The 57,671-nt window shown below is 44.0% G+C and carries 51 protein-coding genes, 1 tRNA gene and 1 rRNA gene (1 of these 53 running past the window's edge); 16 read left to right on the top strand and 37 right to left on the bottom strand.

Annotation, left to right across the window (positions count from 1 at the left end):
• Positions 1-1,605, bottom strand: the 5' end (the start) of a protein-coding gene (locus QTA56_RS08935) for a hypothetical protein (protein WP_411956090.1). 5,862 nt of this gene lie to the left of the window's left edge; the window shows 1,605 of its 7,467 coding nt (coding positions 1-1,605); the start codon lies at positions 1,603-1,605; the stop codon falls past the left edge of the window.
• Between the two features lie 510 nt (positions 1,606-2,115).
• Here QTA56_RS08935 and QTA56_RS08930 point away from each other — a divergent pair.
• A tRNA-Arg gene (locus tag QTA56_RS08930) sits at positions 2,116-2,192 on the top strand.
• A 59-nt stretch (positions 2,193-2,251) separates the two neighbouring features.
• On the opposite strand, the gene QTA56_RS08925 is transcribed toward QTA56_RS08930, so the two are convergent.
• A complete protein-coding gene (locus QTA56_RS08925; RefSeq protein WP_267980649.1) occupies positions 2,252-3,550 on the bottom strand; it encodes an SRPBCC family protein in 1,299 nt (432 codons plus the stop codon).
• 195 nt (positions 3,551-3,745) lie between these two features.
• On the opposite strand from QTA56_RS08925, the gene QTA56_RS08920 reads away from it, so the two are divergent.
• From QTA56_RS08920 to QTA56_RS08910, 3 genes are all read left to right on the top strand, one after another.
• Entirely contained in the window at positions 3,746-4,243 is a 498-nt protein-coding gene (locus QTA56_RS08920) for a YcxB family protein (RefSeq protein ID WP_267980648.1), read from the top strand.
• Positions 4,244-4,272: 29 nt separating this feature from the next.
• Entirely contained in the window at positions 4,273-4,914 is a 642-nt protein-coding gene (locus QTA56_RS08915; RefSeq protein WP_267980647.1) for a fumarylacetoacetate hydrolase family protein, read from the top strand.
• A 76-nt stretch (positions 4,915-4,990) separates the two neighbouring features.
• The gene (locus QTA56_RS08910; protein ID WP_267980646.1) at positions 4,991-5,326 is read left to right on the top strand and encodes a septal ring lytic transglycosylase RlpA family protein; all 336 of its coding nucleotides are present in this window, start codon (positions 4,991-4,993) and stop codon (positions 5,324-5,326) included.
• Between the two features lie 52 nt (positions 5,327-5,378).
• Here QTA56_RS08910 and QTA56_RS08905 read toward each other — a convergent pair whose 3' ends face one another.
• Positions 5,379-6,641 (bottom strand): YihY family inner membrane protein, encoded by a 1,263-nt coding sequence (locus QTA56_RS08905; protein WP_267980645.1) that lies wholly within the window; start codon positions 6,639-6,641, stop codon positions 5,379-5,381.
• Positions 6,642-6,752: 111 nt separating this feature from the next.
• Between QTA56_RS08905 and wrbA the strand changes: the two genes are divergently transcribed.
• A complete protein-coding gene (gene wrbA, locus QTA56_RS08900; RefSeq protein WP_267980644.1) occupies positions 6,753-7,352 on the top strand; it encodes an NAD(P)H:quinone oxidoreductase in 600 nt (199 codons plus the stop codon).
• On the opposite strand, the gene QTA56_RS08895 is transcribed toward wrbA, so the two are convergent.
• Positions 7,349-7,723: a type ISP restriction/modification enzyme gene (locus QTA56_RS08895; RefSeq protein WP_267980643.1), complete on the bottom strand. Its 375-nt coding sequence runs from the start codon at positions 7,721-7,723 to the stop codon at positions 7,349-7,351. The genes wrbA and QTA56_RS08895 overlap by 4 nt on opposite strands.
• 117 nt (positions 7,724-7,840) lie before the next feature.
• Positions 7,841-8,653, bottom strand: a complete 813-nt coding sequence (lgt, locus tag QTA56_RS08890; RefSeq protein ID WP_267980642.1) for a prolipoprotein diacylglyceryl transferase — start codon at positions 8,651-8,653, stop codon at positions 7,841-7,843.
• Between the two features lie 121 nt (positions 8,654-8,774).
• On the opposite strand from lgt, the gene QTA56_RS08885 reads away from it, so the two are divergent.
• Positions 8,775-9,557 carry an NRDE family protein gene (locus QTA56_RS08885; protein WP_267980871.1) on the top strand — a complete coding sequence of 261 codons (783 nt, stop codon included), beginning with the start codon at positions 8,775-8,777 and terminating at the stop codon, positions 9,555-9,557.
• 43 nt (positions 9,558-9,600) lie between these two features.
• On the opposite strand, the gene QTA56_RS08880 is transcribed toward QTA56_RS08885, so the two are convergent.
• The 14 genes from QTA56_RS08880 to QTA56_RS08815 all read right to left on the bottom strand — a co-directional run bounded on the left by QTA56_RS08880 (position 9,601) and on the right by QTA56_RS08815 (position 26,343).
• Positions 9,601-11,589: a PhoX family protein gene (locus QTA56_RS08880; protein ID WP_267980641.1), complete on the bottom strand. Its 1,989-nt coding sequence runs from the start codon at positions 11,587-11,589 to the stop codon at positions 9,601-9,603.
• A gap of 201 nt (positions 11,590-11,790) precedes the next feature.
• Positions 11,791-12,561: a twin-arginine translocase subunit TatC gene (gene tatC, locus QTA56_RS08875; protein ID WP_267980640.1), complete on the bottom strand. Its 771-nt coding sequence runs from the start codon at positions 12,559-12,561 to the stop codon at positions 11,791-11,793.
• The gene (gene tatB / locus QTA56_RS08870) at positions 12,558-12,998 is read right to left on the bottom strand and encodes a Sec-independent protein translocase protein TatB (RefSeq protein ID WP_267980639.1); all 441 of its coding nucleotides are present in this window, start codon (positions 12,996-12,998) and stop codon (positions 12,558-12,560) included. Before tatB ends, tatC begins: the two co-directional genes overlap by 4 nt.
• 12 nt (positions 12,999-13,010) lie before the next feature.
• A complete protein-coding gene (locus QTA56_RS08865) occupies positions 13,011-13,226 on the bottom strand; it encodes a Sec-independent protein translocase subunit TatA (RefSeq protein ID WP_267980638.1) in 216 nt (71 codons plus the stop codon).
• Positions 13,227-13,393: 167 nt separating this feature from the next.
• Positions 13,394-14,017, bottom strand: coding sequence for an RdgB/HAM1 family non-canonical purine NTP pyrophosphatase (rdgB, locus tag QTA56_RS08860; protein ID WP_267980637.1), 624 nt, complete (start codon positions 14,015-14,017; stop codon positions 13,394-13,396).
• Positions 14,018-14,086: 69 nt separating this feature from the next.
• Entirely contained in the window at positions 14,087-14,527 is a 441-nt protein-coding gene (locus tag QTA56_RS08855) for a hypothetical protein (RefSeq protein WP_326498149.1), read from the bottom strand.
• A gap of 112 nt (positions 14,528-14,639) precedes the next feature.
• On the bottom strand, positions 14,640-15,227 hold the full coding sequence (locus QTA56_RS08850) for a tetratricopeptide repeat protein (protein WP_267980635.1): 588 nt from the start codon (positions 15,225-15,227) through the stop codon (positions 14,640-14,642).
• Positions 15,224-15,817, bottom strand: a complete 594-nt coding sequence (gene metW / locus QTA56_RS08845; protein ID WP_267980634.1) for a methionine biosynthesis protein MetW — start codon at positions 15,815-15,817, stop codon at positions 15,224-15,226. The genes QTA56_RS08850 and metW overlap by 4 nt, the downstream gene beginning before the upstream one ends.
• Positions 15,817-16,977, bottom strand: coding sequence for a homoserine O-succinyltransferase MetX (gene metX, locus QTA56_RS08840; RefSeq protein ID WP_267980633.1), 1,161 nt, complete (start codon positions 16,975-16,977; stop codon positions 15,817-15,819). The genes metW and metX overlap by 1 nt, the downstream gene beginning before the upstream one ends.
• An 81-nt stretch (positions 16,978-17,058) precedes the next feature.
• Positions 17,059-18,756 (bottom strand): 2-isopropylmalate synthase, encoded by a 1,698-nt coding sequence (gene leuA / locus QTA56_RS08835; protein WP_267980632.1) that lies wholly within the window; start codon positions 18,754-18,756, stop codon positions 17,059-17,061.
• Between the two features lie 404 nt (positions 18,757-19,160).
• Positions 19,161-20,264: an alpha-hydroxy acid oxidase gene (locus QTA56_RS08830; RefSeq protein WP_267980631.1), complete on the bottom strand. Its 1,104-nt coding sequence runs from the start codon at positions 20,262-20,264 to the stop codon at positions 19,161-19,163.
• A complete protein-coding gene (locus tag QTA56_RS08825; protein WP_267980630.1) occupies positions 20,264-20,947 on the bottom strand; it encodes a Fe2+-dependent dioxygenase in 684 nt (227 codons plus the stop codon). The genes QTA56_RS08830 and QTA56_RS08825 overlap by 1 nt, the downstream gene beginning before the upstream one ends.
• Positions 20,948-21,148: 201 nt before the next feature.
• Positions 21,149-23,476, bottom strand: coding sequence for a TonB-dependent receptor (locus tag QTA56_RS08820; RefSeq protein ID WP_267980629.1), 2,328 nt, complete (start codon positions 23,474-23,476; stop codon positions 21,149-21,151).
• 470 nt (positions 23,477-23,946) lie between these two features.
• Positions 23,947-26,343, bottom strand: a complete 2,397-nt coding sequence (locus QTA56_RS08815) for a TonB-dependent receptor domain-containing protein (RefSeq protein WP_267980628.1) — start codon at positions 26,341-26,343, stop codon at positions 23,947-23,949.
• Between the two features lie 276 nt (positions 26,344-26,619).
• Here QTA56_RS08815 and tig point away from each other — a divergent pair, with 276 nt between their 5' ends.
• The 4 genes from tig to QTA56_RS08795 all read left to right on the top strand — a co-directional run bounded on the left by tig (position 26,620) and on the right by QTA56_RS08795 (position 30,984).
• Positions 26,620-27,951, top strand: a complete 1,332-nt coding sequence (gene tig, locus QTA56_RS08810; RefSeq protein WP_267980627.1) for a trigger factor — start codon at positions 26,620-26,622, stop codon at positions 27,949-27,951.
• 197 nt (positions 27,952-28,148) lie between these two features.
• Positions 28,149-28,754: an ATP-dependent Clp endopeptidase proteolytic subunit ClpP gene (gene clpP / locus QTA56_RS08805; RefSeq protein WP_004678498.1), complete on the top strand. Its 606-nt coding sequence runs from the start codon at positions 28,149-28,151 to the stop codon at positions 28,752-28,754.
• Positions 28,755-28,795: 41 nt separating this feature from the next.
• The gene (gene clpX, locus QTA56_RS08800; RefSeq protein ID WP_267980626.1) at positions 28,796-30,106 is read left to right on the top strand and encodes an ATP-dependent Clp protease ATP-binding subunit ClpX; all 1,311 of its coding nucleotides are present in this window, start codon (positions 28,796-28,798) and stop codon (positions 30,104-30,106) included.
• 161 nt (positions 30,107-30,267) lie between these two features.
• Positions 30,268-30,984, top strand: a complete 717-nt coding sequence (locus tag QTA56_RS08795; RefSeq protein ID WP_267980623.1) for a DUF2846 domain-containing protein — start codon at positions 30,268-30,270, stop codon at positions 30,982-30,984.
• Positions 30,985-31,002: 18 nt separating this feature from the next.
• Here QTA56_RS08795 and QTA56_RS08790 read toward each other — a convergent pair whose 3' ends face one another.
• From QTA56_RS08790 to QTA56_RS08780, 3 genes are all read right to left on the bottom strand, one after another.
• Positions 31,003-31,545, bottom strand: a complete 543-nt coding sequence (locus QTA56_RS08790; RefSeq protein WP_267980621.1) for a DUF2059 domain-containing protein — start codon at positions 31,543-31,545, stop codon at positions 31,003-31,005.
• Between the two features lie 101 nt (positions 31,546-31,646).
• Positions 31,647-33,173 carry a fumarate hydratase gene (locus QTA56_RS08785; protein ID WP_267980619.1) on the bottom strand — a complete coding sequence of 509 codons (1,527 nt, stop codon included), beginning with the start codon at positions 33,171-33,173 and terminating at the stop codon, positions 31,647-31,649.
• A 125-nt stretch (positions 33,174-33,298) separates the two neighbouring features.
• On the bottom strand, positions 33,299-34,159 hold the full coding sequence (locus QTA56_RS08780; RefSeq protein WP_267980617.1) for a helix-turn-helix domain-containing protein: 861 nt from the start codon (positions 34,157-34,159) through the stop codon (positions 33,299-33,301).
• A gap of 180 nt (positions 34,160-34,339) precedes the next feature.
• Between QTA56_RS08780 and QTA56_RS08775 the strand changes: the two genes are divergently transcribed.
• Positions 34,340-35,245, top strand: a complete 906-nt coding sequence (locus tag QTA56_RS08775; protein WP_267980870.1) for a DMT family transporter — start codon at positions 34,340-34,342, stop codon at positions 35,243-35,245.
• A gap of 330 nt (positions 35,246-35,575) precedes the next feature.
• Here QTA56_RS08775 and pta read toward each other — a convergent pair whose 3' ends face one another.
• From pta to QTA56_RS08760, 3 genes are all read right to left on the bottom strand, one after another.
• On the bottom strand, positions 35,576-37,711 hold the full coding sequence (pta, locus tag QTA56_RS08770) for a phosphate acetyltransferase (RefSeq protein WP_267980615.1): 2,136 nt from the start codon (positions 37,709-37,711) through the stop codon (positions 35,576-35,578).
• A gap of 31 nt (positions 37,712-37,742) precedes the next feature.
• Entirely contained in the window at positions 37,743-38,918 is a 1,176-nt protein-coding gene (locus QTA56_RS08765) for an acetate/propionate family kinase (RefSeq protein WP_267980614.1), read from the bottom strand.
• Positions 38,919-39,223: 305 nt separating this feature from the next.
• Entirely contained in the window at positions 39,224-40,489 is a 1,266-nt protein-coding gene (locus QTA56_RS08760) for a glutamate-5-semialdehyde dehydrogenase (protein ID WP_267980613.1), read from the bottom strand.
• Between the two features lie 354 nt (positions 40,490-40,843).
• On the opposite strand from QTA56_RS08760, the gene QTA56_RS08755 reads away from it, so the two are divergent.
• Complete coding sequence (locus tag QTA56_RS08755; protein WP_267980611.1) at positions 40,844-42,157, top strand: alpha/beta fold hydrolase; 1,314 nt, start codon at positions 40,844-40,846, stop codon at positions 42,155-42,157.
• Positions 42,158-42,224: 67 nt separating this feature from the next.
• On the opposite strand, the gene QTA56_RS08750 is transcribed toward QTA56_RS08755, so the two are convergent.
• Both QTA56_RS08750 and nagZ read right to left on the bottom strand, forming a co-directional pair.
• Complete coding sequence (locus tag QTA56_RS08750) at positions 42,225-43,067, bottom strand: class I SAM-dependent methyltransferase (RefSeq protein WP_267980609.1); 843 nt, start codon at positions 43,065-43,067, stop codon at positions 42,225-42,227.
• A gap of 327 nt (positions 43,068-43,394) precedes the next feature.
• On the bottom strand, positions 43,395-44,414 hold the full coding sequence (gene nagZ, locus QTA56_RS08745; protein ID WP_267980606.1) for a beta-N-acetylhexosaminidase: 1,020 nt from the start codon (positions 44,412-44,414) through the stop codon (positions 43,395-43,397).
• Positions 44,415-44,883: 469 nt separating this feature from the next.
• Between nagZ and QTA56_RS08740 the strand changes: the two genes are divergently transcribed.
• Positions 44,884-47,067: a carboxy terminal-processing peptidase gene (locus QTA56_RS08740; RefSeq protein ID WP_267980603.1), complete on the top strand. Its 2,184-nt coding sequence runs from the start codon at positions 44,884-44,886 to the stop codon at positions 47,065-47,067.
• Positions 47,068-47,130: 63 nt separating this feature from the next.
• On the opposite strand, the gene QTA56_RS08735 is transcribed toward QTA56_RS08740, so the two are convergent.
• The 6 genes from QTA56_RS08735 to QTA56_RS08710 form a co-directional block, all read right to left on the bottom strand.
• Complete coding sequence (locus QTA56_RS08735; protein WP_267980602.1) at positions 47,131-47,574, bottom strand: DUF2147 domain-containing protein; 444 nt, start codon at positions 47,572-47,574, stop codon at positions 47,131-47,133.
• A gap of 235 nt (positions 47,575-47,809) precedes the next feature.
• A complete protein-coding gene (locus tag QTA56_RS08730; RefSeq protein ID WP_267980869.1) occupies positions 47,810-48,250 on the bottom strand; it encodes a DUF2147 domain-containing protein in 441 nt (146 codons plus the stop codon).
• A gap of 90 nt (positions 48,251-48,340) precedes the next feature.
• On the bottom strand, positions 48,341-49,009 hold the full coding sequence (locus QTA56_RS08725) for an LrgB family protein (protein ID WP_267980601.1): 669 nt from the start codon (positions 49,007-49,009) through the stop codon (positions 48,341-48,343).
• 12 nt (positions 49,010-49,021) lie between these two features.
• On the bottom strand, positions 49,022-49,384 hold the full coding sequence (locus tag QTA56_RS08720) for a hypothetical protein (RefSeq protein ID WP_267980600.1): 363 nt from the start codon (positions 49,382-49,384) through the stop codon (positions 49,022-49,024).
• A 42-nt stretch (positions 49,385-49,426) separates the two neighbouring features.
• On the bottom strand, positions 49,427-50,773 hold the full coding sequence (gene hflX / locus QTA56_RS08715; RefSeq protein WP_267980599.1) for a ribosome rescue GTPase HflX: 1,347 nt from the start codon (positions 50,771-50,773) through the stop codon (positions 49,427-49,429).
• A 73-nt stretch (positions 50,774-50,846) separates the two neighbouring features.
• Positions 50,847-50,987: a hypothetical protein gene (locus QTA56_RS08710; RefSeq protein WP_267980598.1), complete on the bottom strand. Its 141-nt coding sequence runs from the start codon at positions 50,985-50,987 to the stop codon at positions 50,847-50,849.
• Positions 50,988-51,169: 182 nt separating this feature from the next.
• On the opposite strand from QTA56_RS08710, the gene QTA56_RS08705 reads away from it, so the two are divergent.
• The gene (locus tag QTA56_RS08705) at positions 51,170-52,000 is read left to right on the top strand and encodes a lysophospholipid acyltransferase family protein (RefSeq protein WP_267980597.1); all 831 of its coding nucleotides are present in this window, start codon (positions 51,170-51,172) and stop codon (positions 51,998-52,000) included.
• On the opposite strand, the gene QTA56_RS08700 is transcribed toward QTA56_RS08705, so the two are convergent.
• Complete coding sequence (locus QTA56_RS08700) at positions 51,993-53,555, bottom strand: phospholipase D family protein (protein WP_411956089.1); 1,563 nt, start codon at positions 53,553-53,555, stop codon at positions 51,993-51,995. The genes QTA56_RS08705 and QTA56_RS08700 overlap by 8 nt on opposite strands.
• Positions 53,556-53,712: 157 nt before the next feature.
• On the opposite strand from QTA56_RS08700, the gene QTA56_RS08695 reads away from it, so the two are divergent.
• A complete protein-coding gene (locus QTA56_RS08695; RefSeq protein ID WP_411956088.1) occupies positions 53,713-54,735 on the top strand; it encodes a metallophosphoesterase in 1,023 nt (340 codons plus the stop codon).
• A gap of 51 nt (positions 54,736-54,786) precedes the next feature.
• On the opposite strand, the gene yfiB is transcribed toward QTA56_RS08695, so the two are convergent.
• From yfiB to yfiR, 3 genes are read right to left on the bottom strand one after another with little or no spacing between them, the layout of a single operon-like run.
• On the bottom strand, positions 54,787-55,266 hold the full coding sequence (gene yfiB / locus QTA56_RS08690; RefSeq protein WP_267980593.1) for an outer membrane lipoprotein YfiB: 480 nt from the start codon (positions 55,264-55,266) through the stop codon (positions 54,787-54,789).
• An 8-nt stretch (positions 55,267-55,274) separates the two neighbouring features.
• A complete protein-coding gene (dgcN, locus tag QTA56_RS08685; RefSeq protein ID WP_267980591.1) occupies positions 55,275-56,498 on the bottom strand; it encodes a diguanylate cyclase DgcN/YfiN in 1,224 nt (407 codons plus the stop codon).
• 5 nt (positions 56,499-56,503) lie between these two features.
• On the bottom strand, positions 56,504-56,980 hold the full coding sequence (gene yfiR, locus QTA56_RS08680; RefSeq protein WP_411956087.1) for a regulatory sequestration protein YfiR: 477 nt from the start codon (positions 56,978-56,980) through the stop codon (positions 56,504-56,506).
• 582 nt (positions 56,981-57,562) lie between these two features.
• Between yfiR and QTA56_RS08675 the strand changes: the two genes are divergently transcribed.
• Positions 57,563-57,671 (top strand): 16S ribosomal RNA (locus QTA56_RS08675); the annotation flags it as partial.

Genomic DNA, 57,671 nt, shown 5'->3' with positions numbered 1-57,671 from the left:
GGTTGCGGTTGTTGGTGCAGTGTTGACTGAGCTGACATCACCACCACCAATCCCTGCGATCGAGTTACCAAGTGCCTGGAATGGGGCGGTTACAGGCATGGTGCCGTCAACATCGTCGCCGTTGCCATTGCCAATCCCGTAATTTTGTTCACCATTGCCTGCCGCAGGACCATTGCCTAAGCCGCCAACGCCTGTATTTCCAACACCTATCGAATTATTGCTGTTATTGGTGGTGTCATTGTCCTGAATATGTGTAGTGGAGGTTGTTGCTGATGTATTGACAGAATTAACATCGCCACCGCCAATGATGGTGGCTGCATTTCCTACCGCCTGAACAGGGGTCGTCCATGGCGTTGTGATATCAACATCGTCACCGTTGCCATTGCCAATGCCATAGTTATGTTCATCATTGCCTGCTGAAACACCGTTTAATAAACCACCACCATTGCCATTACCCGCCGTACCAAAACCATTGTTGCTGTTGTTGATCGTGTCATTGTCTTCAATGAGTGTGCTGGAACTGGTTGAGGTGTTGTTCACAGAATTGACATCGCCGCCGCCCACTCCCGTAATGGCATTGCCTACCGCCTGGAATGGGACGGTGACTGGCATGGTGGCATCCACATCATCACCATTGCCACTGCCGATTCCATAGTTTTGTTCGCCATTGCCCGCCGCAGGGCCGTTGCCCCAGCCGCCACCATTGCCATTGCCTGCACCACCTGTACCGTTGTTACTGTTATTGGTGCTGTCATTGTCCTGGATATGGGTGGTAGAGCTTGTGGTGGCTGTATTAACTGAGTTTATATCTCCTGCACCAATCGCAGAAATTGAGGTGCCCACAGCCTGAACAGGTGTGGTCCATGGTGTGGTGATGCTGGCATCGTCACCGTTGCCATTGCCGACACCATAGTTATGTTCACCATTGCCTGCTGAAACGCCCGTCAGTAAACCACCACCATTGCCATTACCCGCCGCACCAGCACCGCTATTGCTGTTGTTGGTTGTGTCATTGTCTTCAATGATGACCTGAGAAGTGGTGGGTGCAGTGTTGATCGCATGAGTACCACCACCAACGGCAGAAATTGAACTGCCTACGGCATCAAATGGCATGGTTAGGGAAGGTGTGAGATTGACATCATCACCGTTACCATTGCCAACGCCATAATTGTGATCACCATTACCTGCCGCCGCGCCACTCAATAAGCCGCCACTGCTGCCATTACCAGCAGTACCTGTATTGCCATTATTGGTGGTGTCGTTATCGTGGAGCAAAACGGAGGAACTGGTTGAGGTTGTATTGATGGCTGGTGTTGTGCCTGTGGCTGGATTGTTGATTGAATGGAAAGCTGTTGTGAAAGGAAGAGGGAAAGTGAGACCGTAACCGTTACCTACACCAGCACCATAGTTCTGTTGACCATTACCTGCTGAAATTCCATTTAATAAGCCTTGCCCGCCGTTAAGGCCACTATTTGTAGTGACTGTACTGCTATCGACCACCACGTTATTCGTCGTGTGAGTTATAGGTGTAGTCGTTGTTTGGCTATTGCTATTAGAATGAAAGAGGATGCCTGTAATTGGTGATAAAATACTTTTAAATAACATATCGATATACCTATAATTATTGGAGTTTTGTTTTATTTACTTCTAAATAATTATGTGACTCCTGTCTCATAATTTAATCAATAGTATTTATTGGTTATCTATTTATTGTCAATATGGTTATTTTTATCACGATATTTTTATATTGTTTTGAAGTTTAAATAAATCAAAAGCTTATATTTGATTAACGATATATTTAATTTAGGCGGGATATATGCAAAGGTCATCAAGAGGCAGGGAAAATACTGGGTTTTAAGCCATTAACAATCTATTTAGTTAAATTAAAATAATTTTATTATGTTGAAATTAAATAAGAAAAGAATGTGAAAATGGATATTTTTATTGTTTCTAATAAACAATTTATAAGCCTGTATTTGAATTGAAAATAAATGTTTCGTTTATGTATGCAGATTTTTAGGCAGAAAGTGTTGAATCTATAATCAGTTAAACTTGTTTTGAGCGAAAGTTGTTATCAATTGGAAAAAAATGCGTATAATGCCCTCCATCAAATACGCGCTCATAGCTCAGCTGGATAGAGCACTTGGCTACGAACTAAGGGGTCGGGAGTTCGAATCTCTCTGAGCGCACCAATTTGATTTATCGAAAGATAAAGATTGAAAAAAACCGCTTAAATGCGGTTTTTTATGCCTTATGCTTTTGCCTTGATTTTCTGCACAAACACCGCATTACCGCCAACTGCTGGCAATACGTCATGATACGGCAGGCTTCGCATTGCCCTGAGTAAAAATGGCGCTTTTTCATCAATTTTCATGCTGGTGGTCATTTTAAATAAAGTACCCTGATTAAGCTCGGTAAATCCCATCTGGCCTTTAATAAAACGCAAGTCACCGCCATTGGCATAAAAATTATTTTCAGTGGCATTGGGATAATTAAAATGCAGTTTAAAGGCAAATGGAATATTAATGACACCTAAGCCCACATTGACCTGAATATCTGCATCCTGTCCCTGATTCTGAATGGGGGTGGTCACCACCTTTTTGATTTGCCGAGGGAATAAATCCTTATAGGCCAATGGAGTGAGCCATTTCTGTAGCTGTTGTGGTGTTTGTTTATAAAACTGATAGGTGGTGGAAAACCGCATGGCTTCACGTCCATGCGTGTACATGATAGTGGTTGGAGCATGCAGAAAGCTAACGGGTTGCTGTGATGTCTGGCTGAGCTGGGCGATTTTTGTGAGCTGGGCTGCATTGAGTTGAGGGCTTGGCATTTGCCCGCCATCAAGTGGAGCAGTGTTTTGTCCAATAAAACGGGTTCTTAAAGCCTCTAGAACAAAGGCGTTGCCAGTGCTGGGAACTCCAAGCTTGACCTCAGGAATCGCGTTTAAAATTTTCTTTAAAATAAATCCTTTCGGTTGGTTGAGGTCACCCCACTGGGTTAATGTCACCAGGGTCCGATGCTCATCCAGCGCAAACCATTCCAGTTTTCCGACGCCATAGGGAATGGGGGCGTCAATGACCAGACTGGCGATGCTGTTTGGCTTGATCTGGTGTTGCAGGGTGACATCCTCATTGAAATTGAGTACGGGAATTGGTGTTGGAATTGAGACCTTGTATTTCACCTGTACGATATTGCCCGACTGTTCAATGGTCTTGGCTGATTTTAAGGTTGGAAACAGCCCCACGTAATGACTAAAGTCCGTCAGCGTTTTCGCCACGTGTTGTGTATTGGCGGGAACGATGATGGCGGCGGAAGTAAAGCTGACACTGGGTTGAGGATTGCTTTTCAGGGTGGGTACCGAGGTTTTTACCGCAGGGTGGCCATAAATAAAAATAGTGTCCTGTGTATAACTGGCCAAGAGCTGTGGATTGTTCTGAAAAGGCTGCAAGGCACTTGGGATATTGTCTGTCCATGTAATGATTTGAGTAAAACCAATTTGACTGATCCCGAATAAAATACCTGTACATAGCAGGCGGGTAAAATAAGACATCACATTCCTTTGATTTTTTATAAGTGACTGAGTTAGAAATTCAGCATTTCAATCTTGATCAATGCCAGTAAATTGGAAAATAGTTATAAATTTTTTTGTGTGTAAAGAATAGCCATATTGTGTAAAACAACGTCTTAGCCTCTAAACTGGTGTAATATTTACGCCTATCCATGATGAAACAAATTGAAGTCGAGCATGTCTGAACAACGTCCAGCGCTATCCCTGCGTTATTACCTGAATTTAGAAGAGTCCCAGGATGGTTTTGCTTTAGTGACCTTTGGTAAAAAGACCTTTACCCGTTTTTTAACCCCACTGATTAGTATCGCCATTATTGTATGGGGTGTTTATCTTGGTTTTTCGGGTGTGGGGCGTTACTACGTTGCATTGGGTGCCTTTTTCCTGATCATGCAGGGGCTGATGCGCTATTGGTTGCTGCCGATGTTGTTTAAACGACAGTTTGTCCGCTATCAGTTTGGCAAGAGTGAACAGGGCATTGACCTATATCAGGACCATTTTGAGCTTTATGCCACAGGTAAAAAGCAAAGTGCGCAGTATGCCGAGGTGCAGTCTTTCGCCATTGGTAAACTAACCTATATGCTGGAACTGAAAAACCATACCGTGGTGATTGTGCCAAAACGGGCGTTTACGGATTCAGCAGCGCAAAGTAAATTTGAAAATAGCTTTAAAAAATAAATAATCTTTCGCATAAATAAGGAAATGCCATGAGTATTCATCCATCAAAAATTGTTTGTGTCGGTCGAAACTATGCAGAGCACGTTAAGGAGCTGGGCAATGCCATGCCTGAGCGTCCCATGTTATTCATGAAGCCACCCAGCAGTTTAGGCACTTTGCAACAGGGGATCACTTGGAACAAGGCCTTGGGTGAATGCCACTATGAATGTGAAATCTGCCTGCAAATCGCACATCCCCTGTCTGGAGAAACAGATCGGGAAAAAGTGCTGGAGGCGGTGGGAGCACTGACACTGGGACTGGATTTAACCCTGCGTGATTTACAGGGTGAGCTAAAAGCCAAGGGGCATCCGTGGGAACGTGCCAAAGCCTTTGATGGTGCATGTATTTTGGGTGAATGGATTGAAACCGATGAGATTGGTGACCTACAGGAACTTGAACTGATCTTGACCATCAATGGTGCTGAACGCCAGCATGGTTTCACCAAAGATATGATATTTGATATTGCCGATTTATTGATTGATATTAATCAGGCATTTAGCCTACAGACGGGCGATGTGATCATGACGGGAACACCAGCGGGTGTAGGTGCTTTACAGCCAAATGATCAACTCACCCTAAAACTGATTACCCAGTCTGGGGAATATGACTGGAATACTTTTGTCCGACCATAATTATGCATTTGCAACATGCTGAGGGTTAAGATTGCAAATATCAGCATGTTGTCATGTGTATAAGAAGTCATCAAAAATGAAATATATTTTCTTCGTCTTCTGTTTGGTTAATAGCTCTGTATTTGCCCAGGTGGGTACAGCAAGTCTCTATGCAGACCGTTTTCAAGGGCAGAAAACCACCAGTGGGGAACGTTATAATCCCTCACAGGCAACGGCTGCACATTCCAGTTTGCCATTGGGTACCAAGGTGCAAGTGACCAATCTGGAAACCAATAAATCGATTGTGGTACGGATCAATGATCGTGGCGCATTTGGTCGCCATTTGATTGATTTATCAAGATCTGCCGCACAGGAAATTGGCTTAACTCCCAAACAGGGAGCCTGTAAGGTAAAAATTAAAGTTTTAAAATAAATATCTGAAAGCAGCCAATGACTCACCTGCTAAAGTCATTGGCTATGCAGATTTATTTCGGTTCCGTTGACATCTCAAAGATGGTTGAAAGGGGAATAGACAGTTTAGCCGCCAAATAGTCGTTGCTTTCAATCAGGGCGGGGCCAAGTCGCTCCATCCATTCATCATCCTGATGCACATTGAAGACATCAGGGCGTAAAGGCAAGGGATAAGGAAGAGCGGTAAAGAAACTCCAGAAATCAACCTGTGCCAAATTCCGTACCAACACATATTCATCCTTGTCTGTGCGCTTGATGAGATTTTGATTTTCAAGTTGCAGGACATAAGCAGGTAAACGCCCCAATTCACCACGACCAATAATATCCAGCAGTTCCGTTTCACTGACACTTTCACCGATTTGCTGTTTTTTATAAAACAGCTCCAGCATGTCGAGTAACATCAAGATTGGGTGGCGCTTTTGCTCCTTGCCTGAATGAAATGCAGTGAGGGCATAGCTGACTTCCACACCCAGTAAGATGATGTTCCAGGACAGATAGATCCAGAGCAGGAAAATGGGAACGGCAGCAAATGCACCATAAACAATTTCATAGCTGGTGAAGTTGCTCATAATCCAGCCAAATAGACGTTTCAGGGTTTCGAAAACCGTTGCACTGAAACAGGCGGCAATGACTGCTGAAAAGATCGGGACAGTGCGGTTTGGAATGGTCCAGTATAAAATGAAGAAGCCAGCAATCGTAAGTAGAAATGAAATCAACCATAAGATTAATGAACCATTGAGTTGATAGCCTGCAAAGTTGTTGCTGAGAATGTTCATTGAGGCGACAGTTGAGGAAAGTACAAACGCACTGCCTAAAATGATTGGGCCCAGTGAAATAATGGTCCAGTAACGCATAAAGCCAATCAGGCCTGTACGGGTTTCCTTGACCCGCCAGATACGATTGAAAACGGTTTCAATCGAAGACAGCATCAATACGGTGGTGACAAAAAGAAACAGCACCCCAATCACGGTGAGGTTACTGGATTTCTCGGTAAATGCGTTCAGTGCCTTATCAAAGGCAATGGTGCTTTTAGGCAAAAAGTTGCTGTAGATCAGTTGTTGCAGTTGTTGTCGGGCAGGTTCCAGTGCCTTGATGGAGGAAATGATGACCAGGAAAACGGTCAGCATGGGAACAACGGCAAACAGGGTGGTATAGGTAAGGGAACCCGCCTGTTCCTGACAGCGATCAGCCTTGAAACGCCGTAACACAAATACAATAAATTGAAACCATGTTTTTTCTAAAAAAGGCAGTTTGTTTAGATATCGTTCGAAGATCATGGGTTCATCCTATTGTTTTAATCAAGATCCTATGCATTTCACAGGACTTATTACCGCTAAAAATATAAAAAATATCGTATAGTGTTCTTTTTAACAAAATTATTGAAAGTGATGCAACCTTACGTTCTCGTTCTCTATTACAGTAAATATGGTTCAACCAGACAGATGGCACACCTGATTGCAGATGGAATTGAGGCTGCGGGTGTCACTGCCCGTATTCGTACCGTTCCAAATCTGGCCACTGTGGTGACTGAGGCTGAGCCGAGTATTCCTGCTGAGGGAGACATTTACTGTACCCTAGATGATCTCACCCATTGTTCAGGTTTGGCGCTTGGTTCACCAACACGTTTTGGCAACATGGCCAGCGAAATGAAGTATTTCTGGGATCAAACCACCAGTTTGTGGCTGAATGGCGCATTGCACAATAAACCTGCCTGTGTGTTTACCTCTTCAGGTTCAATGCATGGTGGGCAGGAAAGTACCTTGCTGAGCATGTTACCGCCGTTATTTCATCATGGCATGATGATACTGGGCTTACCCAATTCAATCCCTGCATTATCCAATACCAAAACAGGCGGCACCCCCTATGGTGCAAGCCATGTCAGTGGGCCTCGCCATGACCAGGGTCTCAGTCAGGATGAAAAAGTCCTGTGTGAGGCGCAGGGCAAACGCCTGGGCGAAGTGGTTCAGGCTTTGGCTGGTAAACTTTAGCTCAGGGAAAGCCGATATTGCTGGCCCAGTTTCACCAATTTCCAGAAAGTTAGATTGTCAGTTGGGTAGGGAATCGCGGGTAAGTTTGGATTGAGCAGTTGTATTCTGTTTGTATTTCCCTTTTCTGAGATCAACACTGCATAAACATAATCCAGTAAATTAGTTGCGGTAAACACCTGTTTATAGGCATCCTGAAGTTCTGCGTTCTGGTTGGCAAAACAAACCCGATGTGGCTGTTGTTCTGAAATAAGGCTCAGGCCTAAGGTTTTTTCAATCTGGGTAACCATATCAAGATTGAGTTGCAGTGGTGATAGGGATAGAAACAGTTGATCAGTTTTAAAATACTGTGAATTTCCATGTGCTGTTTCCATTTGATAAATTCCCCCTAGTCTTAGATGAACTATAAAGGCTTCTATTCAAGATTGGCAATTCAATTGAATGGATGACAATTTTAAAAATAAAAATGGGAGCATCAGCTCCCATCATGTTTATTTGGTTATTTGCCAGTCATAGATTTTTCTACGGTAGGCATACCACATCATCCATAGCCCAATAATAATCATTGGGAAGCTTAGGATTTGCCCTTTGGTCATCCAGCCAAACAGGATAAAGCCCTGATCTGCATCGGGTTGGCGGAAAAATTCCATAAAGAAGCGTGCCACACCATAGCCCATTAGGAATAAAGCTGAAACTGCCATACGTGGACGGGGCTTTGAGCTAAACCACCACAACACGATAAACAGGATAAGGCCCTCACATAGTGCCTGATAAATCTGTGACGGGTGACGAACCAAGCCCAACGGGTCTGTTGGGAAAATCATGCCAAAAGGATAATCAGGATTGGTTACCTGACGGCCATATAGCTCACCACCAATAAAGTTGCCGATACGACCGAACATCAGACCTGTTGGTACACAGGGTGCAATAAAGTCCAGTGTTTGAAACCATGTTTTTTGGTATTTCCGACACCAGAACAGCATGGCGATCATCACACCAAGGAAGCCGCCGTGGAAGCTCATGCCCCCAGTCCAGACCTGAAACAACCACAGTGGGTTTTCCAGAAACTTGCCGAACTCGTAAAACAGGACATAGCCCACCCGACCACCCAGTACCACACCCAAAGCGCCGTAGAAGACCAGGTCGGACACCATGTCGGCTGTCCAGCCATCACGCTGTTTGGCTCGGTAAGATGCCAAGCCCCATGCACATAAAAATGCCAAGAGATACATCAATCCGTACCAGTGTACCTTGACTGGCCCTAAACTCAGTGCCACTGGATCAATATTTGGATAGGTCAGCATCGCTGTTCCTCAATTTAGAATTTGAAATTAAGTTTTGAGCAGATTGTAGCGGAATGATGTGAAAAATGTTGTACATTCAATGTGAAAGTCAGCAGACGCTAAATGAGTGAAAACAGGATCAATGTGTATTGTCGCTTTTGCATGGCATGTGCTGGATAATATGCCACTTTGCCTCATTTCAAACCGTGATGAGTTTTACCATCGTCCCAGTGCTCCTCTGCATCAGTGGGAAAACTGCCCGATTGTGGCAGGGCAGGACTTGCAGTCGGGTGGAACATGGATGGGCGTGACCGCAGCAGGTCGCTGGGCAATCGTGACCAACTTCCGCAATGGTCGGGACAAGAACCAGTACAGCACTTCACGTGGACACCTGATTCAGGACTTTCTGGAAAGTGATTTGGCTCCCATCCGCTTTGCACAAATGCTGGAACAGAAGCAGCAGGACTATGCGGGCTTTAACCTGTTTGTGGGTGATCGTGAACAGGCGGTGTATATGAGCAATCGTGGTGAAGCGCCACAGGTTCTGGCCAATGGCGTCTATGTCGTCTCAAATGGCTTAATGTCTGAAGACTGGCAGAAAACCAGACATCTGCGTAAACGCTTTACCCAGGAGTTTTTACCCATGCTACAGCAACCCCAAGTCTCGGAATTGGATCTAGAGTCTGCGGTCTGGGACATTCTGGAGGATGAACGGAAAATCATCCCAAATCTATTGCCAGATACAGGCATTAGTCAGGAAATGGAAGCGTTGCTGTCCTCGACTTTTATCCAAAGCCCGATTTATGGGACACGCTGTTCAAATTTTTTAAGGCTTACATCTGAGCAATGGCAGTGGCTGGAAAAGTCACAACAGGGTGAAGATCAGGGAAATACTGTGGAAAGGAATATTGATTTGCTGAAATAACAAATGCCGACATAAGGTCGGCATTTGCATTGAACAATCTGGTCTATTTGGTGGTTGTAGTCTTTTTCTCAACCGATGGCAACACATCCGCCGTGATATAGCCAACACACGCGCTAAAACCATTGTTATAGTTGTTTAGCACCGCTGTTTTTACATCTGCTGGAATCTTTGAACTGTCGCCTGGATGTTGGAAATTGCTCATGATATAGGTCCAGCCGTTGACAGAATCCACCGCATGTAAACCTGTTGACTCCGCACCTGCTGGGGTGGAAAGAATACGGTCCAGCGTCTTGTTATCGACATTGTATGCCCATAGGAAGTTATTGGTATGGTTACCACTATCTTCACCAATAAACAGGGTGCGCAAGGTTTCAGAGAACTTCAGGTTGTCTGGGCTGGCAATGTTGTTTGGATCAGCGGTGTTTTTCAGTGCATCTTCCGCAATGTCTGTACCAATCAGCAACATATGGCTTTGGGCAGGTACCCATTCACTGTTGATCACGCCGTTCTGCTGGTCAACCTGACTGCCTTTAAGGTCATGGGCAAGCACGCCACCTGCCTTAATGGTTTTCTTGAATTTCACATTATATGATTCAACCCAGGCTGAATTTCCGCCAATCATGGAATCCTGAATATTTGCCAGCGCGGAATAAGCCACTTTATCCTTGATATTGACTGTGGTGCCTTCCATCTTGGTAAACGCCATACTGCCGCCTTTCAGCGCCGCATAACGGTGAGTTTCAAGGAACGCGGCAGCCAGTTCAATCTCAGCCTTGCTAAAGCCGTTGTTGGCTTCCTTGAGTTTTACCCAGAGTGATTTTCCATCCAGCACAATCTTGGTATAGCCTGTTGCATCAGCAGGCTCAGCTTTCAGGCTTTCCATAATGTGTTCAGCCTTGATGCCACGGACATTGACTAGGTCTTCAATGGTCTTGCTGTTGGTCTGACCGAGCTTGATCCACTTGATGGCAGCGGTAGAGCTTTCGTTTAGCTCAGAGGTGTACTTGGCCACATACAAGGTCCCCGCAGATAGGTCTTTTTCCTTATCTGCAATGAACATGAAGAAACCGCCATTGGTAAAGTCATCACCCATGATCACGGTACGATTGTCTGGCATCACCTGAATCAGTTCATGTGAGATACGACCCAGACAGTAATGTTTAACCGCCTTTGCACGTCCCTTGCCATCAAGGATGATTTCTGGCAGATGACCGTAGTTATAGGCATTTGCAGTATTTTCATTGCCATACAGGTTTTTACTATATGCTTTGAGCATTGCGAGATCTGAACCGATTTGGTCAAATGCATCAGGCTCATATTCTTCACTGGAAAGGTGAGTATTCCACGGAGAAAGGCTAGCACCACAGGTGATCCATAGACCATGTACTTTGGACATATCGACATTATGGTATTTCTTCAATGCCAGATGACCCGTCTTTTGATCCTGATCCAGCGTAAGCACCGCAATTGGTGATGGCAACTTGCCGTACATACTTTGATTTGCCAGATTTTTAGTGGTGTATTCAAACTGAACCACATGGAATACAGGGTTGGTTACACCTGAAACACTTGCGCCCTCAAGATAAATCAGCGATGAACCATCAGGAGAGTCAGAGAAGAACTGGCGTGTCTGAGCTGGAACTGAGCTGTCCTTGATTGGCTGGTTGTTAATATCGTAGTAACTACCCGCAATAATCTTGCCACCATCAATGTTGTCAACTTCCGCACCTGTACGGAAAAACTCCTGATAACCCAGTTTGTACTCGGTGGTTGTATTATCATCCCAGGTAATGGTGAGGCCTGACTTGACCGACGTGGTAGCCATGTCCGCAGTGGTTGATGGCGCCGCCATTGGGGTGAATTTGGCATTCTTGAATTTAGCCAGTTTAGGCGGGGTAACAACATTATTGTCATCATCATTGCAACCCGTTAACACGGCTGCTGTGCTCATTGCCCCCAATGGTAAAAACGGAACACCCGCGAACCATTTTAAAATATCACGACGACTTGGCTGATTGGTATTGGCTGTCATAATAAATCCGTATCTTTAATTAATGGTAAATAAGTCCTGATAGATTCTATGAATGACAGATGACATTTTTTTGACACTTTTAAGGCAGTTTAAAGACACTTTTCTATGTGAAATCAAAATAATATAAAACTGCAATAAAAATGAGGCCAATGATAGGCCTCGATTCTTGTCGTATTTTTATCTCAGGTAAAAGCTATTCTTTTAGCTATTTTCATTTTCAAGTTTGCGTTTTTCCAGTAACTTTCCTAACAACAGTCCTAACTCGAACAGCATCCACATCGGTACCGCCAGCATGATCATCGACAAGGCATCGGGTGGGGTTACAAACATGGCAATAAAAAAGCAGCCCACCACAATAAAACGTCTTTTTTCAATCAGGCTTTGCGTACTGACTACACCAATCAAAATAAGCACCAAGGTAATAATTGGAATTTCAAAGGTGAAACCAAATACCAGAAATAGCTTTAGACAGAAACTCAAATAACTATTGATATCTGTCATGGGCGCTACAGTTTCAGGCGATACGCTAATAAAGAAATGCAGAATGGCTGGCAAGGTAATGAAGTAGGCAAAAGCCACCCCTAAATAGAACAGCACAATACTGCCCAACAACAGGGGAATGGCTAAGTGGCGTTCTTTCTCATATAGCGCAGGCCTGATAAATGACCAAACCTGATAAATGATGTAGGGCATTGCCAGCATAAAAGCGACAAACAGGTTTAGCTTAAAGGGGGCCATAAATGTCGCCGTGACATCTGTGGCGATCATGGTTGAAGTGGCTGGCAATTGCTGCCTTAGCGGTTCAGACAGCCATTGATAGGTTTGGTTTCTAAATGGCAATAAACAGAAAAATAGAAAAATCGTCACCCCAACGATCTTAAACAGGTATTGGCGCAACACAATCAAATGCTGCATCACAGGCATTTGTTCGAGGTTTTCAGCACTGACTGAAGTGGAGGGCAACTGGCTCATACGGCAATCTTTAATTCTGTTTCAAAGGTATTGGTCGATTGATTTGACTCAGGCTGTTGAGCCAATAATGCTTGATATTGAACACTGAAAGGGAGAACAGCCTGCCTGGAGTGAGGCGTGTATTTTGCTGGACTTTTGGCTTGATGCTGTACCTGTTCAGGTTCAGTTGCTGCCTGAGTATTTTTTAGCTCATCCAGCTGTTTTTGCACTCTACGTTCGAGTTCGGTAATTTTCTCAATCTCTTTTTGCATTTCTTCCCGAAACTCGGAAAGTTTTAGCTCACGATCAATCTCATTCTGAACGTTGTTGATAAACTTCTTGATTTTTCCATACCACTTCGCCACAAAACGCGCAGCTTCAGGGAGCTTTTCAGGACCGAGCACCAGCAATGCAATCACGGCAAAGCAAAATATCTCGGTCATTCCCAAATTCAGCATAGTGATGCTCGCTTAGCTTTTAACTGAGCTTTCAGTATTTTTAACCTGGGCATCAATGGTGCGAGGTTCATTTAAAGATGCTGCCGCCTCATCTTCTTTGATTGATTTTTTAAAGTCTTTTACTGCACCGCCCACATCTTTGCCGAGGTTTTTAAGCTTTGATGTACCAAACAGTAAAATGACTACAATTGCAAAAATCAGCACATGCCAAATTGATAAACCCGCCATAATGATATTCCTCTAAAACTTTGGATATATCTCAACAGTTTGGCATGACAGGGATGTGACACTTATATTGCAGTTTTGCGACAAGAATGATGCAAAATGATTTTTATACGAAAGGGAAAGAATGAGGAGAAAGAAGCCTGAATATGCGGTTCAGGCTTCTGTAGAAATTAGATTAAACTCGCTTTAAATAATTGCATTGCCTGACCACGGTGGCTGATTTTACTTTTCTCTTCCTTGCTGAGTTCCGCACTGGAAAGATTGAGTGCAGGCAGCCAAAATAGGGGATCATAGCCAAAACCATTTTCTCCACGGGCAGCTTCTAAAATCTCACCTTTCCAGATGCCCTGAAAGATTTGTGGCAGTGGGTCTTCTGCATGAGTCACCAGCGCCAGAACACAGACAAACATGCCCTCAATCGCTTCACCCTCTTTGCGGAATGGTACAAGGTCAGTCAAAAGCTTTTGGTTATTGGCAGCGTCATTGCCATGTTCGCCTGCATAACGTGCGGAGTAAATGCCAGGTGCACCACCTAAAATCGGCACACATAAACCTGAATCATCAGCAATCGCAGGTTTACCCGAAATTCTGGCTGCATGACGTGCCTTGATCATGGCATTTTCCACAAAGCTCAAACCATCTTCGACGGCATCTTCAATGTTGAGTTTTCCTTGGGGAATAATTTCAACAGGCAGATTGAGTTGCTGAAAAAGATGTTCAAATTCCGCAACTTTACCTTTGTTATTGCTTGCCAGCACAAGACTGCCTTGATTGAACCAGTGAGGAGTAGACATTGTAAAAATCTCAATAAAACTTAATAGTGATTATACTTAATTTGGGGTATGAGATTGAGTCTTGAGAAATCAAACTCCAATCACGGTAATACCATCAATATCTTTTTCCAAAATATTTGTTAGAAATAAAATTAACTGGTCAATCATCATCATGACTTCATTTTTATATTTAGGGAATTTTTTCTTAAAAATTTTGGTTTCCTGTTTAAAAAGAAGTCTAACATCATCTCTATAAGTTAAATATTTTTTGGAACTCAAATAAGATTTATATTCATTCAGTTTTCTTAAAATTAAAATTGTTTTTTGAGTACTTAAATATGTGCAACCCCAATGAGACCAAGGGCTTTCATTTTCTAGAAACAACCGTTCTATTAAGGAAAAGGCTAATTCATCAATAACAATCGAATTATGACAATTAGGATTTCGCTGCAAATCATAGGGAATAATTTGCATGTTAAGACCCGAATACACTCCATTCGAATAAGATATAACTTTAAACGATATTTTCATTCAATAAATATTTTATTAGAAAAGAATGAGGATAAAAAATGGCCTTTAGCTTATATCAACTTGATCTATGCTAAAGGCCATCATTGTTAAAAGTAGAATTTATAAATTAAAATTATTGAGCCTGAATCCATTTATCCGCACGGTCACGTGCAGTACGTATCTGGTCCTGAGTCAGGTTGGCAGCCAAAGCAGTTTTCTTACCTTCAGACAGGCTAATCACTTTAGTGTCAAGCATGCCATCACGGGTTGAAAGCTCATACCACTGGTAAGCACCCACATAGTTTTTCTTCTGCTCTTCCATCATCGCAAGGTTAAAGCTGGCGCGGTTATCGCCATTGCTTGCTGCCTTTTCAAAATACTTGCGTGCCAAAGCCTCATCTTTATGTGTGCCAATCCCATCAGCATACATACGCCCAACATTGAGCTGTGCAGCAGACAAGCCTTGGTCAGCCGCCGCCTTAAACAGGGTGAAAGCCTGTTTCTCATCTTTGGCAACATCTTTACCATACTGGTAACGCGTTGCTAAATAAAACTGTGCACCTGCCTGACCCGCTTTCGCTGCGCTTTGTAATTCACTGACACTCATCACTGAATACCGTGCTGCCTGCGTTGCAACCGATTGTGGTTGGGCAACATAGTCAGCGTGCGCCTGCATACCGATCAGACCAAATAAAAATGTGCTGATTAATGTCTTTTTCATAGAGCGCTCACTCGATAAATTGCGACTTCACCAAATAGGTTCGGCATATGCTTGCTGAGCATACTACCTTGTTGGTCACCATTAACGGCAAGTCGATTAATAATTTTAATCCGATTCTCAGCACATAAGGCTTCAAAGTCACGGAAAGTACATAAATGAATATTCGGCGTGTTATACCACATATACGGTAAAGCTTCCGAAACAGGCATTTTCCCTTTTAATGCTAAAAAAGATCGGGTCTTCCAATATGCAAAGTTTGGAAAAGTAATGATTGCCTGCTTGCCAACACGCACCATGTCACGGAGTAGTACATCGGGCGCATCGACCGCCTGCAACGCCTGTGCCATGACCACGGAGTCAAAAGACTGGTCGGCAAAACGACTTAACCCCAAGTTTAAGTCCTGTTGAATAATATTTAACCCCCGACTGATGGCAATTGCAATCTTTTCTTGATCAATTTCTAATCCATAAGCACGAATATTATGCTGTTTGCTCATATGGGCCAGTAATTCACCATCACCACAGCCTAAATCCAGTACGCTGGAATCAGGTTTAATCCATCTTTCAGCCAGTCGTTGATCTATACGCATCAGATATTCTCCAAACGGGTCGATTGCAACTGTTGCGCTCCACCTAAAAATGCCCGTAATGTTTTCACATACAGCGGGATAGGGAACAGGAACGAGTCATGACCCTGTTCAGCATCAATATCCAGGTAGCTGACAGGCTGATGGTTGTCAAGCAAGGCATCCACCAGTTCCTGCGAACGGCTTGGACTAAAGCGCCAGTCGGTGGTAAATGAAATTACCAGAAACTGGCATTTCGGTTGACGCATCGCCTTTGTTAATGAATGTTCATATTCACGCGAGGGGTCAAAATAATCTAATGCCTTAGTCATAATCAAGTAAGTATTTGCATCAAAATTACGGCTGAATTGTTCGCCCTGGTAACGCAGATAGCTTTCCACCTGAAACTCAACGTCAAAGCCATACATAAACTTGCCTGATTTTAAGTCTCGACCAAATTTCTGTTTCATCGCTTCTTCGGATAGATAGGTGATATGACCCACCATCCGCGCCAGAATCAAGCCACGTTTTGGATAACTGTCATGTTCCAGATAACGTCCATGATGGAAATCTGGATCAGACAGAATTGACTGACGGGCAACCTCATTAAAGGCAATATTTTGTGCCGAAAGTTTTGGTGCACTGGCGATAATGGCACATTTCTTTAAGCGGTCTGGATAGTCCAGAGACCATTGCAGGGCCTGCATACCGCCCAGCGAACCACCGATCACGGCAAACCAGATTTCAATGCCCAAACGGTCAGACAGCATGGCTTGGGTTTTGACCCAGTCACGTACGGTCACTAATGGAAAGTCTGGACCATAAGGACGGTTTTCATTTTCAGGATTAGGAGAAGTTGGTCCTGTAGAGCCGTTACAACCGCCAATATTATTCAGTGACACCACAAAGAAATGGTTGGTATCAATGGCTTTTCCAGGCCCAATGCAACCATCCCACCAGCCCGCCTTTTTATCATCTTGGTGATGATAACCCGCGGCATGATGATGTCCTGACAATGCATGGCAAATGAGGATGGCATTGGATTTGTCAGCATTGAGTGTTCCATAGGTTTCAACCATTAAATCAAAACGGGGCAATATACGCCCACACTCAAGTTCTAAAGGTGCTTCAAATGAAAATTTTTGTGGAGTGACTAAGCCCACAGAATCCGATGGAAAAGACACTGGAATCGTTCGTCCTATAAATCTTTTATCAATAATAAAAAGGATACCAACTCTGGTATCCTTTTTAAATGATTGTTTTCGTTAAACAGCTGCGGCAACCACTTGGTCAGTCGTCAACACACCCTGTTCAATCAGGCGGTTGGTACAGGCAATAATTGCCTCAATGGACGAGGTGACGATATTGTCATGTACACCTGCACCAAATGCGCTCTTACCTGTGCCTTTGACCTGAAGCTCAATCAAGGCAAGGGCCTTGGCATTGGCACCTGAACCGATGCTGCGCTCTTCATAGTTCACCACATCAATTGGTAACTGTAATGCATTCAACATGGCAGAGATTGGACCATTGCCTTCACCACGTAAGCGCTGGATTTCACCCTCAATCTCAATGTCCAGTTCAATGATCTGTGTACCATTAATATCAGACAATTGATAATGCTTGGTCTGGTAATGACGATTTTTTACATCAACATAAGTGTTCTGGAATAATTCCCAAATTTGATGCGCGCTGATTTCTGTACCGTTTTCATCAGTATGTTGCTGTACAATCTGGCTAAACTCGATTTGTACACGACGCGGTAAAGCCACGTTGTAGTTCGATTCCAACAAGTAGGCGATACCGCCCTTACCAGACTGACTGTTGACACGAATTACTGCGTCATAATCACGGCCCAAGTCTTTCGGGTCGATTGGCAAGTATGGCATATCCCAGATTTCTTCATTTTTCTGGAACTCAAAGCCTTTCTTGATTGCATCCTGATGTGAACCAGAGAATGCGGTAAAGACTAAATCACCTGCATATGGATGACGTGGGTGCACAGGCAAGCCCGTACATTCCTCAACGGTTGCAATGATTTCATTGATGTTGGAGAAATCCAAGTTTGGTGCGACACCCTGTGTGTACATATTCAAGGCAATTGCGGCAACGTCAACATTACCTGTACGTTCACCATTACCAAACACACAGCCTTCAACGCGATCAGCACCTGCCATGATGGCCAATTCGGAAGCGGCGATACCACAACCACGGTCGTTGTGACAGTGAACTGAAATGATCACGCCATCACGGCGTGCCAAGTTGCGGTGCATCCACTCAATTTGGTCGGCATAGACATTGGGTGTAGACACCTCAACTGTGGCAGGCAAGTTCAAGATCACCTTGTTGGTTGGAGACGCTTCCCAAATTTCAGTGACCGCATCACAGACATCTTTGGCAACTTCCAATTCGGTTGCAGAGAAACATTCTGGGCTATATTGGAATATCCATTCAGTTGCAGGATATTGCGCCGCATATTCCTTGACTTTGTTGGCTGCATTGATGGCAAGCTGTTTTGAACCATTGGCATCGACATTCAATACTTTCTTACGGAAAGTCGGAGAGTTTGAGTTGTAGATATGCACAATCGCACGTTTTGCACCGACCAAAGACTCAAAGGTACGTTCGATCAAATGGTCACGGGCCTGTACCAACACTTCAATATACACATCATCAGGAATCAAATTCTCCTGAATTAATTTTTGAGTAAAATCAAAATCAATTTGTGAAGCCGATGGAAAACCAATTTCAATATGTTTAAAACCAATTTTGACCAACATATGGAACATTTTTAATTTTTGATCCATGTTCATCGGTTCAAAAATGGCCTGGTTACCATCACGAAGATCGGTACTCATCCAGATTGGCGCCTGATTGATTTCATTGTTCGGCCATTGGCGATCTGGTAAATCCACGCGTTGATACATACGGCGGTATTTTTTGCTTGGGTCAGCCAACATCATGAGATAACTCCTTGTTGTAGCATGGGTTGCCGCTTCAAAATAAATGCAACATGCTACAAATATATATGGTGTCTATAACAATTAATTTAAAGAGAATATGTTTTAAGTACCTGAAACCAGGCAGAAAAATTTATACGCGCGCGAGGCGCAGCATCAGCAGGGCAGCGAGGTTTTTTATATAAGACGGATGGATAAAGTCATCACTTGTTTTCATCATCTACCATTCACAGAATGAGTTATTCGGTTTTGCAGCTATATTAATCACCTGACAAGAATCAGTCTAGGTGAAAATGCAAGCCTTGGCAAAAGGTCTATGCTGCTATTTTAATGTGTATGGATAAAAAATATTTCCCTATTTTTTGCATCATATAGCGAAAACTAGAAAATATTTTCCAAAATATGAATCAATCTTGGTAAATATAATCCTGATTAATCTCGTTTATGGTTGCCGTTCCCATCAGCGCCATGGTGATTTCAAACTCTTCCTTTAAGATGCGTATGACATGGGCGGCACCCAAAGCCCCCGCAACTGCCAAGCCATAAATATAGGGGCGGCCCACCAGCACTGCATTTGCACCCAAGGCAATCGCCTTGAAAATATCCGTTCCACGACGAATCCCACCATCCAGTAAGACTGGATAATTGGCTGGGACAACGGCCCGAATTTTCTGTAACGCAGTCAGGGGTGAAATGCTGGTATCAAGAATACGTCCGCCATGATTGGAAACAATAATGCCTGATACGCCATAATCCAGTGCCTTTTGTGCATCGGCTGGGTGGAGAATACCTTTAAGAATCACAGGGAGTTTTGTGTTTTCAATCACCCATGCAATGTCTGACCATTTCGGTGCAACCTGCATCAGACCCTGAAATAACGGATGCTCAGAGGGGGATACATTGGGAAAATCAAGGTGGGTTGGCGTATGTGGATGAACCATGTCTTCAGGTAACTGAAAGCCAATTTTCCGTTCCCGATCGCGTATTCCGACATGCGGGGCATCAACTGTAATCACCAGGGCACGATAACCATACTGTTCAGCCTGCTGAATCAGGGGCAGGGACTTTTCACGTGAACCCTGCCAATACAGTTGAAACCATTTATAGGGATGTTCAGGATTGGTCTCGCCCATATGGGTATTGCTAAAGGTGCTCAGCACAATATTGCTGTGCATGACCTGTGCCGCGAGGGCAGAAGCCTTTTCCGCCTGTGGATGGAATAAAGCCTGATGACCAATCGGTGCAAGAAAAATGGGATGTGGATAATCACAGCCAAATAAATTGATCTGTGTATGCCCTTGCGTTAAATCGTTTAAATGACGTGGTACTAACTGAATATCCTGAAATTGCAGCATATTTTGTTGCACACTGATTTCATGCATCGCACCGCCATTCAGGTATGACCAAACTTCCTCGGTCAGGTGTTGTGGTGCCTGTTGCTGATAATCCAGCACGGTTTGAAGATGTGCAGGAATCGCATTTAAAGGTGGGAGAGGGACACGCTGTGACATTACAAATCACCCCACTGTCTTAGAAGATTATGGTAATGACTGGTGAGTGCCACGGTCTCTTCAGTGTCTCCTAATTGCTGGCGCAGTTTTAAAATGGTCATGTCCAAATTAAACAACATGGTTCGTTGCCAGTCATCTTTGACCATACTTTGAATCCAGGTAAAAGCAGCAATACGGCTGCCTTTAGTCACAGGTTCTACTCTGTGTAAACTGGTTGCTGGATACAAAATTGCATCACCTGCATCGAGTTTAACTTCATGTGCACCATAGGTGTCCTCAATAATCAGCTCACCACCCTCATATTCGTCTGGTTCTGATAAAAAGATTGTCATTGAGACATCGGTTCTGACATTTTTGCCTTTTTCATTCATATAAAGAATGGCGTTGTCGACATGGTTGCCATAGTTCCCCGAATCCTGATAGCAGTTAAACATTGGTAAAAGTATTTCATTGGGTAGGGCAAACGACTGAACCAGTAAGCTTTTCTTAATATTTTGTATCACGAACTGGCTGAGTTGCTGATATAGCTCGCTTTCAATGTCGATCTGTAAATTATTTTTAATTTTAATGGCCTGACTACCCGCAGTTTTTTTCCCAGAGACCCATTGGTTGTCTTGTTGTATTGCCTGACGAATAGATTGAACTTGGTCCTTACTCAAAACATTGGGGACATGTAGTAACATTGTGATAACCTTTTCTATGTCAGGTGAGTTAGATGGGAATAAAAATCATTCTACTCATGTTTCTGGCTTTTTAAAAATGATATTGTCATTCAATGATGAGGAGAGGTTGGGGTTCCTAAAAATAATAAAAATCAGTAGATTTAAGGCAAATAAAAAAACCCTAATATGAAATTAGGGTTTTTGGGTAATGCTTAACTCAAATTAGAATTTGTAGTTAACATTGAATACGCCTTGACGACCTTCACCTGGAGTAGCCCAACCGTTGTTACGGATACGAGCATAGTATTCCTTGTCGCTTAAGTTTTTACCAATCAACTGGAAGCTAAGGTCTTTGTTATAACTATAGGTTATAGAAGCATTATGGATCAGATAGTCCTCTGATTGTACTTGAGGAATCAGGTTGGTTGTTGCACTTACACTTGATAAATACATTTTACCCTGATATGTCAAGCCATAACCAACCTGCCACTGGTCATTGAATTGATAAGTTGTCCAGAGGCCACCAGATAATTCTGGCACATTCGTCATTTTTGCACCTTTGGCAAAGTCTGTTGCCGTTGCCGCGCTTGCAATGGTCTGGTCGTACTCACCTTTCATATAAGCCAAGCTTGCAGAAATTCCCCATTGTGGTGTGATGTTGCCAGCCGCGCCGATTTCTACGCCGTCTACATGGTTTTTACCATCAAGAACATTATTCATGCCAGCAATTGCGCTTGCAACACGAACTTTATTTTGCTCATTGCGGAACACAGCCGCGTTGATCAGGAAGTTCGGGTTCATTTGCCATTTTGCACCTAACTCATAGTTTACAGCTTCTTCTGGTTTGGTGTCACAGGTTGTACCTGTTGTACAGCCAGCATTGGCAGAGTTCTGCGTTGGTTTTTGGGCATTGGCATACGTTGCATATAAACTTGTACTTTCCGTAGGCTTATAAGTAAGGCCCAGATTATATGAAACGAGATTATTATCCTGTGAGGTAGCTGGGTTGGTTGTCCAAGTGTTTTTCAGTGTACCTTGAACCAGAGTAGGATCTTTTTTAACATCATCAGCAGTTACGCTGTCTCTTGATGTGGTTGCATACTGACCCTCGGTACGATCAAAGCGTACACCAGCATTCACAAGGAATTGTGAACCCAACTTGATTGTGTCAAATAGATAAGCAGAATAAATATCAAGCTTGCCTAGACCTGTGCTGTTGGCAAAGTAGTTGGTTTCACCATGCCAGTAATTGTCAGGATGATAAACATCCATATTCGGCTTAGCTAAAGGCGTGCCGTTGCTGTTATATAGATAGCCACCAACATTTAAAGCGTAATCTTCAGTGCTGTACGACACACCCGTTACCAATGCATGTTCAAGAATGCCCGTCTTAAATTTGCTGATCAGGTTGGTATCATTGGAAAACTGTTTTGTATTGGTTTCACGGTGATAGCCACGAGGTCCGCTTGGAATGTATTGTCCAATAATGCCTTTTTTACCACAGTTTGCATCTGTATAACCTGTTTGGTTGTCATTAGTAAAACCAGTTGGTGACAAACCGTTAGCCAGGCAATATGTACCCTGTGGAGCGGTAACCACCATGTCCTGAGTAATATCACTAAAGCGGGTGATTGAGTTCAAGGTAAACATATCGCTAATAGCGCTAGTTACCTTTAACGTGGTAATGTCGGTATCTGACGTTTGGTTGTCTAGATTACGGTAGCCATAGTTGTTTGCTGTGGAGATACCAGGTACGGCTTTACCATTGTAGTAAGGTACGCCATATAGTGGGTCATTATCATCTTCCTGATGGAAGTAAGATAAGGTTGCCTGGGTAGTATCATTGATACCTACTGTAATAGATGGGGCATATCCCCAGCGTTTACGTTCTTCTGGACGACCAACATAAGTGTCCTGATGGTTCATCACATTTAAACGTACCGCAACATCATCACTAAGGACTTTATTGAAGTCTCCTGTGATACGTGTGTAGTCATCGCTGCCTTTACCAAGGGTCACTTCATTAAAGTCACGATTTTTTGGTGCCTTGGAAGCAAGGTTGATACCACCACTGACCTGTCCAACACCACTTTCTGATGAGTTGGCGCCTTTAGTGATTTCCACAGCTTCATAGTTGAATAAATCTGAACGTGTCTGAACGGCAGCATCACGTAAACCATCAATGGTGATGTTGGATTGGGCATCATAACCACGTAGATTGATTTTATCTCCATAACCGCCTCCACCTTCACCCGCACCAAAGCTAATACCAGGAGTGGTTGCCAAGGCATCCTGCAAAGACAGTAAGTTTTGTTCTTTCAACGATTGTGCAGTAATGATTTGCGTTGTTTTTGCGGTATTTAGAAGTGATTCGGTTCTTTTGGTTGAAGTGGATTCAGCCTTATAGTTGTTCTCTGCATTCACTTCAATTGTTGGAAGTTTTGCAACATTGTCCTCTGCGGGTGCAGCATGTGCAGCCAAAGGTAAGGTTGCCGCAAGTGCAACTAACTGTGTAGTACCAAGATGTTTACGACTTTTGATCTTTGCCATTGAGAGAACCCTTGAAATTGAAGTGGCGAATGACAGAACTTTCAACCTGAGAAAACTTTTACAAAACTGTAGTAAAAGTGGATAAATTGTTAATCAATGTAACAATCTGTGCGAAGTCTAATGATAATTATTATCACCATCAATGCTTTTATTTATCGTGGAAAAGTTGGTATATATTTAACAAATTGATTTGTATATTTTTTTATATTAAATTGATATTAACGATACAAATTCTATAAAAAAACGAAAAAAATGATAGGTAAAAATAAAAATCCTTTATTATTATGAAAATCAAATAATTATGTAAGTAATTTAAAGAAATATTGAAGATATCAAGTTCCTTTAAATTAGCTGGGCTATGCCGATGTAGCATGCTGGCTAGATTGTTAAACTTCTCATGAGGAAAACAATTTGAACCCATATAAATAAAAAACGCCACCCTCAGGCAGCGCTTTGTGAATTAAGGATACTTAGAATTTCACATTGACACTTAACCAGTAGTTACGTGCCTTATCCTTGTTGTTGTAATGATCTAGATAGCTTGGCTGGAAACCACCCACACAGGTGCTGCCGCTGGTACATTCGGTAAAGCTGAGGTCATAAGTGGTAAAGTCACGGTCAAACAGGTTGTTGACTCGACCATTGAATGTCACTGTATCACTGGCTTTATATGATGCGCCTAAATGGAAAACCTCATAGTTTTTGAAATATAAAGGCTTGTTGTTGACAGCATCCCAAGAGCGGTAACGGTCAGAACGGGCTTCTGTGGTTAGGAATAGGCTGAAATTATTGGTGGCAGCCCAGTCAATTGTTGCGTTTGCCATATGTTTTGCAGTGTTGCCTAAAGGACGTCCCTTATTGGCACCACTTTTCTGTTCACTGTCGGTATAGGTGTAGTTGGCACGGAAAGACAGGTTGTCCAGAATTTCATAGCGGCCCGCGAGTTCAAGACCCTGGATTACCACTTCATCAATGTTGACCGTTCTGCTGGATGCATTGTAGCCCAAATCGGCGTATTCACCTGAAGTGGAACACGCAAGCCCTGTTACACCACCACAAGGCTGTGATGAAATCTTGTCATCAAACTTATTGTGGAAAATGGTGGCGTTCAGGTTGTGGCCTGCTGGATGTTGCCAGTAAACCGCCAATTCAGAACTCTGGCTGGTTTCAGCCTTTAAGTCTGGATTGCCAAAAAATGGCGAGGTACCCTGACCACCAAAGCCCGTGATACCGTCATACAGGTCAGAGGTTTTTGGGGTTTTATAGCCTGTACTGATTCCACCCTTAAAGGTGAGTTGGTCATTTAAGGTATAAACACCATAGAGGCGAGGGCTGGCCTGGCTACCAAAAATCTCGTGGTTGTCGTAACGCAGGCCAGCGGTGATGGCTAAAGGATCAATAAGGCGGTAGGTGTCTTCGGCAAACAATGACCACATATTGTGTTCCTGCACTTCACCTGGCGTACCTTTTTCCATACCAAACACGCCATCTTTTAATTCACCACGAACGATTTGTGTTCCCACAATCGTGTTATGGGAACCATAAAAGTCAAATGGCATATCCAGTTTGGCGTCTAAGGTGTATTGGTTACTTTCCATCACACGCTTGTTGCGGGGCAGGAAAGTGGACTCAGCCAGTTTCTTGCGATCGGCCTCGCTCATTCCAGCATAAGCACCCGTTCCATCAATCATGGCCAATAGCTGTGTACGTTCAGCCACGGTAAATGGCAGGGTACGGCCATCATTATTGGTCTCAACATAAGCAAGGGAAACAAAACTCTTCCCGATGTTCCAGTCACCCTCATGGGTGAGGGACCAGGTGTCACGGGTGAACTTCTGGTCTGCCGCATAGCCGACCTGTGGATTGGCACGGCGTTCCCAGGTTCCGCCATTGCCTGTACAGGCATTCTGGTTATTGCCCGTTGCACCCTTACAGAAGTTAGCTGCTGACCAGACTGAACCGATGTTGTCCACTGTACCGACAGGATATTCCTGTGTGCCTGAATCATTCAGGCGAGGCGCATTGTCATATTCCTGCTTTGATGTGTCCATCTCAAACGAGATGCTTTGGTTCTCTGTTGGTGTCCATGAAAGTTTTGCACCTAATGATAAATTTTCATTATCAACAGTTTTACCGCCACTACCGAACCCAAGTGCACGGATACGTGTTTCACCATTCGGATAGGTTACAGGGGTATAAGTGGGATTGGATGCCATGCGGTTATAAAAACTACCACGCAAAGTCAGACCTAATTGATTGGCAATCAAAGGTCCCATCACATTAAAGTCAGTGGTGATGTCATCACCGAAATTGTCATCTGTCTGATAAGTGCGGCTGTGTGATAGCGATCCCTGCCATTTGTCAGTGACTTTTTTGGTGATGATGTTGATCACACCACCCATTGCGTCTGCACCATAAAGTGTTGATGCGGGACCGCGAATCACTTCAATACGTTCAATCGCATCCAGTGGTGGAATATGGTTGAACTGGTTGCCGCCAAAGTTGTTTGGATAAATGTCGCCGTGATTGTTCTGACGTTTACCATCCACCAGGATCAGGGTGTAGTCGGCCCCCATTCCACGCATGGAAATTGTCCCTTGTCCCGTTTTGTCACGGGTTTCACCAATATCAACCCCCTCAAGGTCACGAACCGCGTCCAGCAGGGTCATATATGGCTTTTTTTCCAGCTCTTCTTTGGTGATGACCGAAATACTTGCTGGTGCGTCTGTAATTTTTTGCTCGAAACCTGATGCTGTCACAACAATAGTGGAAAGCTGGTGGGTAGCTTCCGTTTCGGCTGCATAAAGTGAACTGGAGGCGAGACCAATAAAGGCTGCCGTTAAAGGGTGCAGATTGAATTTACGCATGATAAACAGTCCAAAAGTGGAGAAAAATCAAAACAAAAAAATTTAAAACAACTGACACTCATAATGGTAATGATATGTTTTATCATTTACAACAAAAATTAACATTTATTTAAGGTTGTTTTAAGAAAACTATTTTTTGAATTAATTTGTATTGAAATGGACGAAAATCAAAGAAAGCGAGTTGCTTTTTCATCATGTGTTTTGTATATCTGCAAAGTTGTCATATAATGTGGCACTTTTAAAAACTGTTACTACTAACTAAATATCGAGGAAGCCATGCAAGTAACGACTGAAGCGGTTTCGGGCGTTGCCCGTCGTTTAAATGTTTCTGTACCGACGAGCCGTGTTAACGAGCAATTTGAAGCTCGCTTAAAACGCACTGCCAAAACTGTGAAGATCAACGGCTTCCGTCCAGGTAAGGTGCCTTTAAACGTTGTTCGCCGTGAATATGGTGCGGGCATTTATCAGGAAGTGGTGAATGACATCATTCGCGACACTGTGTTCGAAGCAATTCAACAAGAAAAAATCAATGCGGTAGGTATGCCGAACATTGAGAAAGTTGAAAACAAAGATGACGCTTTAGTGTATGAAGCAACTGTTGAAGTTTATCCAGAAGTGGAAGTGAAAACTTTTGCCGATTTGGAAGTTGAACGCAAGGCTTCAGAAATCAACGACAAAGACGTTGATACCATGATTGAGAACCTGCAAAAGCAACGCGCTTCCTGGGCTGAAACCAAGGGTATGGCGAAGAAAGACATGCAGGTGACTTTCGACTTCGAAGGTACTGTTGATGGTGAGAAGTTCGAGGGCGGTTCTGCTGAAGACTTTAAACTGGTTCTTGGTTCAGGTCGCATGATCCCTGGTTTTGAAGACGGTATCGTTGGCATGAAGAAAGGCGAAGAGAAAATCATTGATGTGACTTTCCCTGAAGACTATCAGGCTGAAAACCTGGCGGGTAAAGCTGCTCAGTTCAAGATCACTGTGAAGCTTGTTGAAAAACAGAAACTTCCAGAAATCGATGCTGAATTCCTAAAAATCTTTGGCTTGACTGAAGAAGAAGGTCTGGACAAGTTAAAGGCTGATGTTCGTAAGAACATGGAACGTGAAGTTCGCAACGGTCTGCGTAACCAGGTTAAACAAGCTGCGTTTGATGCACTTGTTGCTGCAAACGAAATCGAAGTTCCAGCTTCTATGGTTGCCCAGGAAATTGACCGTCAACGTCAACAAATGATCCAGCAGTTCACTCAACAATTTGGTGGTCAGGGCGCAGGCGCATTTGACAGCAGCATGCTTCCAGATGAATTGTTCAAGGAGCAAGCTGAAAAATCAGTGAAACTTGGTGTGTTGGTGAGCAAAGTATTGGCTGACGCTAAACTTGAAGTTGACCAGGCACGTGTTGATGCTTATATCGATGATATGGCTTCTTCTTATGAAGACCCAACAGAAGTGGTTGAATACTTCAAAAATGACAAGCAGCAACGCGCTCAAATTGAAGCTGTTGTGCTGGAAGATCAGGTTGTTGACCACATCCTGGCTTCTGCTAAAGTAAGTGATGTAAATGTAAGCTATGAAGACTTGTTAAAAGAGCAACAGGCACGCCGTGGCTAATCTTTTAAAAGTTTAGAAGAAAGGCGCTTGATGCGCCTTTTTTTATGCGTGTTATGAAAGTGTTAATTTGTCGAAAAATGACTCGGTTTTGCCATAAATAATCGAATATTTCAGGTTGAACCTTTTGCAATTTCATCGATTATCCCTCATATTGTTGGCATAGATCGAGTCAGAATAATTTAGGAATAAATAAACTTATGTATGTTCCAACAATTGAAAATGCTTTAGTTCCTGTTGTCGTTGAACAATCCTCTCGTGGTGAGCGTTCTTTTGATATTTATTCACGCCTGTTACGTGAGCGTGTGATTTTTTTAACAGGTGAAGTTGAAGACAACATGGCCAATTTAATCGTTGCGCAGATGTTGTTTCTGGAAGCTGAGAATCCAGAGAAAGATATCCATCTTTATATTAACTCACCAGGCGGTTCAGTGACTGCTGGTATGGCGATTTATGACACCATGCAGTTCATCAAGCCAGATGTGGTGACCTACTGTATGGGGCAGGCGGCATCGATGGGTGCATTCCTGTTGAATGCGGGTGCCAAGGGCAAGCGTTACTGTCTTGAAAATGCCCGTGTCATGATTCACCAGCCGTTGGGTGGTTTCCGTGGTCAGGCTTCTGACATTGAAATTCACGCGCGTGAGATTCTCTTTATCAAAGAGCGTTTAAACCGTTTGATGGCTGAGCATAGTGGTCAGAACTATGAAACTGTCGCACGCGACACAGACCGTGACAACTTTATGACTGCACAGGCAGCAAAAGAATATGGTTTGGTTGATCAGGTGCTGAGCAAGCGTCCTTGATTTTTAAAAACTAGGTTTAAGATTTAAGTTGTGGAGTAAATATGTCCGAACATCCTCAAGGACAAAAACATTGTTCATTTTGTGGTAAGACGCAATCTGAAGTTGGAAAATTGATTGCAGGTGAGGACGCATATATTTGTAATGAGTGTGTGGATGTCTGCTTGGACTTGGTACAAACCAGCCAACAGGTTGAAGCGGGGGATTGGGCAAGCAAGGCATTGCCTAAGCCACATGAAATACGTGCTGCCCTTGACCAGTATGTCATTGGACAGGATATTGCGAAAAAAACCCTGTCTGTTGCTGTGTATAACCACTACAAACGGTTGAAGGTTGGGCAGTCCCACCACACACATCAGGATGTTGAAATCGCAAAAAGTAACATTCTACTGATTGGTCCAACAGGATCAGGTAAGACCTTGCTGGCGCAAACACTTGCCCGCTTGCTGGATGTTCCATTTGCCATGGCAGATGCGACTACACTCACGGAAGCAGGTTATGTGGGTGAAGATGTTGAAAACATCGTGCAGAAGCTATTGCAGAAAGCGGACTATGATGTAGAGAAAGCCCAGAAAGGCATTATCTATATTGATGAGATCGACAAGATCACCCGTAAGTCTGAGAATCCATCCATTACCCGTGATGTTTCAGGTGAGGGTGTGCAACAGGCACTGTTGAAAATGATTGAGGGCACTGTTGCCTCAATTCCACCTCAAGGTGGACGTAAACATCCTCAACAGGAATTTATTCAGATTGACACCTCAAATATCCTGTTTATTTGTGGCGGTGCATTCTCTGGTCTGGAAAAAATTGTCCAGCAGCGTCAGGAAAAGGGCGGGATCGGCTTTACCGCTGATGTGAAGAACAAGGATGATCGTAAGAAAATCTCTGAGTTGTTCCGTCAGGTTGAGGCAACTGATCTGGTCAAGTTTGGCTTGATTCCTGAGTTCATTGGTCGTTTGCCTGTGATTGCCACTTTGGAGGAACTGGATGAAGAAGCGCTGATGCAGATTCTGACAGAACCGAAGAATGCATTGACACGCCAATATCAATACCTGTTCACAATGGAAGATGTGGATTTGGTGTTTGATGAGTCTGCATTGCGTGCGGTGGCGAAGAAAGCGCTGGAACGCAATACGGGTGCACGCGGTCTACGTTCAATTCTGGAAAATGTTTTGCTTGAAACCATGTACGATTTACCAAGCCGTACAGATGTTGGTACAGTGGTTGTGGATGAGGCGGTGATTAATGGCACCGCAAAACCAACCTATAAAGCTGAGCGTCTGCCCCAGGTGACCACGCCTGAACTGGTGGAAAAAAAAGACTTGAAAGTGATTGATTCCAAATCGGCCTAACGGCAACGGTTTATCACTCATCTAAAAAAGCATGAAAGGTTTAGCTTTTCATGCTTTTTTTATTTGCAATTGGTCGGTGAGGTGTTAATCTTAAAAATTGGAAAATCCGCATAGTTTTGCGCTGTTAACAATAAATCCAAGAAAACGCCTTGAGGGATGTCATGCGTTATTTAATATTGTCATTATGTTGTGCTGGGGTATTGGCTGGCTGTCAAAGCCACAAAGCCGTTGAGGAAAAACCAGCAGCACTGACTGCAACGCTACCACCAGTGGATACTGAAAAAGAACCAGGCCTGTTTGATCAATACCATGTGGGTGGCTTCACTGTAGGTGGTTGGGTCAATCAAAAGTTGGGTCAATACTTCACACCAGTTAAACCGCAAAATGAACAGGCGGCCATTGTGTATCTGTATCGACCAGATTCGCGCTGGAACCGTCAGGAAATTGCGGCGGTCAACCTGTTTATCAATGGTCATCGTATTCCAAGTCTGTTACATAATCATTATTACTGGGTTGAACTCCCTGCGGGAACCTATCGTTTAAGTGCAAGCCGTCCCTTGGCAGGATTACATTTCCAGAAACCAAAATATCTGGACCTGACAGTGGATGCCGCGCAGACCTATTTCATCAAATATGATGAGGAAAACAAGATTTCCCGCAGTGAACATACGGGCCCCTGGATGGTGATGCCTGACAAGGTTGCCCGTCAGGAAATTGCGTTTACCCGCCTAAAATCTTCGAGCTATAACTTCGTTGCACAGAATGAATCGGGAGAGGTTCGTTCCAAGCCTCAGGAACTCAAGCCTATTAAATATGATGAAAAGTCTGAAGTACTTTTGGTCAAGCCATTTAAAATCTGGAATCCTTTAACCTGGTAAACTGATACAGAACAGGGACTAATCAGGTTGAACCAGTGGTTTGATGATGGTTAGGAACTGTTCCTTTAGCTGTGAGCTTTGCTCTGGATCATTCAGGCTTTGCTGGCTCAAATGATTCATATACTGAAAAACATTGGTGCTGATTTTCAATGTTTTTTGATTAATGGATCTACCCTCAGGCGTTTTTAGGAATGTTAAATAAGCCTGCACCTCTTCCTCACTTAATGTCTCGGCATAAATTTTTTCTATGGCCTGTAAGGTTTCGGGTCGGGCAAACACTTTTGAACTGGTGTCTTTCAACAATTGGCTGAGTTCGAGTACAGCCAATTGTTCCTGTGTAGTGGTTAATTTATCCTTGTTTAATACCCTTAGCAGGATGTTTTCAGCTTCTGAATCCAATGTCGGCTGCATTTCATCCAAAGAGGTATATAGGATATTTTCAAACTCACTCAGTTTGATCAGCTCTTTTACAGACTGGGTTCGTGCTGGTGTGGCAAAGACACTTTGCATGGCACTGATCAGGGATAAACCGACCATCACCCTCGATATATTTCTATTCATGTCTTTGTCCTTATTGTTGTTTTGTTTTTTATAATCTAACAGAAGCACTGGGCAAAAAAATAGCCGAATACGATGATTCGGCTACCTGAATTGTATAAATATTATGATGCAGCGGCATCAACCACTGGAATCTTGCCAATCTTCGCTTGCCAGATTTTTGGTGCAATGGCATGGATTGAGGTGCCATTGACATCAACGGCAACAGATACAGGCATATCTTCAACCACAAACTTGTAGATAGCTTCCATACCCAAGTCTGCAAATGCAACCACTTCAGCTTCACGAACTGCTTTAGACACGAGGTAAGCGGCACCACCAACGGCCATCAGGTAAGTTGCCTTGTTTTCCTTGATTGCCTCAACCGCAGCAGGGCCACGATCCGCTTTACCAATCATACCAAATAAGCCTGTAGCTTCCAGAACCTGACGGGTAAACTTGTCCATACGGGTTGCAGTTGTTGGGCCAGCAGGACCAACCACTTCATCGCCGACTGGATCAACTGGACCCACGTAGTAAATAAATTTACCTTTGAGGTCAACTGGCAGTTCTTCGCCGTTATTCAGCATATCGACCATGCGCTTGTGCGCAGCATCACGACCTGTATAAATGGTGCCATTGAGAAGTAAGGTGTCACCTGGTTTCCAGGAATTCATTTCTTCCTGAGTAATGGTATCAAGGTTGACACGCTTCGATTGAGATGAATCCCACGTTACAGCAGGGTAGTCTTCAAGTTTTGGTGCTTGAATATGTGCAACACCAGTACCATCTAACTGGAAGTGAGCATGACGAGTGGCCGCACAGTTCGGAATCATACCGACTGGTTTGCCTGCCGCATGACATGGGTAATCCTTGATTTTAATATCAAGTACTGTGGTTAAACCACCAAGACCTTGTGCGCCAATACCTAATGCATTCACTTTCTCGAAGATCTCGATACGGAGTTCTTCCATTTTGCTTTGTGGGCCACGACGAAGTAATTCGTCCATGTTGATTTCTTCCATGAGTGCTTCTTTGGCAAGCATCATGGCTTTTTCAGCAGTACCACCGATACCAATACCGAGCATACCTGGTGGACACCAGCCTGCACCCATGGTTGGAACAGTTTTAAGTACCCAGTCCACAATCGAATCAGATGGGTTCAACATTGCAAGCTTGGATTTATTTTCTGAACCACCACCTTTTGCTGCAACGGTAATATCGACTTTATTCCCTGGCACGAGCTTGTAGTGAATCACGGCAGGAGTATTGTCTTTAGTATTCTTACGACCAAAAGCTGGATCAGCCAACACAGAAGCACGGAGTACGTTTGAGTTCTCTAGGTAACCTTGGCGTACACCTTCGTTGACCGCATCATCCAGGCTCATGCTTAAATCAAATTTAACATCTAGGCCAACTTCAAGGAAAACGTTGACAATCCCTGTATCCTGACAGATTGGTCGGTGACCTTCAGCACACATACGTGAGTTGATGAGGATTTGGGCAATTGCATCTTTTGCAGCTTTGTTTTCTTCACGATCATAAGCACGGCTCATCGCTTGGATGAAGTCCTGTGGGTGATAGTAGGAAATAAACTGCAGGGCATCCTTGATTGATGTAATCAAGTCATCTTGTTTGATGATCGTTGTCATATCAAATTTCTCTTGAGCGGGCGATTAGCTGGCGGGCTAAATTATATGACAAAAAGTTATCATTGTGGGAGTTTTAGCGCACATTTGGCTAAAGGTCTAAACTGGCAAGAGAAGTGTTGAGGTTTCTAGTTTTTTCTCATCTGGGAGGGGGAGTAGCCAAAATGCTTTTTAAAGCGATGGCTAAAATGGCTGCTTGAACTGAAACCGTAATGTGCCGCAATTTCGGTCAAATTTGCTGTAGTCAACTCTAGTGCCTGATGAGACAACTCAAGACGGCGCTGCATGACATATTGATGTGGTGGCATTCGCATGGATTGTTTAAACATATGCGCAAAATGATATTCGCTGAGCTGGGTTTGTTGCGCCAAATCTGACAAGGTCAAACTCAGGTGTAAATGTTGATCAATCCATTCTATTAGTTGTTTGAGCACATAGGGCGAGAGACCGCCTTTGACTTTAGGTACTTGCCACTGCGTATGGCTATAATTTTTAATCAGATGATTTAAGAGTAATGTTGTCGCGGTGCTCATCTGCAAATGATTTTCACGATTTTGCCAAGTACCATTCAGTAAAAAATGACGATAGATCATGGAAATTTGCGGATCAGCCACAAAAATTTGTGGGTTTAAAGTGATCTGACTCGGTTCGCGATCCCAGACTTGTTCAGCTACCCGTTGTAAGTGTTGTTCAGTGTAGTAAAGATGTACAAAAGTCAGTGGATCACGTAGATCCCAAGTTGATTCAAAGTCCTGTGGCATCAGGCACATGCGATCAGGACCACCGCCATTGTGCCAACCTTGTGCGGTCTTTTGATAGCTTTCATAACCGCCCTGAATATACATACTCAAGGTATGGTGATTGCTACACACGCTGACACGATCTTGATTATTTTGCCACATGGCGAGCTGCATACCCGAACCCAGTTCTACCGAGTCGAGCAATTGCGCTTTATATTGCTGTAATTGATCGAGAATCTGATATTTCATCTTCTATATGCAGTGCCAAATAGAGTATTTAGTGTAGGACTTTCATATCACCTTGTCATCTAGCAAAAAGCATGAATAAAAATCGCAAGTTGATGACAGGCATCGCAAGATTATGCAAGCAATCATGTACTCAAACCACGCAAAATAGCAGTTATGGTCATTGAGTTCGGTTTAAAAGAGATGAATGTGCTGTTATATGCTTTGGTTGTGGTGATCTGGGGAACCACATGGATTGCGATTAGTCTGCAACAACAAAGTGGAATATCGGCCAGTGTTGCGGTGTTCTGGCGATTTTTTATCTCTGCAATAGTATTATTTGTTTTCGTTATATTAAGTCGAAAGTTGCGGAAACTGGCGATTCAGGATCACCTGTTTTGTATGTTGCAGGCCTGCTGCATTTTTGGTTTTAACTTCGTCTGCTTCTACTATGCGGTGCAATATATCAGTAGCGGTTTGGAAGCCGTGATTTTCTCCATGGCAGTGATTTTTAATACCATTAATGCCCGATTATTTTTCTCTCAGCAGGTGTCTTCACGGTTCTATCCTGCCGCTTTACTCGGTGTGTTGGGGATTATTGCCTTGTTCTGGCATGATGTGGCGGGCACCACTTTAAATCGCAATACCTTAATAGGTATTGGACTATGTATCCTAGGCACTTATGGTTTTTCTTTAGGGAATATGATCAGTACGCGCCATCAAAAACATGGTCTGGATATTTTTACCACCAATGCTTATGGCATGTTGTATGGCTCGTTATTGATGGCCTTGGTTTCATGGTTTAGACAGGATGATTTTTTTCCAAGTATGCAGTTTAGTGCAATCAGTGCCTTACTCTATCTGGCGATCTTCGGTTCTGTGATTGGTTTTACTGCCTATTTTTATCTGGTAGGTCGTATTGGCGCAGGTAAGGCAGCGTATAGTACCTTGCTGTTCCCTTTGGTGGCTTTGGTCATTTCAACGATATGGGAGAATTATCACTGGCAAATGAATGCCGTGATCGGAGTAATTTTGATTTTATGTGGCAATGCGATTTTCTTTACCAAAGGTCCACACTCTAAGATGGTTCAAGCTTCTAAGTCGGTTTAAGTGAAAAAAGCTTAATGTTAAAGAAGTTTGATATACAAGAGGTCTCGATTCTTCTTATTTTGCTTCATGAGCATTTGCTCTCGTGACAGGTGGCATGGATGCCACCTTGTTAGACTGTGGTTTACAGGGATGTACCATCAGTCTAACAGAGGGGTTTTGTTACTTTTGCCCAGTCAAAAGTAAGGCAAATGTCTATACAAAAAACTTATGATGACTCATGGTCTATGAGACTGTGAGTGCTTCATTTAAAATAAAAATGATTTGATTCAACTGGTAAAACTTATCTGCTTGTGCATTTTACAGCTCAAGCAGAGGGCTATCGCAAGTTGCTTAATCTTGCTGTTTTGCCTGAATTGCCGTCAATGCAATGGTAAACACAATATCATCGACCAACGCACCGCGAGACAAGTCATTCACTGGCTTGTTCAAACCTTGCAGCATTGGGCCAACACTAACGACATTGGCAGCACGCTGTACTGCTTTATAGGTAGTGTTACCAGTATTTAGGTCAGGGAAAATAAACACATTGGCACGACCAGCGACCTGAGACTCAGGTGCTTTCTGACGGCCAACACTTTCAACCGAAGCTGCATCGTATTGCAATGGACCATCAATCAATAAATCTGGTCGGCGTTGCTGTGCAATCTTGGTCGCCTCAGCGACTTTCTCAACATCTGCACCTGTACCAGACGTTCCTGTGGAATAACTGATCATGGCGATGCGTGGGTCAAGACCAAAGGCCTTGGCTGAGTCTGCGGATTGAATCGCAATTTCGGCAAGCTGTTCCGCATTTGGATCAGGGTTGATCGCACAGTCACCATAGACATAGACTTCATCTGGCAGCAGCATAAAGAAAATTGATGAGACCAGTGAGTAATTCGGTGCGGTCTTGATTAACTGGAACGCAGGACGCACCGTATTGGCTGTGGTGTGAATCGCTCCCGAAACCAGACCATCCACCTGATCCAAGGCCAACATCATGGTGCCCAGCACGACTGTATCTTGTAGTTGTACTTTGGCTTGCAACGCATCCAGTTTGCCTCTGCGTAACTCAACCATTGGTTCAATGTATTGATCACGGATGCTGTCTGGGTCAATGATCTGTAGATCAGCAGGGATATGAATACCACGTGCCTTGGCAACCTCGGCAACAGACTCTGGTTTTGCCAACAGGATACATTGGGCAATACCACGGGTCTGGCAAATCACGGCAGCCTGTACGGTACGTGGTTCGTCACCCTCTGGAAGCACGATGCGTTTTTTCGCTGCAATTGACTTCTGTACCAGCTCATAGCGGAAAGCTGATGGAGAAAGGCGGGGATGCAGGTTGTTCTGGGTATGTTGATCCAGCCAGTTATTGTCAATATGGCTTGAAACAAAACGGGTAACCTGCTCAGCGCGTTCAGTATCATCAATTGGAATTTCATTGCCAAAACGATTTAAACGTTGTGCTGTTTCCAGTGTATCAAGTGAAGTATGCAGAATTGGCAAACCTTGCTTAATTGCACTTTGGCAAAACTCTAAAACATTGTCTGAGGGCGGCGCCTGTTCAGTTAAAACCAATCCAGCCAATGGTGTACCATTGCTACTGGCGAGACTGGCTGCAAGCAGGGTATCGGTACGCTGTGAGGCACTGATGATCAGCTCACCCGCAATAAACTTGTGCAGTTCAGATTCAATATTTGAGGCAATCAGGCTGGTATGTAAAATACGGCGCTGTTTTGCTTCGCCCTGATGCAGCCATGTCCCCTCAACAATTGCTGCAATATCCAAACTACGTGGCACACTCAAGATATTGCTGAATGGAACCAGACCGATAATGGGCAACTCATCTGTTCCCATAAAGCGGTTATAGCGTTGCAGCTCTAATGAAAATTCGGCAATTTGCTGGTCCAGGCGCAGGCTTGGGTCAAGGGTGACAGGGATTTCAGCCGTGCCGTCAGGAAGTCCCTTGGTTCGCATGAACAGGACCCCTGTGGTCCGCGCCGAGGCTGCGCCGCCAAACTGGCGTAGATGGGCATCCACTTTTTCTGCTGTCTTGCGTGGATCAGCAAGATCGGCGGTACTGACCAAAACCACTTGAGCATCCAGTGCCTGTGCAAGTGCAGCATTGATTTCACTGGCAAAATGGTCTTGTCCATTCGGAACAAGCCCCTCGACAATAATTACATCATGATCAACCGCAATCTGGCGATGCAACGCAACTGCTTCTTCGAGCAATTCATCGGTTTCACCTAATGCAATCAGTTGAGTCAATCTTTCATAAGTAATCGGTTCAACCGAATGATGTTGGAATAGATGACGATATAGGGTGGTGGTGCGGTCAACCGTTGCATCTGAAATTTGTGAAAATGGTTTTAAGAAACCTGCATTGATCCCTTTACAGTCCAGTGCGTAAATCATGCCTAAGCAGGCAGAGGTTAAACCAACACCCTCACCTGTAGGAATCAGTAAAATTGTGTTCATAATGACCTTGGTATTATCTAAATATGATTGTTTAAGCTATTTGTGCAAGTACCTGACGAGTCTCTTTGGCGATACGACCCTCTTCATCAGTTGGAATCACCCATATTTGTGGGCCAGTTCCTGTGTCAATGCGTCCCTCTGTGCCACGGGCCAAAGTATCATTGTTTTCCTTGCTGAATTGCAGGCCAAAATGAGACAGGTAGGCGAGCGTTTTTTCACGCACATAGGCAGAATTTTCACCAATGCCGCCAGTGAACACCAATCCATCTAGACGAGGCAGGCCACAACTTAAGGCGGATAATGATTTTGCCAGACGATAACAGAATACTTCGATGGCTAGGGTTGCATCCTCATGACCGTTTTCAGAGGCTTCCACCAGTGTGCGCATATCATTGGATAAACCTGACAGACCAAGTAGACCACTTTCCTTGTTGAGCATGTTGTCGATTTTTTGAATGTCCCAACCCAGATTGTTTGCTAGGAATAAATGCAGGCTTGGATCAACATCACCGCTTCGGGTTCCCATCACCACACCTTCCAGTGGCGTTAGACCCATTGATGTATCAATACTCTGACCATTCCATACCGCACAGGTTGAGCTGCCATTGCCCAAATGCGCACTGAGCCAGCCCCCCTGATTTTTCTGTCCTGCCAGCTCGCTGGCACGTTCAGTCACATAGGCATGACTGGTGCCATGAAAGCCGTAACGGCGTACCTGATGTTCAGTATATAAGAATTGTGGAATTGCGTAGCGGTAGGCATGTTCAGGCATGGTTTGATGGAAAGCCGTATCAAACACCGCCACTTGGGGAAGTTGCGGAAACAGGCTCATGGTTGCCTCAATTCCGATCAGGTTGGCTGGATTATGTAGAGGTGCCAGTGGAATGGCATCACGGATACGGTCAATGGTCTGCTGGGTGAGGCGTTCTGCCTGAGTGATGTTGCCACCATGCACCACACGGTGACCAATCGCCTGGGGGTTATAGTTGGCTAAACGTTCAAGCAGGGTCTCAAGTGCCTTGGCGTGATCTGCATAGGGAATGGAAAGCTCAAGCGCCTCACCTCCCACAGTGATGCCCTTGATCCGCGCATCCGCGGCACCCAGATTTTCTGCCAAACCATAGATACGATCTTCACGGCGTTCCGAGATCAGTGCATATTTGATGGATGATGAACCACAGTTAATTACAAGTACAGATATAGCCACGTTTGAACACCTAACAGGTTTTAATTTTATAAACGAATACTTTTGATTTTGCTGCAATGCATGGGGCAGTAGAATCAAGCGCAATGTTTTAACATGGGAGGCCGTATTGACGAAAATAGACTTTAGCCTATACGACTGATTTATAAGTGAAACAAATTGATATTTCAGTATAGTATGCAAATAAAAAGTTATTTTGGGTGATCTGTTTGTTTTGCTACAGTTTTTCGTATGAAAATATATAAAAACACGATAAAGATCAAATAAATGAGCTTTATCGTGCCGAAAATTAAACCGATAGAACCAGTTTACTGGCGAATTTGACCATCACCGAAAACAATCCATTTCTGTGAGGTCAGGCCTTCCAGACCGACTGGACCACGTGCATGGATTTTGTCGGTCGAAATCCCGATTTCCGCACCAAGACCATATTCAAAGCCATCGGCAAAACGGGTTGAGGCATTGATCATCACCGAGCTGGAGTCAACACGTGCCAGAAACTCACGCGCCAGACTAAAGTTTTCGGTAATAATCGCGTCAGTATGGTGTGAGCCGTATTGATTGATATGGTCAATCGCCTCATCCATACCACTCACCACCTTAACTGCAAGGATCGGCCCCAGATACTCTGTATACCAGTCTTCCTCAGTCGCGGTTTTGACAGATTCACCCAGAATGCGCTGGGTTTCTGGACAGCCACGAAGTTCAACCTGTTTTTCCGCATAAAGCTCAGCAATACGGGGCAGGAATTCTTCAGCAATCGCCTCATCAACCAACAGGGTTTCCATGGCATTACATACACCATAACGGTGTGTTTTTGCATTCAAGGCGATTGGCAAGGCTTTTTGCAGGTCAGCCTGTGCCTCAACAAAGATATGGCAGTTGCCATCCAGATGCTTGATCACAGGAATACGCGCCTCATTGCTGATGCGTTCAATCAGGCTTTTTCCACCACGTGGTACAATCACGTCAACATATTCATTCATGGTGATCAGGTGTCCAACAGCGGCGCGGTCAGGTGTGTCAATCACCTGTACGGCATGTTCAGGCAGGCCTGAAACCTGTAGGCCATGCTGAATTGCGGCTGCGATCGCCTTGTTCGATTCCAGCGCCTCAGAACCACCGCGCAAGATAATCGCGTTACCCGATTTTAGCGCCAATGATGCCGCCTCAAGTGTCACATTGGGACGTGACTCATAAATCATTCCAATCACGCCAAGTGGCACGCGCATTTTACCCAACTGGATACCAGACGGGCGGTAAGCCATATCAGTGATCTCACCAATGGGGTCAACCAATGCGATGACATCCTTTAGGCCCTGTAACATGCCTTTAAAACGGGCAGGGGTCAGTTCCAGACGGTCAAGCAGGGCACTGTCCAGTTGGCGTTGACGGCCATTTTCCATATCAATTTGATTGGCTGCTAAAATTTGTGCTTGATTATTTTCCAAGGCAGTATAAATTGCAGACAAGGCATGATTTTTCAAATGTGTCGATGCACTGACTAAAATACGGGACGCTTTACGCGCCTGTATCCCGACCTGCTGCATATAAGTTTGAATAGAGTCTTGCATAGCATTTTGATGATTGCATGTATTTATAAAGATAGTAACAGTCAAATGCGGAACAATGAATAGCCTGAACTGACTAATTCACAAATTATAAACTGTTATGTTGCGCGGGTATTTTTGCTGAAATACGATGAATATGTTGAATTTAAAGGCATGACTACATATTTTGCAAAAGATTGTTGAATTAAACAAGATAAATGGTTAAGGAAATCATTGCGTATAAAACATGCATTTGTATAGAATGAAAATGTATAGGATAAATGTAATACAAATTTTATAAATTTGTTAACTTGCAAGTTGAAATCGTCAAAAATGAGACTCTTGCATCAAAAAAATAAACAAGGATGGAGGAAGGATATGAATTCCATTATCCAAATGGACTCGGATTTAAACCATACCTACACTGGGTTTGGTTTTTTCGACATTTACAATAAAAACAGTTTTAAACAACCAGCGCGTGCTACATGGATAGATGGTTGGAAAATTGAATATATGGCGATTGCTGATCCTAAAACGATCTACAACACGCCAATTGTAATTGTCGGAGGCGCATTTCAGAACTTTAACTCTTATAAGTATTGTGTTGAGCAACTCTTTGAGAGTGGTCCTGTCATTTTGATTGATTTACCTTCAATGGGCGCAAATCAACAGATTCGCAATGTGGATACTGGTGAATCCGCAGCAGTGCTGGAATTGCCTGATTTATCAAAAATGCTGGGTCAATGGCTTGATATTGTTGGAATCGACAAGGTTTCAGTGATGGGAATGTCATTGGGTTCAGTGGTCGCTTCTTCATTTGCATATCAACGTCCAGAACTGGTGGACCGTATGGTGCTGATGGGCGTGATGCAAAAGACCCGTAAAAGCTGGCGCATGCTGCTTGAGGAGTCACTACACCTGATGCGTGAAGACCGCATGGAGGAGTTTGGTCAGGCGGTTATTTTGTATCTGGTCAACCACGCCAAGCTGGACAAGACACGTATGTCACCCACAGCCAAGCGCCTATTCTTCAGGCAGATGGCTGATTTCACCACAACTGAGCGTGAGCGCTATGAAATCAACTGCAACCGTTTACTGCGCCTAAGCGATGTGCCTGTCGCACAGTGTAAGACACTGGTTGCCGCTGGGCAGTATGACAGTTTCACCCTGCCGCATGAAAACGCCGACTTTGCCTTGCAGTGTGAAGACATGCAGTTTGCCCTGATCGCCAATGCCGACCATGTGCCACAGTTGCAGCGCCGTAAAGAAACCATGAATTTGTTTACGACATTCCTGAAAGGTGAATCCATCGACAACCTTGATGGCATTATTAGCATGACGCGCGAGCAAATGAAGCAGATTGAACGCCGTGGTGAAGAGCGTATCCCTGTTTTACAGCCAGAAAGCAAGCTTAGCCACCGTCATCTGGATAGCGAAGCGCCAGTCACAATTGTTGATATCACGTTCTTTGGGGTGTACCTGAAACTTCACCAACTTGAGCAGCTTGATTTTGTTAGTCAGCATCCACGTGATTTAGCCTTGCATTTAGCTGATGAAGAGGGCGAGTTTAAAATTGAATGTTTAATCTTTGATGCCACCGAGCAAGGTCTACGCATCTTGTTTAAACATGGTAGTTTTGAGATTGCTGACCGTTTAACCCGTTTTATTGAGCGTCAGAAACTGGCTAATTAATGCGTAAAAACGTGTAGGAAAGTTAAAAAAGAGAAGTGGTGTATTCCACTTCTCTTTTTTGTAGAGATTATTTATTGGTTGCCTGAATTGTCCAGACCAGATCACCCAAGTGCTGCTGACTGTTTTGCAGGGAAATTTGATCAAAAAACTGTTTGGGCTGTAGAACCTCTACCTGTTTAAAGCCAGCTTCATGAAAAAACTGTTCGACTTCAACAGGAGTCTGAAAGTGGAAACTAAAGGCACTACGGGACATCCACTTCAATAAACGGCTGCTATTCCAGATGATGGTGGCGAGTTTATTTTGGGTCGGTTCTGGATAAAGGTCAGTTAAATAATGCAGTTCTTTAAAGTCTTTACCATAAGTTGCAATGGCTTTAATCAGTTGTTGTAGAAGTGGCTTCTCAAAATAGTTAATCAAACCCTCGCTAATCACCACCAATGGACGTTGAGGATCAAATACCTCAAAGGCGGAAGCAAAAGCGTCCGTGAATAAATCGACTGAAAGCACCTCATCAGTTTCGCTTTCAATTTGTTGCAGTGCCGCCTGTTTGGTCGCAGCCATGTCAGGCAAGTCAAGTTCACGGTAAGTAATGTCTGGATAATGCTGTCTAAACCACCATCCACGCGGGGAGAGTCCGCAGGCAATCTCAAGCACCTGTAAATCAGGATGCTGCTGAATTAGGGACTGCAAATGGGTGTCGAGCATGGTGTGGCGTTGTTTTAGCGTGGTACGCATACTGCCACCCACATATTTCTCTGCCCAGCTTTCAATCGGATGAACCAAGGCGGCAAGCGTTTTCCCCTTTGCTGTCGCCAACGCTGGATGAGAAATTCCCATTTGATACCAGATATAGCCTGTGTAATGTGCGGTAAATGAAATATGGCGATGTTTTGAAAGTTGTTGTGTCATCTGTCCTAGACTCTGTTGTCCTTGAAAAATCCCCCTCTTTTTGGCTAGAAGTGTCAAGTCTTTATAAGACCTCCCTCTAAATCTCCCTCCTGGAAAGAGGGAGACTTCCACAAATCCAATAACTTATATGATTCGTGATGTTCCCTCTCCTTTGAGGAGAGGGTTAGGGAGAGGTCAAAAACAAGTGGAAACTTAGACTTTGACACCCTTACTTTGAAAAATGGGGGCTTAAAATATTAAATAAATCATGATATTGCTGGTTTTTTCATTTAATGTAATATAAAGGGGAATATCAACCTTTTATAGCATTAAAAATCTTCTATCAACTTAAAACGAATTCTTAAAGTCTTCAATGACTTTTCTGACGTTTTGCCAGTTTTCATCTAAAGTTAGTGTCGTACCGATCTGAATCTCTGGAATTTTACCGCGCATACGCTCCAATCGTTGCTGGTTTGGTAAGGCAAGGTTTTGAATGCCATCCAGCGCGGTACATGCTGCCGCACGGTCGTTGCAGACCAGACCCATATCACAACCCGCGCTTAATGCAGCCTGAATCCGCGCATCCGCACCGCCCGCCACACATGCAGCCTGCATACTCAGGTCATCCGAGAATAAAACCCCATCAAACCTGAGCTGCTGGCGCAAGACATTTTGCAGCCAGAAAGGAGAGAAGCCTGCTGGGTTGGGATCAACCTGATCATAGATCACATGGGCTGGCATCAATGCATCCAACTGAGGCATCAACTGAATAAAGCTTTGCATATCCTTGTCATAAATTTCCTGATAGCGACGGCTGTCAATTGCCGCCGCCACATGCGAGTCTGCCTTGACTGAACCATGACCTGGAAAATGTTTGCCAGTGGTTGCCATGCCTGCTTTTTTCATGCCCTGCATAAATGCACCTGCCAGCGGCATGATATCCTGCATATTTTTGGCAAAACCACGATCCCCAATCACATCGCTAATATCGTTCAAGTCCAAAACAGGCGCAAAGCTAAAATCAATCCCCACCGCAAGCACTTCAGTTGCCATTAACCAGCCACATTGTTCAGCCAGTTCAATTGCCTGCTGCGGGCTGTGCAGATAATGCTCTCCAAGTCGTCCCATCGCTGGAAGCAAGGTAAAACCCTGTCTTAAACGTTGTACACGGCCACCTTCCTGATCAACGGCAATCAGGATGTCAGGGCGCACCTGCCGCATATGGTCTGTCAATGCACGGACCTGTTGAGGCGATTCAATATTTCGGGCAAATAAAATCATGCCGCCGACTTGCGGAGCCTGTAATAGTTCAATATCTTCTTGGGTAAGTTCTGTGCCAGCAATATCCAGCATCAATGCGCCGATCATAGTGATTCCGTTTGAATTTTGATATAAATATTAGGGTCTGTTTATACTTCACAGATGCTTGCGACAGAGGATATTTTTTAGCTGATACAAGGCATGTTTTGCGAAATTTAGCTCTCCTAAATGAGCAAAACATAACGCAGTAACGGCAAAAAATATCCCTGTCCCACAGGGTTATGGCTAAAACTGCCTCAAACTTCGTTATGAAACTGGACAAGGGAGTCGCCATTGTCTGCGTTTCATGCCTTGTTTGCGTGGTTTTAGCCGATAACGCAAGCATGGTTGAAATATCAACAGACCCTCTGGATAAATTGTGCAATGATTTGCTACATTTTGTCAGTACAGAATATGATAAAACGACATGATATTGATGAATAAGTTATACGGGTTGCCAAGATGTTGAATGAATGGCATTCATATTGACATTGTCCCTGTGTAATAATTGCCATATCCAAGGAAGCACCAAAATTTTATGAAACTTCAAATGATAGCGTGTGCGGTTGCAATTGCGACTGGTGGTTTATTTTTCTCTCATACCATAAATGAGGCATTTGCGGCGACAGAAGCTCCAGTAGTTTCAACAACGATCAAGCCATCACAAGAACAAGCATTGGTCTCGCGTCAGTTGGCAACATTGGTTGACCGTCAGCATTACTTGAACATGCGTCTGGATGCGGCCACCTCAAACCGTATTCTGGATATGTATCTGGACAGCCTTGATCCAGACCATTCGCTGTTTCTCAGTGGTGAGGTTGAAGAATATAAGAATAAGTACGGCTCAACCTTTGGTAGCTCATTGAAGGCAGGCAACTTAACAGGGCCTTTTGCCATTCATGCGCAATATCGTGAGCGTTTGAAACAGTTTTACGAATACATGCTGGCTGAACTCAAGAAACCACAGAATCTGCATCAGAAAGATGTGTATCTTGATATTGACCGTGAAAAGGCACCTTATTTCAAAACAACTGCCGAGCAACAGCGTCATTGGCAGGGCATGCTGGTGTCACAGTTGATTAACCTGACCATCAGTAAGGAAGAGGAGCAGGCCAAGCAAAAGGCGTTAAAGGCCAATCCATCGCTTGCCAATGGACAGGACCTGACAGGGCCTGAAGACTTAACCCCTGTTCAGACACTGACCAAGCGTTATACACGTCAGCTAGAGCGTATTGGTCGGGTAAAAAGTGATGATGTGCTGGATAAAACATTGAATGCAATGTTGGCAACCTATGATCCACACAGTAACTATTATCCACCGATTGATGCGATGGAGCTGAACCGTCAGACCACCTTGCAGCTTGAGGGGATTGGCGTTTCGATTCGTCCTGAACGTGGCAATGAGGACTACACCAAGATCGAAACCATCGTTGAGGGTGGTCCAGCCAGTAAATCTGGTCAAGTGAAGTCGGGAGACCGCATCATTGGGGTTGCCCAGGATGGCGATAAAATGGTCGATGTCATCGGCTGGCCTAGTTCTGAAATTGTGGGGCTGATTCGTGGTAAACGTGGTACCAAAGTCACGGTACGCTTGCTGGGTGCTGGCGCAGCCATGAGTCAGGCGCGTAATGTCACACTGACACGTGATGTGATTCAGGAAGAGGATGCGGGCGTTCGCTCACGTACCATTGAAATCACGCGTGATGGCAAGAAGCATGTCTTTGGTGTGATTGAGATACCATCATTCTATTTTGACTATCGTTCACGCCGTGCTGGTACTGAGTACCGTTCAGTGTCTGAAGATACTGCAAAAGCATTTGAAGAACTGAAAGCCAAGAAAGTCGAAGGCATTATGGTTGATTTGCGTAATGACCCAGGTGGTTCTCTGGAAGAGGTTGCGCGTATGCTGGGGCAGGTGATTAAGTCAGGCCCAGTAGTTCAGATCCGTGATGGCAATGGCAACGTCAATGTGTTTGAAGACACCGATGGCGGTGAACAGATTTATGCTGGGCCAATGGCGGTATTGGTGAACCTGGCCTCTGCTTCGGCAAGTGAAATCTATTCTGCGGCGATTCAGGACTATGAACGCGGCATCATCATTGGCAGTACCACCACAGGTAAGGGAACCGCTCAGGTTCAACTTGATTCTTTGGCACATGGTCAGGCAACGCTCACCCAGCGTAAGTTCTATCGTGTTACAGGGGGCAGTACCCAGAATAAAGGCGTGATTCCTGATATTCGACTGGTGGATATCTACAATGAGGAGTTTGGCGAGCGTAAGGCCAAAAATGCCTTGAAGTGGGACACCATTCCAACAGCGCCATTCAAGCGTGAGGGTTCGGTACAGCCTTATGTGGCTAAACTGAACCAGACCTCTGAACAGCGTGTTGCGACAGACCCGCAGTTCAAGTATTTGGAGACACGTAAAACGCTTGCCAAGAAGACCGCTGATGAGAAGAAAGTGGTACTGGATATAGACCAGCGTCGTGCTGAACTGGTTGATCTGGAAAAGCAAACGCTGGATGCTGAAAATCAACGCCGAGCTGCAACAGGGCAGCCGCTTTATGCAAACTGGGAAAGCTACCAGGCCTCTATTGATGCCCTGGTTGAGTCACGTGCCAAGATGAAAGCTCATCTGCGTCCGCCTTTACCAGAGGAAGAGGCATTTATTACCGAAGCGGCAAATGTGCTGCTGGACTATGCCGCATTGCAAGGCCGTTAAATTTTAGATTTTGCTGTTAAAAAATAGCCCTGTCATGCAGGGCTATTTTTTATTGTTTAAATTTTAATTGACTCGAATCCAGATTTGGCTGCGCCCCAATACAGAAACCCCGACATAGCCACGTAAATGCAGGCGTTGTCCATTTGTACTGAGTTTTGCAGTCAGGCTATATACACGGCCACTGTTTGGGTCGAGAATTCGCCCGCCTGTATAGGTGAGGTCTTTCTTGTGTTTAAGCTTGGTAATTGCATTTAAACCCAGAATTGGTTTGTTGGTATAAGGGGCAGGGCAGCCTGTACAGAACTCTTTCGGTGTGTAACCTGTACGTGGGGTGATTTTGGTGATTTTGCCTGTATAGGTGCCATCCGCTTCCTGGGTAATTTCGACCTGACCTTTAGGTGCGCCCGTGAGGTCATCAATACTTTGCCAAGTGCCAGTAATATCTTGAGCAAAGGCCAGTTGGCTAAGACCAAATAGGACAAAAAAGGTAATGAGTTTTGAGTACATGCTTAAGCCTCCTTGCTGCCTATCACTGTCTTTCTATTATTTCGGATTTCTAATAATAGATTCAATCATTATTTTACAATTGTTCACTTTTTTAATAATTGAAATTTCAATGAATTTTTAAGGGTAGAATAAAAAAGCCACCTCGGTTTGAATGACAACGAAGCGGCTTTTCTTGATTAAACCGTGATCAAAAATGATCAAATATAAGATGGTGGGTGCGTTACAGCATCATGGTTTATTCGGCGCGAATCCAGATCTGGTTGCGGCCTAATGCAGATACACCGAGATAACCGCGCAAGTGCAGGCGTTTACCATTTGCGCTTAACTTGGCCTTCATACTGTAGATCTTGCCTGTATTGGGATCAAGAATACGGCCATTGGTATAGTTAAGACCATCCGTAGACTTTAGACCTGTCACCACATCCAGGCCAACAATAGGCTTGTTGGTATAAGGCGCTGGACAGTCTACACAGGTTTCCTTTGGTGTATAGCCTGCGCGTGGGGTGACTTTGACGATTTTGCCCACATAGGTATCATTTTCTTTACGAATCTCAACGAGTCCTTTGGGTGCGCCTGTTTTGTCATCAATCGTTTGCCAAAGACCCGTAATGTCTTCCGCAAAAGAAAAGCTACTGACTGCTGATAAGAGTAATGCACCTATAAGTTGTTTGCCCATCATCATTAAAAATCCTTTTAACGTTTGAAACTCCATTATGTAGGATATTTGACAACTAGTTCAATCTTTATGTGATATTTGCGGCAAATTTTAAGACAAAGACAAAATAAAGGTGGGTAGCCAGATGGCTGTAAACACGCCATTGACTGCCATACCAAATGCGGCATAGCGACCTGTGACAGGGCCACGCTGCCATGCCTGTGCCGTGCCAATGGCATGGGCAGCCAGACCGAGCGCAAGGCCAGAGGCACGTTCATCATGGATATGTTTTAATATCCACGGTGAAAATGCCGCTCCAATCACACCTGATAAAATCACAATCAGTGAAACCATCATTAACGGGGCATGTAGCAGTGTGGCAATGTTAAGTGCAATCGGTGTAGTCACCGCACGTGTAGCAAAGGCCATGATGGTCGGTTCAGACATATGCAGCAGATACGCCAGTCCCATTGGCAGGGCAACCGCACTGATGCTGGCAAAACATAAAATTCCAATCATGGACTTGATGGGTAAATCATCATAACGCATGGCAGCCAAGGGAATGGCTAGGGCAACCGTGACATAACCAAGCAAGTGGTTAAACACATCATTGACGTTGTTCATGTAGTGTTCATAGGGAATGCCGAGAACTGCCAACAAGCCAATCACGATGAACATGGCAAACACAATGAGGGGAATCTGTGGAACCCTTTTATTCAGTGGTTTTGCAAGCAGATAGCTGATCAGGGTGAGCATGAAGCCATAAATAACCATCAACATAAACAACGACCTCTATAACCAGCGTTTTGCCATTTTGGCGTAAATCCATAATGGCAATAAGGTGCTTAGGGTGAGCACAAACAGAAATACGGGAATTTCCTTGCCCAGATGAACCAGCATGATCAGCGAGCCTGCACAAATCGGCAGAAACGCAAATGCACTTTCTTTCATGATCTTGTTGTTGGTATCAATCAGGCGATTGGAGATTTTTTTAAACCTCCTCCAGATAAGCAGGGTGGTGAGTAGCGTAATCAACCCCACCAGATTGCCCAGTTCAGGGTGATGAAAGGCTTTGGTGATCAGGACGGAACCCTCACGAAATACGACAATCAATAAAATCGTGCAAAACCAGGCTGCCCAATCAATATCTTTCATGTGCTTTTTACTCTCGTCTATCTGAACGATGGGTGATCGCAATTATAGTGATGAATGGTCTTTCCGTTCAAATTCTTCCAAAGGCCGTTCAAACAAGGAAGCTTTTTTTCCAAGAATTTCGTCTAATGGTAAATGTGCCTGTTTAATGAGTTGCTCCAGCTTATGCGGGGCAATACAGACCGACAGGTGCAGGTCACCATGATCATCATGGTGTTCAGACTGAATCACGTTCAGGGTATAGAGTTGGGTGCGTAGTTTACCGTAGGCAGGTTTAAGCACTAAATCAAAGTGTTGTAACTGGCCCATCAAACATTGTTGTACCGCCTGGCTTAGGAATTCCAAGCCTTGTCCTGAATGTGCTGAAACATAGACTCGGTCAGGTAGGTCAGGTGCCTTATATATGATTTTTGCGGCATCACCGCTCAGGTCGATCTTATTATAGATATGCAGAATCGGGGCATCGGCACCAATTTCCTTGAGTACCGACTCCACCGCTTCAATCTGCTCAGCCATGTTGGGACTGCTGCTGTCAATCACATGCAGCAGCAAGGTTGCTTCCAGTGTTTCTTCCAAAGTGGCCTTAAATGACTCAACCAGATCGTGCTGCAAGTTTCGAACGAATCCAACCGTATCCGCCAGAACAACTGTACCTATGCCATCCCAGTCCAAACGCCGTAAGGTAGGATCTAGGGTTGCGAACAGTTGGTCGGCAGCATAAACGTCACTTTTTGCCAAGATGTTAAATAAGGTTGATTTTCCCGCATTGGTATATCCCACCAGTGAAATGGTTGGAATCGCCGCTTTCTGACGCGCGGCGCGGCCTTGCAGACGGGTTTGCTGAACCTTGACCAGTTTTTCCTTGAGTTGGGTAATGCGTACCCGAATCAGTCGGCGGTCTGTTTCCAGTTGTGATTCACCTGGACCACGTAGACCAATTCCCCCCTTTTGCTGTTCCAGATTGCCCGTAAAGCCACGAATCAGACGGGTGGACAAATGTTTAAGCTGGGCCAGTTCGACCTGTAACTTCCCTTCATGGGTACGGGCACGTAAGGCGAAAATATCCAGAATTAAACCTGTACGGTCAATCACCCGACATTTCAGCACCCGTTCCAGGTTGCGTTCCTGGGCAGGGGAGAGTGAGTGGTCAAAAATCACCAGTTCTGCTTCAAAGTCTTTGACCAGTTCTGCAATTTCATCAACCTTACCTGAACCAATAAAGAATTTAGGGTCAGCCCTGTTACGTTGCACGGAAATATGTTCAAGGATTTCAGCACCAGCGGATTGAGCGAGCAATCGGAACTCTTCAGCATCCAGGTCATCAAGCAGTTGTACAGCCACACTGACTAAAATTGCCCGTTCACCACCTTGATGCTGCTCAAAATTTTCCACGCGATCTCATATCCTGAGTATTGAAGTCTTATTCTAGAATAAACTTAAAGCAAAGGGCAAAGACTAAGTGGCACTAGATGACATTTCGGCGTAAAAGCTCAATAAAACCAATCAATGTTCCCATATACAGGATTGACCAGCCTAAAAACATTCTGAGCGCATAGCCATAAGGAATGGTGGTCTGTGATTCTGATGTGTTGGCATGTGGATTCATCTCATCACCTATAAATCTGTAAATTCGATTTATTTATAGTAATTGATCTAATAAAACATTTAAAATTGAAAAAATTTATCCCTACATTCGTTTTTTATTATGGTCACAACATTTATAAGTGGATATGGGCATGATATAACTTCGCTAATTTAATGCATACATGCATACGGTTTTGATGATTTATGACTCAAGAAACACCAGCGCTAAACAACCCACCATTCAGTTTATTCTCTAAGTTCAGTCTATATAGCAAGAAATTGGCCGCAGGCCTTGAAACGATTGGCGAAGGCTTTTATCTCATCTATCGTCATGGCCTGTATAAAGATCCCAATAATCCTGTAAATACCCGTTATGTGCAGTATTTTTGCCGCCGTTTGTGTGAAGTCTTCAATATTGAGGTACAGGTTCATGGTGCCATTCCCCGTGAACCTGCACTTTGGGTCAGCAATCATATTTCATGGCTGGATGTGGCGGTACTGGGTTCAGGTGCCCGCATTTTCTTTCTGGCGAAAGCCGAAGTGGAAAAATGGCCCATTTTGGGAAATCTGGCAAAGGGTGGTGGAACCCTGTTCATTAAACGTGGTTCGGGTGACTCCATTCGGATTCGTGAGCAAATCACTGAGTTTTTAAAGCAGGATATTCCCGTGCTATTTTTCCCTGAGGCTACCACCACAGATGGCACAAAGGTTAAAAAGGTACATGGCAGATTGCTTGGTGCCGCTATTGAGGCCCAGCGACCAGTCCAGATTTGCGTGATTTGCTATGTCAACCAGAATGGTGAGCTGGACATGGTGGCACCATTTATTGGTGAAATGACTTTTGCAGAGCATGTGCAGCGCGTTCTGGAAATGCCCAAGGTCACGGCCCATCTACTGACATTGCCCGCAGTTCCTGTAACAGGGCATACCGTGGAGACATTGACCAGGGAAGTTGAACAGCAAATGCGTGCAGGTTTGCTGGAGTTGCAGCGTAAGGTACTTAAGGTGATGCCAGATGGCACAGAGGCTACATAAATCCCTCGATTGGCAGCCATGAAAGAATCTTGATGCCAGCCCTTTGCCACCATTTCATACGTGGTTCCTTGGTATAAATAACAGGGCCTTGAGGTGTCTGGCGCTGCCAGGTGATTTTCTTGTTGGCATCCAGCACCAGTTGATAGGCATACTTGCTGAGGTTCTCGTCCATTGTGGTGTGGACCGCCTGGGCAAGTGGAGGGCTGTTGAGCAGCACACCAATCTCAGTATTGAGATAGGCCGAGCGTGGGTCAAAATTAAACGAACCAATAAAAACCTGTTTTTCATCCAGCGCCATCAATTTTGCATGCAGGCTTGAACGGCTTAACCCCTTGATGCTGACCTTGGCCTTTTTCGCCAAGTCCTCGGTGTGTTTGTCCAGGTCATTTTTATCCAGCGCAGGTAAAAATTCATAGAGCTGTACACCGTGTTCCAATAAGTTCTGCCGATACTTGCCATAAAACGCATGAACCACTGCAACGTCATTGGCCTTGAATGAGTTGGTCAGAACCCGAACCTTAATGCCATCCTCTGCCAAATCGGTCAGCATTTTTGCCCCCTTTTTTTCAGGAACAAAATAGGCGGAAATCAGGTCAACGTTTTTTTCAGGTTGTTCAAGATGCTGAATGAGCTGGAAATTAAGGTGTTCTTTCTTTTTTGCCTTGGACTTAATCTTGTCGGGCGAATCCTTGACTACTTCCGCCTTGACCCAATCGAGAGGAATATCCCGACTTATCAGCGAGTCAATGGCTTGAGAGTTGCTGGTTAAATCCAGATAGTTTTGTACGGTAACCCGCTTGTAGTGCTCATCAAGCTGCCGCTTTAAACTTTCATAGCTGAGATGATGGGCACTTTGCTTGACCACTTCCTGCACCTTGTAGGCATATTCATGGTTCCAGTATTCATCAAAGGAATGGGAAATATCTTTCACCGCCGTGCCAACCAGCATCACATCAACATCAGAGAACTGGTAGTTGTCACTGACATTGTAATATTGATTGGTCATGTTGCGCCCGCCAATCAGGGCAACCTGATGGTCTGCGATGAAGCTCTTGTTGTGCATGCGTCGGTTGATGCGTTTCAGGTCTAGAATCATGTCGAGCGCACGATATTTCCGAAAACGATAGGGGTTAAACAGCTTGACTTCAATATTGGGGTGCTGTGCCAATGCCAGAAAAATCCCCTCGGTTGATTTGGCATTGTTGTCATCAATCAGCAGGCGAATCTTGACCCCACGGTCTGCGGCACGAATCAGCGCATGCAGCGCCAGTGCGCCCACCTTGTCGTTGTCCCAGATGTAATATTGTAAATCCAGTGTTTTCTCTGCCTTGTCAATCAGGCGCAGGCGGGCAGCTAGGGCTTCCAGTGGTTCAAACAACACCAGATAACCCGTAAGGTCAGGATGTTGTTCCTGTAGGGGTTGAATGATTTGTGCCAGTGTGGTCTGGGCGGTGTCAACGTGTAATGTGGTTTCAGGAATGGACTCTATTTTGTGTTTGGGTAAGGTGCTGCAACCTGTTACCGTGATCGCAATACTGCAATAAATCGCAAGCATACTTTTATTGTAAGTAGTTGTACTTATTTTCGTATGTTTGTGATTTATACGGGCAAATTGCGTCATAATTGTTACTGATTAAAAGTTGGGCTTGAGTATAGCATTTCATCGAAAAATATAAATATGAGATGTGATAAATGCCCCTGAGGTGAGGTGAATGAGCTCTGCACTGTTAAATTCAGATATAGTTATTTTAGTTTTCTATCTCCTGTTTGCGGTACTTGCGCTATGGGCACTGATTCAGGCCTGGGTACATCAGGCTCGCACCGAAACCATCCATCCGTTTAAGGCATTCGTGCATTTGCTGGCTTTTTACCTGTCTTATTTGCTGGTGCCACTTTGGTTTTTTAGCCTCTATGCAGGTTGGTCAGGTTACTACACACTCCATCAAACCATTTTTGTATTCCTGCTAAGCAGTGTGTTGGTCTATGCGCGTTTTATTGAACCACATCAAATTCATGTGAAATACCATCAATATCGTTTAAATCCACAGCGTGAATTTACCAAGCCTGTAAAAGTGGCATTGGTTGCGGATATGCATGTGGGACTGTTTTCAGGACATGAGCGCCAACTCAAAACCATTGTAAAAAAATTGAATCAGGAGCAGCCCGATTTTGTTGTGGTGGCGGGGGATTGGACTTATGAACCTGAAAATTGTTTGGTGCAGGAACTGGAGGTGCTAAGGGAAATACAGATGCCTGTTTATTCTGTGTCAGGCAACCATGATGAACAGTATCCAGGGCCACCAATCCAACAACTATTAGCAAAAGCGCTGTCTGAAAACAATGTGATGGATATTGAGGGCAAGATTGTTGAGTTTGATGAATTCCGTCTGGTTGGCATCGGGGATTTATGGGCAGGAAAAGCCAATATGCGTTTTTTACCTGAGTTGCCACAGGATAAGCCGTGGCTGATTTTATCCCATAATCCAGATACGGTGGATATGGTGCCAGAATTGCCAAGCCATCCTCTAATGTTGTCTGGACATACGCATGGCGGACAAATTGAACTGCCGTGGGTCACCAACTACATTATGAAACGGGTTTCGATTTTGGGACACAAAAAAGGCTTTTACTCACATGAGCATGCGGATGTATTTGTGACGGTGGGAACTGGGATGGTGGGGGTGCCATTTCGGTTTCGTGTACCCCCCACCATTGATATTATTGAGTTGATATAAATGGAAAAGCTGACTTGAATGAAGTCAGCTTTTTTTATGGGTTAAACCAGATTATGGAATGATAATAACCGCAACCCGACGATTACTGGCACGGTTTTCATCAGAAGTATTTGGCACAAACGGCTGGCTTGAACCACGTCCAACCACAGTCAGTTCATTTTGTTTAAAACCTTGCTGTACAAAAATTGAGGCAACACTTTGGGCACGTTCCTCAGATAGTTTCTGGTTGTATTCTGGATTACCAATATCATCGGTATGACCCACAATCTTTAATGTGTGCAAATCGTATTTATTCAGTTGTTTTGCCAGTCGGTTAATCTCCTGACCATGCTCAGGCTTGATGTCCGCCTTGTTAAAGTCAAACAGCAAACGCTCAGGTAAACCCAGGCTCCAGCCCTCATCGGTAAGGATGAAACCCTCTTTTTTCAACATTTTGACCTGACGATATTTCAGGGGGCCAAAACTCAAACAGCCAGCCAATGTTAGGCAAAGTAATGCTATAAATGAAATTCTAATGGTGTGGGTGTACATAGCATGTCCTAAATTTCTGGTTTATAGAGAAACCAATGCGGGTTTAAATTTTTAGCTTTATACATCGCCTGATCGGCCTGCATAACCAAGTCTTCTGGATTTTCTGCAAAATGGGAGAATGCGATACCTAAGCTAAAACCAAAATGAATCAATTGACCGTTAAAATTCAAGGGTTCCTTGCAACTTCCCAGCAAGGCTTCGGCAATTGCCTGCAAGTGGTCGGCATGGTGAATGGTATGCAAAATAATTGCAAACTCATCGCCACCCAAACGCGCAATAAAGTCTTCATGCCGAACGGACTGCCCTAAGCGCGTTGCCATTTCCTTTAAAACAGCATCACCTGCGAGATGGCCATACTCATCATTAATCGCCTTAAACTTATTATTATCAATAAACAATAAGGCTGAATTGTGACGGTATTGCGGGTTTTCAAAAATATTGAGTAATTCATTATAAAAGTAATGACGATTCGGCAGACCTGTCAACTGGTCGTGATGAGCCTGAAATGAAAGCTGGCGATTTTCTTTTTGAAGATGGGTATGCCAAACCTGAATTTCTTCCAGTAGCTCATTAAATACATTATTTAAGTTTTGAAATTCTTTAATATGGTTATTCGGGAAACGTAAATTATAGGCTTTTTGATCACTTACCAACTGGGCAATATGCGTTAAGGGCTTGATGGCCTGCATAATTTGACGGTAGGTCAGGTTCACTGACCATAACAACGCAATCACGATAAAGATCATCGAAATGGCCAGGCCAATAATGATGGTGATGAGAAAATGCAGAATATTCTCAGAACTACCGTAGAGCACCAATTCGCCCACTTTTTTCTTGTGATGCACAATCATCAGTCGAACAGGATCATGTAAAAACCATTTGTCCAACAAACCTTGTAGAAAAGTAGTATGGGCAGTTTTTTTGGTGCTTTCTGCCAGTAACTGGTTTTGTGGATCATAGACATGGATACTACGGATTGCATGCTCAGTCGTGTAATCATCCAGTATCTGGTCAATTGCCCCTTTATCGCGGAAAACCACAGCGGGTTGAATCCGTTCAAGCACAGTCTGGCTGAGTAGCTGTAGATTCTGCTTCGCGTAGGTTTCCATGGTAAACATGGAGATGGTGGCAAAGGTAAATGAACAGATCACAAAGGTAATCGCAAAAATCGTAAACTGTGATTTACGGAACAGCGCATGTAATGAAGTGGATTGATATAAATTCGAAATCACTTTAACTACTCCGCATTCTTTGCCAGGATCAAGACGCGAGGGTCGATGTGAACTTTGGAATAACTTAAAGCATCCAAATTAACCTTAAAGGTAGAAAAAGTTTTTTTATTATATAAACAGAAAATACTGCCGACTTCACAGGCAGGGTTATTGGTACTCAGTGACAGCAAAGAGCGGGATGGATAGGCTTGAATCAAGCTTTGCTGCTGCTGAGGTATTGTTGTGGAAAAATAGGCAACGTGGCACTCTGCCTTGGCAAAGTCTTTGGCTGTTACGGCCTGTACCTGATAATCATAGCTGAGCTGTTTAATACTGGTCTGGAATTGTACGGCTGCATCAGGGTTGTCAATGACACAAATGGTGGGTCGGGTTGTATTCGACCATTTACTATAACTTAATATTGTTAGGGCAAGTTCATAAAAGTTATGGTTTGAAATGGCGTAGCAAATCTGGCTCACAGTAATAGATACCGCAAGCAACATAAATCGTGCCTTTCTCGTTACGAACCGTATTTCCAATCAAAAGTGCCAAAAAATGTGAAGCAAGATACACATTCTACTGGACTTAATTGTTTAAAAAAAGTTCTTAATCAAAAAGAAAAACCATAAAAAGTAACTGTGGCGTTCAAAAAGCATCCACTTAAATAAAATAACCAAAAAAAGCACTTGCGTCTCTTCTGAAATGCTGTAGAATGCCCACTCATCGGCGGTGATGCGGATAAAAACTTGTTGATAAACAAGGGTTTGATTGATATGGTCTAGGTTGTAGGCTGGATTGGTCAGGTTTGTTTAGATTAAGATAAGTTTTAAAAAATCCAAATTATCAGTTGACTTTAAAGAGATTTAGGGTAACATAGCCGACCTAGCTTGATGATGACGAATCATCGAGAAGATCATTAAGAGAATAGAAGAACAACTTGTGTGGATTTTTACTGGTTGATCGATCGATAAATTATCATTGATTAATTGGTTTAAATTTCTCGAAGTTTATTTGAGCGAATATATAAGTCAGTAATTGATGAGCCAGAATTGGCACCTTGTCTTAACTAAGGTGCAAAATGATTTTAACTGAAGAGTTTGATCATGGCTCAGATTGAACGCTGGCGGCAGGCTTAACACATGCAAGTCGAGCGGGGTGATGTGCTTCGGTACTGATCCTAGCGGCGGACGGGTG

The sequence above is a fragment of the Acinetobacter thutiue genome (genome assembly GCF_030385805.1).
GTDB lineage: Bacteria > Pseudomonadota > Gammaproteobacteria > Pseudomonadales > Moraxellaceae > Acinetobacter > Acinetobacter corruptisaponis.
The sequence above is the reverse complement of the archived record's forward strand: the minus strand, read 5'-3'. Positions and strand labels throughout refer to the sequence as shown.

Excerpts from the sequence above, each read along its gene's own strand:
- QTA56_RS08865 (WP_267980638.1), bottom strand. The coding sequence starts at position 13,226 with ATGGCGGGTTTATCAATTTGGCATGTGCTGATTTTTGCAATTGTAGTC.
- QTA56_RS08855 (WP_326498149.1), bottom strand. The coding sequence starts at position 14,527 with ATGAAAATATCGTTTAAAGTTATATCTTATTCGAATGGAGTGTATTCG.
- QTA56_RS08785 (WP_267980619.1), bottom strand. The coding sequence starts at position 33,173 with ATGACAACGATCATCAAACAAGATGACTTGATTACATCAATCAAGGAT.
- QTA56_RS08780 (WP_267980617.1), bottom strand. The coding sequence starts at position 34,159 with ATGAAATATCAGATTCTCGATCAATTACAGCAATATAAAGCGCAATTG.
- QTA56_RS08705 (WP_267980597.1), top strand. The coding sequence starts at position 51,170 with ATGACTCAAGAAACACCAGCGCTAAACAACCCACCATTCAGTTTATTC.
- QTA56_RS08925 (WP_267980649.1), bottom strand. The coding sequence starts at position 3,550 with ATGTCTTATTTTACCCGCCTGCTATGTACAGGTATTTTATTCGGGATC.
- QTA56_RS08905 (WP_267980645.1), bottom strand. The coding sequence starts at position 6,641 with ATGATCTTCGAACGATATCTAAACAAACTGCCTTTTTTAGAAAAAACA.
- QTA56_RS08830 (WP_267980631.1), bottom strand. The coding sequence starts at position 20,264 with ATGTCACAGCGTGTCCCTCTCCCACCTTTAAATGCGATTCCTGCACAT.
- metW (WP_267980634.1), bottom strand. The coding sequence starts at position 15,817 with ATGCGTATAGATCAACGACTGGCTGAAAGATGGATTAAACCTGATTCC.
- lgt (WP_267980642.1), bottom strand. The coding sequence starts at position 8,653 with ATGCTGACCTATCCAAATATTGATCCAGTGGCACTGAGTTTAGGGCCA.
- QTA56_RS08880 (WP_267980641.1), bottom strand. The coding sequence starts at position 11,589 with ATGACAGCCAATACCAATCAGCCAAGTCGTCGTGATATTTTAAAATGG.
- tatB (WP_267980639.1), bottom strand. The coding sequence starts at position 12,998 with ATGCTGAATTTGGGAATGACCGAGATATTTTGCTTTGCCGTGATTGCA.
- QTA56_RS08700 (WP_411956089.1), bottom strand. The coding sequence starts at position 53,555 with ATGCTTGCGATTTATTGCAGTATTGCGATCACGGTAACAGGTTGCAGC.
- clpP (WP_004678498.1), top strand. The coding sequence starts at position 28,149 with ATGTATGTTCCAACAATTGAAAATGCTTTAGTTCCTGTTGTCGTTGAA.
- QTA56_RS08755 (WP_267980611.1), top strand. The coding sequence starts at position 40,844 with ATGAATTCCATTATCCAAATGGACTCGGATTTAAACCATACCTACACT.
- wrbA (WP_267980644.1), top strand. The coding sequence starts at position 6,753 with ATGCAACCTTACGTTCTCGTTCTCTATTACAGTAAATATGGTTCAACC.
- QTA56_RS08850 (WP_267980635.1), bottom strand. The coding sequence starts at position 15,227 with ATGAAAAAGACATTAATCAGCACATTTTTATTTGGTCTGATCGGTATG.
- QTA56_RS08915 (WP_267980647.1), top strand. The coding sequence starts at position 4,273 with ATGAGTATTCATCCATCAAAAATTGTTTGTGTCGGTCGAAACTATGCA.
- QTA56_RS08760 (WP_267980613.1), bottom strand. The coding sequence starts at position 40,489 with ATGCAAGACTCTATTCAAACTTATATGCAGCAGGTCGGGATACAGGCG.
- QTA56_RS08910 (WP_267980646.1), top strand. The coding sequence starts at position 4,991 with ATGAAATATATTTTCTTCGTCTTCTGTTTGGTTAATAGCTCTGTATTT.
- tatC (WP_267980640.1), bottom strand. The coding sequence starts at position 12,561 with ATGAGCCAGTTGCCCTCCACTTCAGTCAGTGCTGAAAACCTCGAACAA.
- QTA56_RS08740 (WP_267980603.1), top strand. The coding sequence starts at position 44,884 with ATGAAACTTCAAATGATAGCGTGTGCGGTTGCAATTGCGACTGGTGGT.
- tig (WP_267980627.1), top strand. The coding sequence starts at position 26,620 with ATGCAAGTAACGACTGAAGCGGTTTCGGGCGTTGCCCGTCGTTTAAAT.
- QTA56_RS08725 (WP_267980601.1), bottom strand. The coding sequence starts at position 49,009 with ATGTTGATGGTTATTTATGGCTTCATGCTCACCCTGATCAGCTATCTG.
- QTA56_RS08920 (WP_267980648.1), top strand. The coding sequence starts at position 3,746 with ATGTCTGAACAACGTCCAGCGCTATCCCTGCGTTATTACCTGAATTTA.
- nagZ (WP_267980606.1), bottom strand. The coding sequence starts at position 44,414 with ATGATCGGCGCATTGATGCTGGATATTGCTGGCACAGAACTTACCCAA.
- QTA56_RS08825 (WP_267980630.1), bottom strand. The coding sequence starts at position 20,947 with ATGTTACTACATGTCCCCAATGTTTTGAGTAAGGACCAAGTTCAATCT.
- yfiB (WP_267980593.1), bottom strand. The coding sequence starts at position 55,266 with ATGTACACCCACACCATTAGAATTTCATTTATAGCATTACTTTGCCTA.
- QTA56_RS08795 (WP_267980623.1), top strand. The coding sequence starts at position 30,268 with ATGCGTTATTTAATATTGTCATTATGTTGTGCTGGGGTATTGGCTGGC.
- leuA (WP_267980632.1), bottom strand. The coding sequence starts at position 18,756 with ATGATGTTGGCTGACCCAAGCAAAAAATACCGCCGTATGTATCAACGC.
- yfiR (WP_411956087.1), bottom strand. The coding sequence starts at position 56,980 with ATGTTGCTTGCGGTATCTATTACTGTGAGCCAGATTTGCTACGCCATT.
- QTA56_RS08790 (WP_267980621.1), bottom strand. The coding sequence starts at position 31,545 with ATGAATAGAAATATATCGAGGGTGATGGTCGGTTTATCCCTGATCAGT.
- QTA56_RS08730 (WP_267980869.1), bottom strand. The coding sequence starts at position 48,250 with ATGGGCAAACAACTTATAGGTGCATTACTCTTATCAGCAGTCAGTAGC.
- QTA56_RS08735 (WP_267980602.1), bottom strand. The coding sequence starts at position 47,574 with ATGTACTCAAAACTCATTACCTTTTTTGTCCTATTTGGTCTTAGCCAA.
- QTA56_RS08885 (WP_267980871.1), top strand. The coding sequence starts at position 8,775 with ATGTGTATTGTCGCTTTTGCATGGCATGTGCTGGATAATATGCCACTT.
- QTA56_RS08815 (WP_267980628.1), bottom strand. The coding sequence starts at position 26,343 with ATGCGTAAATTCAATCTGCACCCTTTAACGGCAGCCTTTATTGGTCTC.
- clpX (WP_267980626.1), top strand. The coding sequence starts at position 28,796 with ATGTCCGAACATCCTCAAGGACAAAAACATTGTTCATTTTGTGGTAAG.
- QTA56_RS08820 (WP_267980629.1), bottom strand. The coding sequence starts at position 23,476 with ATGGCAAAGATCAAAAGTCGTAAACATCTTGGTACTACACAGTTAGTT.
- QTA56_RS08695 (WP_411956088.1), top strand. The coding sequence starts at position 53,713 with ATGAGCTCTGCACTGTTAAATTCAGATATAGTTATTTTAGTTTTCTAT.
- rdgB (WP_267980637.1), bottom strand. The coding sequence starts at position 14,017 with ATGTCTACTCCTCACTGGTTCAATCAAGGCAGTCTTGTGCTGGCAAGC.
- QTA56_RS08775 (WP_267980870.1), top strand. The coding sequence starts at position 34,340 with ATGAATGTGCTGTTATATGCTTTGGTTGTGGTGATCTGGGGAACCACA.
- QTA56_RS08895 (WP_267980643.1), bottom strand. The coding sequence starts at position 7,723 with ATGGAAACAGCACATGGAAATTCACAGTATTTTAAAACTGATCAACTG.
- pta (WP_267980615.1), bottom strand. The coding sequence starts at position 37,711 with ATGAACACAATTTTACTGATTCCTACAGGTGAGGGTGTTGGTTTAACC.
- QTA56_RS08720 (WP_267980600.1), bottom strand. The coding sequence starts at position 49,384 with ATGAAAGATATTGATTGGGCAGCCTGGTTTTGCACGATTTTATTGATT.
- QTA56_RS08710 (WP_267980598.1), bottom strand. The coding sequence starts at position 50,987 with ATGAATCCACATGCCAACACATCAGAATCACAGACCACCATTCCTTAT.
- QTA56_RS08750 (WP_267980609.1), bottom strand. The coding sequence starts at position 43,067 with ATGACACAACAACTTTCAAAACATCGCCATATTTCATTTACCGCACAT.